The organism is Spiroplasma endosymbiont of Polydrusus pterygomalis (genome assembly GCF_964030635.1).
Classification (GTDB): Bacteria; Bacillota_I; Bacilli_A; order Mycoplasmatales; family Mycoplasmataceae; genus Spiroplasma.
In genome coordinates this window covers 980,415-1,038,085 of record NZ_OZ034909.1, presented here as the reverse complement: position 1 = coordinate 1,038,085, position 57,671 = coordinate 980,415, and the positions used below count along the sequence as shown (strand labels likewise).

Below are 57,671 nucleotides of genomic sequence, written 5' to 3'. Positions count from 1 at the left end.
AGATAAAAGTTTTTAAAATAATTACTAATTTTGCTTGTATATATATATATATATATATATACTGGGAATAGATCTTGATAAAAAGTTTCAAGATTAAGAAACGGGAGAAAAACAAGTATGAAAAAGTTACTTAGTTTATTAAGTATATTAACTATTAGTGGAAGCGCTATGCCAACAATAATTGCTGCCAGTCCTTATAAAGAATAAGAAATTAAATTAGAAAATAATGGTATTATTTATTCACAAACAAATAATTTAGAAAATTTAAAAAGAGATAAAAGACAATATGAAAATAGTAATTTAAATAATTTTAATTATAGTGATGTTTTTTTAACTCCGCTAAGAAATACATGAAGATATTTTGCTGTTTCTATAAGAAATGCCGCAGCTAATATAATCGGAAACATAAGAATGTCTGATAATGCTGCTTTAGCTGCTTCAACACTTTCAGCAGCAATTATTGGTGCAATTACTGCTGCCCCAGATTATGAAAATATGGGTCGTAATGCTTTAAATAATGCTTTAACAACTATTGCTGGAATTGTTATTGTAAGACTAACGGCCGGTAATGCAACTAACCTTACTCAACGAATAAGAGGAGAGGCGAATGTAAATTAAAATGGTGTCTCAATTGGGGTTCAAGTTGATGGAGAATTTAATTCTGTTGAAATTAGAAGAAATCCAAATAATGTTACGATAGTTGAAATCGGAGATATAAATGATATTCCAAGCAATCAATGATTAAGTTCCATAGAAGCTAGAGAAGATGCGAGATCTAGAAATAATAGACACAGAACACTTGATGAATGTTATCAAGTTGTTGTTAATCCTAATTGTTAATTAATATTGTTATTAAATCTATATAAAAATAATGGAAGTAAAATCAATAATTTATTTCCATTTTTAATTAAATAACAAACTTTATAAAAAATAGAAAGGATATTATATGAAAAAAATACTAAATATTTTATGATCAATCACTTTAATTGGAACAAGTACAACAAGTTTATTTGCTTGTAATACAGCAGAATATACACCCGAAAAATTAGCAAAAATAAAAGAAGAAAACAAAATAAATACAAAAAATCAAACTATTAGAGATAATTTAGAATGAATAGCACCACAAGAAAAACCATTCAATCAAGTTGATGATAAATGATATTTTGTTGTATGGCGTGTAAATAAAAATGATGATTGAAAAATTATTAAATTTTTAAATGATACTTTTTTATCTGATGAGCAAACAAAAGAAATAGATTTAAAAAATAATTATGAATTATTTTTATATAAAGCCCCATATTTTCCAATAGATTTAGTAATTGGTAAAATTAATAATATTGTTTCTATCGTCCAATGACGAGAATATATAAAAAATAAAACTTACTTTAAATCAATATACCGTTGAAATTTAGAAGAAAATAATTTACCTTATTTAGTAATTGATGATAAAGGTAATATAAAAGTTAAGGATGAATAGAAAAAAAGAGATTTAACAATCTCTTTTTTTATTTTTTTATCTTGGTTTAATTGTAATTTTAACTGGGTTAATACTTTTGTTTCTAATTCCCAATACATTCGGATTAGAAACATCTATTACAATTTCTTTATCATTACCGAAATTAATTTTAGTATTTGGTCTTCCTATTAATTTAGCAATCAACACTTTTGAAAATCTAATTTTTAATTTTACATCATTAGTATAATATGCTTGTAAATATGTTTCTTTAATTTTATCGTTATCATTATTATATAGTTTTGTTATTTGTAATAAAAAGTAAATTTTTCAAAGCCCCAAAGGAGGTTTATTTTTAGGTTCATAAGTGTTTTCATAATATTTTTCTGGTAATCCATTAGTTTTAAAAGTATCAATCGTTTTAATATCATTAGTTATTTCTTTTGTATCTATTGTAAAGGTATTTGGGAAATTAACTTTATCAGTTTGTGAATAATTACTTTCTAATAAATTTAAATCTTCTAACAAGCATATTGTTTTATTACAATTTGTATATCCAGTTAATAATTTAACATCTCTATTAGGAATAAAATTTTCTATATCACATGGTCCACATTCAACTTGTAAATTAGCTAGATTACTTATTTCAATTGTTTTATAAGCATCTTGGAATTTACTGATATTTTTAATTGTTGGGTCAATTTGTTTTAAATCAATTTCAACCCCATAATAACCTTTATATTCTGTTGTATTATCAAATAAATTAACATCACCATTTGGTGATGGTGCAAGTTGACATTTTGGAGTTGCAGTAATTTTAGTTTTTAATGGTTGTACTACACCAGCGGGCATAATATCTTTTGTATAAGTTTTATAGTTATATGGAACTGGTGGTAAAACATATTCAGGGTAATTAAATGTTGGTATTTCATAGTCATGTGGTAATAAGAAACTAGTTTTATAATTAGTTGTCATATCGCGTAAATAATTATTTAATACACTTTTTGTTTTTCCACGAAAACTCCATACTGATAATCTTAAATAATCTTCTTCATTATTGGTATATGGGTTATCAGCATAAAAGATAATTTCAAAATTACCTTTATATAAAGCTTGTAGACTGCACCCCGTTTAGTAAGTATTAATAAAAAGGTTTACAAACTTTCATTTATTATATCTTTTTCTTTTTGGTTTGAATATCATTTATTTCATTTTTTAACATCATTAATATATTCATTATGAGATTTATAATTTTTATTATGGATTGTTCCTTTTTTAAGTAATGAATGAAAACTTTCAATAATAATGTTGTCTGCACAATGATAATTTTTACCCATTGAAATTATAATTTTGTTATCTAAACATTTACTATTATAATCTTTAGATGTATATTGATATCCATGATCTGAATGAATTATTGTTTTATTTAGATCTTTTTTTATTTTTTTAATTTTATTAATTGCAGCATTTAAATTATCAATTACAAGTTTGTTATTATTAAATTTTGATCATTTTACATCAATAATTTCTTTAGTATATCCATCAATTATTGTTGATTGATAATGTTTTTTACCATTTCAAATTAAATAAGTTACATCAGTAAATAAAATTGAAAATCTTTCTTTAATATCATTAAAATTACGATTTACTAAATCAGGATATTTAATTATATTTTTATTTCTATTTTGTTTTATTAATATTTTTCTACGCATACGCTTTACATATTCAGCTTGAATATTATTTTCTTTCATAATTCGTAATACTTTCTTAGCATTATAAACAATGCCATAATGTTCTTTTAAATATTTGGTAATTCGACGATAACCAAATTGTTTCAAATTTTCTTCATAGACTTTTACAATATTCTTTAATGGTTCGCTATCCTTACCAGTACTTGAATAATTTTTATATTTATCTCAATAACTACGCTTTAAATCTGTTATATCAAGTAATAAATTTAGTGGATATTTATTAAGGTTTTCTTTGATAAAAAATACAATTTTTCTTTTATTTAATTGTAAAAGTCATGAAGCTTTTTTAGTAATTCATACCTAACTTTGTAATAGTTTAAATCTCTTTTTTCAAATGATTCTTTTGGACCTTTATTGGTGTTTAAAATTCCTTTCTTAAAATTTTCATACCATGAAGCAATAGTTTTTTTATTAATTGCATATTTTTTTGCAATAAAACTTATACTATTATTTTTAACCTCTTGTCCTATCCTTTTTCGAAAATCTGCTGTATATTTATTAAATTTTTGTCCTTTTCTTGCCATATAAAAATGCACCTCCTTTAAAGTTTAGCAAAGACTTTTTTTTCTTTACTTACTTTTTTGGGTGCAGTCTAACTGGCATCAGTTGGTTGCTCGTTCATTAATTCACGCTCAGAAGTCACCTTTTGCAACGGGGCAGTGGTGACATGAACAGGTTGGAGATTACTATGATCACTATGGACAATTGGCTCAGTGTTGGAACTATCACTAGAATCAATTCGTGGCTGAGAATCGTAAATACTTCGTTGTTTTTTCTTAAAAAATACTCATTATTATCAACTACGACGAACAAATGGTGGTAAATCATCATCATCTTCATGGTCAATTACTTGACTATTATTAATATTTTCTCTTCACTCATTAATGCGACGGTTGGCATTTGCCGTTTCGCGTTCAGCATTTTCTGATAAATTAGTAAAATAACTTGATCGCTTACGAGTCATATCTTGATCATTATCATCAATTACATCTGGTTCACGTTCACGTGTTGGTTTCGCCGCGGGACCTTCATATTTTTCCTGAGCAGCACGATAAGTATTATCCAAAGAACTAAAAATTTGTTCCTCATCAAAGCCAGTGGCAATAACTGTTACAATCATTTCATCGTCTAAATGTTCATTAACGGCTGTTCCAAAAATAATATTAACCTCGCCACCAATCGCTTGTTTAACAATATCAACCGCATCATTGGCATCGTTTAAAGTTAAGGTATTTCCACCAGTAACATTAATAATTGCATCACGAGCACCACGAATTGATGCTTCTAGCAATGGTGAAATTATTGCTTTATTAGCTGCTTCAATTGATTTATCTTTCCCTGAACCAATCCCAATTCCAAATAAAGCGTTACCTTTATTTTTCATAACGGTTTTAATATCAGCAAAATCTAAATTAATTAAAGAAGGAACAGCAATTAAATCAGTAATTGTTTGGACTCCCTGACGTAAAATATTATCTGCTTCTTTAAAAGAATCCTTTAAGGGAACGCCGCCAATTACTTCTAATAAACGATCGTTTGAAATAATAATTAATGAATCAACATGTTTACGTAGTTCTTCAGTTCCTTGAATGGCATAACTATTCCGCACACGACCTTCAAAGGAAAATGGTGTTGTAATAATCCCAACAGTTAAAGCACCTTGTTCGCGAGCAAGTTTAGCAATAATAGGAGCGGCCCCAGTTCCAGTTCCACCACCCATTCCAGCGGCAACAAAAACCATATCTGCTCCTTTTAAAGCTTCCTTAATTTCTTCCGTTGATTCAATTGCTGCTTGACGACCAACATCCGGATTAGCGCCAGCGCCCAATCCTTTTGATGTTTCTTTTCCTAATACAATTTTATTTTTTGATTTTGAAACACTAATAATTTGAGCGTCAGTATTGGCAACAATAAATTCAACGCCTTGTACGCCGGCTTCAATCATGCGATTAACAGCATTATTACCAGCCCCACCAATACCCATAACTTTTATTGATGCGACTTGTTCGTAATTATCAAAATTTTCCATAACCTTAATTCCTCCACTTTTTATATATTATACTATTTATTTCACATTTTGGTATTATTTTTGTTGATATTGTTGTGAACCGTTTAAATGTTGCTTATCGCCTCATTGCCCCTGATGCTGGATTAGCTCCCATTCCTGGTTGTTGTCCATCATAATAATGGTCAATTCGTTGGTCTTTTTTATCCACATTATTATTTAGATAACGAATATAACGATGATCAACAGATTGAATATTTGTGGCACTGACCTTATTTGCTAAATGTTGATAATAAATATTCCCTAGTAAACCAGTGCATCACGTTTCTTTAGCCCCTAACGTTGATGCAATGTAAACTGAAATATTTTTATCTTTATTTAAAGCAAGTAGATTCTCTTTAAAACCACTAATTCGTAAAATTTCACCAACAACAACCACTGGATAGTCATAGCGCCCTAAGCTATTAGATAACTTTTCACTTAACGTTTCCATTTCTTCTGTTGTTAAAACGTGATTAACAATCCGTTTTAAATCATAATGGGTAAAGTTTAATTGTGTTTGTTGTTGATGATCATATTTGCTATAAATAATTAAATTATCTTTACTATTATTATTTAAATTAATAATTTTATATAAATACTTTAGTGCTTGCTTATTATCACATCTTAAGACATTACGTAAACGCGTAATTATTTTTTTAATTCCACCCGAAATAATAATTTGTTCACACAATGTTTCACGTACAAAAACGTAAGCGGTAATATTATCATAATCTCAATTAATAATTGTAATCCCGTTTTGTAAATCAACCGGCGATGCAATATTTCACGCAAGACTAAACCCTTCTGGAAGGATACCCATAACTTCAATTTTGGCATATTTAAGAGTAGCAAAAATACTTTGAATAACTTGTTTTTTTGTTACATAAACTATTGCCTTAATACTTACTTTGTGTGCCGCCTGCCCGATTGGTGGCGCTGATAATGCTTTTTGTTCATTAAGAATGTAACGATATGGTCGAATAAAAAAAGCAGTTTCATCGTCTAATAAAGGAACTTCTTTCGCTAACGTAATCAATGAATCAATATCATTTTTGGTAATTAGCCGATCATGTGTTAAATTTAGTATTTTGGTTGAAGTTTTAATTGTCATATTATTAGATGAAATACTAATTGCCACCCGTTCAATTACAATTCCTAATTGACGATTTGCATCTTTAATTAAATTAACTAATTCTTTTGCAACATTTTTTTTATCAATAATAACGCCGTTGTCACAAAAATGATATTCAAGATGTCGTTTATAAAGCACTTTAATTTGTGATTCACTATAAACACCAACCATAAAACTAAAACTATAATTTTTGATTTCTAACACGGCATATACTTCTTTTAACTTATATTCCACTTCGTTCACCTCCTTTTAAAAAGTGTTTGAATATTATTTCACCCGTTCTAATATTCGTAACTTAGCACTAGTACTACGATGATTAACAGTTTGCTCATCAATCGAGGGAACGAGTGCTTTTTTGGTAATAATTCGATAATTACTTTCAAAATGTGATATTACTGGTAATTGCTGATTTATTTCATAATTAGGATCTTGTGTTAAACTTTGAAAATATTTTTTAACAATGCGATCTTCTAATGAATGAAACGAAATTACAACTAAGCGTCCATGGATCGCTAATAGCGTTGTTGCTTGTCGTAATGACTCTTGTAAAACAAATAATTCTTGATTTACTTCAATCCGTAAGGCTTGAAAAACTCGTTTTGCCGGATGCTTCGCTTTTTTTAAAATTTTTTGCGGTAAGCTCTTTTTAATAATCTCAACAAGTTGGAAAGTTGTCACAATTTCTTGTTCATCCCGCGCAAGCACAATGTTCTTAGCAAGCACTTTAGCAAATGGTTCTTCGCCATAATCTTGGAAAAGTTTCGCTAATGCTGCTTGCGAATAAGTATTAACAATCGTTCTCGCGGTTAAACTTGCTGTTTGATTCATCCGCATATCCAAGGGACTATCATAACGATAACTAAAACCCCGTTTATAATCATCTAACTGTGGCGATGAAACTCCGAGGTCATATAAAATCCCATTAACTGGTTTAATTTGCCGTAATTGCAATTCAGCAGCTAAGTTAACAAAATTATTTTTAATAATTTCATAATTACGATATTTACTTTGATGCAAAATTTGTTCCGAAACAGTAATTGCTGCTTCATCTTGCTCAAAACAATATAACTTCCCATTTGGGAGATGCTTTAAAATTTCAAGACTATGTCCCGCTCGCCCTAACGTGCAATCAACATAAACTCCATTTTTAATAATATTTAACCTGGCAATTGCTTCTTTTAATAAAACTGTTTGATGTTTAAATTCCATCGGTTAAATTTTTTCCTCAAAATTCTTTACCGCTTCTTCCGTTGATGGTGCTTGGTCAATATATACTTCTCAAATTTTTGGATTTCATAATTCTAAGTGATCATTGTTTCCAATAATAACAACATTTTTACTAATTTTTACTTTATTTTGTAAAATAGACGAAATTTTAATTCGTCCAGCATTATCGAAAGTAGTTTCATCAGACATTGACATAATTTTTCTTGTCAAAGCCCGTCCTTTGGCTGTGACTTGTCCGGTTGAAGCAACTTTTTCCGTTCACTTCAATCATTCGGCTTCATTACGAACATCAATACAACCATCAAAACCAAGCGAAATAAAGACTTTATCATCTTTAAACTGCTCTCTCATTTTAGGAAGGGGGAATCGTTAATCGTCATTTATCATCTAATGTATGGTTGTAAGTTCCTAATAATGCCATTATGCCCCACTTTCATACACATTGTATTATACTATTTCCTATATTGCAACACTTTTCTTCTTTAATTTTGTCGAAAACTCTTGATAAAGTCAAAAACCCCTATAAAATATAGATATTTGCAAGAAATAAATTTTATTAAAAAACCAATAAAATCAAGGTTTTGTTAAAATATCAAGAGTTTTCGACAAAATTAAAGCAAAATTAAAACAAGAAAACAAGAAAAAAATAATAAAATGGCATTGTGTAGACAATAGACTGCACCCCGTTTAGTAAGTATTAATAAAAAGGTTTACAAACTTTCATTTATTATATCTTTTTCTTTTTGGTTTGAATATCATTTATTTCATTTTTTAACATCATTAATATATTCATTATGAGATTTATAATTTTTATTATGGATTGTTCCTTTTTTAAGTAATGAATGAAAACTTTCAATAATAATGTTGTCTGCACAATGATAATTTTTACCCATTGAAATTATAATTTTGTTATCTAAACATTTACTATTATAATCTTTAGATGTATATTGATATCCGTGATCTGAATGAATTATTGTTTTATTTAGATCTTTTTTTATTTTTTTAATTTTATTAATTGCAGCATTTAAATTATCAATTACAAGTTTGTTATTATTAAATTTTGATCATTTTACATCAATAATTTCTTTAGTATATCCATCAAGTATTGTTGATTGATAATGTTTTTTACCATTTCAAATTAAATAAGTTACATCAGTAAATAAAATTGAAAATCTTTCTTTAATATCATTAAAATTACGATTTACTAAATCAGGATATTTAATTATATTTTTATTTCTATTTTGTTTTATTAATATTTTTCTACGCATACGCTTTACATATTCAGCTTGAATATTATTTTCTTTCATAATTCGTAATACTTTCTTAGCATTATAAACAATGCCATAATCTTCTTTTAAATATTTGGTAATTCGACGATAACCAAATTGTTTCAAATTTTCTTCATAGACTTTTACAATATTCTTTAATGATTCGCTATCCTTACCATTACTTGAATAATTTTTATATTTATCTCAATAACTACGCTTTAAATTTGTTACATCAAGTAATAAATTTAGTGGATATTTATTAAGGTTTTCTTTGATAAAAAATACAATTTTTCTTTTATTTAATTGTAAAAGTCATGAAGCTTTTTTAGTAATTCATACCTAACTTTGTAATAGTTTAAATCTCTTTTTTCAAATGATTCTTTTGGACCTTTATTGGTGTTTAAAATTCCTTTCTTAAAATTTTCATACCATGAAGCAAAAGTTTTTTTATTAATTGCATATTTTTTTGCAATAAAACTTATACTATTATTTTTAACCTCTTGTCCTATCCTTTTTCGAAAATCTGCTGTATATTTATTAAATTTTTGTCCTTTTCTTGCCATATAAAAATGCACCTCCTTTAAAAGTTTAGCAAAGACTTTTTTTCTTTGCTTACTTTTTTGGGTGCAGTCTATCTTTAACCCCATCAATTTCATATCATTTTAAATTTAAATCAAAATCTTTTGGCAATGAAATATTACCCACACGTCTTTCTTCATTACCAAATTTAAGATATAAAGTTAATTCTCAACTCATATCATAATGACTATCAATTTGTGCATAAATAATATCTTTATTACTAATTTTTAATGCGTTATTATTAATTCATTTTTCATTTAAGTAATCACTAATACAATATGACATTTTCTTATTCCTCCTAATTATTTTTATTGTTTAATGCTCAATGTTCATCCGTAATATCTTCTTGTGATACTGGATAACTTTTAAGCATTAATTCATTCAATTTATTTTCTTTATTGCATTCTTTATGAAAACAATAACCTCAATATCTTTGTTTAAGACAAATTTTATTTAACTTTTTCATATAAACCTCCTAAATTATTTGGTTTATTTTTTTCTCAATTTGTAATATTTTTCAACCATCTGATGCTAAATCTAAAATATCGTTAATTTTATAATGTTGCATATAAGAAGCAATAACATCTCATTTATCTTCAAATAAATTTAAATACATTTTTGCTCATTCTAAACATTGCAAATCATAATGATTTTTATGATGAGAAATACGACAATTAACAGGTTGACAATTCACTCAATCAAATGATGTTGTTATTTCATTTCAAGTTTTATTAATATATTTACTTTTATATTCTGTCATTATATTTCCTCCTATTTTTAATTCGCTGGTACTCACTCCCAAGTGAAAGTGCCAAAGCGAGAATTAGTTATATAAGTATTTATCTATTTATTTACTACGCCATCCGCTTCACTAGGGGTGAGCGGTGGCGATAATATATTATTTAATATTTATTTATTATTAAATAATAGACAGTTGTTTTTATGAGGTAAAGTCAGAGAATTATCTCTTCTTCCGCACCATTTCAGGTCAAAGAGTTCAGTTTTTAAAATAAATTCACTTGCACCTTGAAGAGCCTGGTGCTGGCTTTGTGGTTTTTAAACCGCTGCCACTTCTAAGAAGTAAATCTATCGCAAATTTATTTATAAAGTGACCATCTCTATCTTTATTGTCGTTTGATGTTGACCTTGCACTTATCACGACTATCGCTTAGTTCTAATAAACCAGCGTCGATTTACTTTTTTCCTCATACACTATTTCAGTACTTGCCTCGGCTGGCTGTGGGAATGAGCTTAAACTCATGTTCTTATGGAAGCACTTAGTTATTTAAAATAACCGTCCCACACTGCATTAAGTTGTTTTATAAAATCAAAGTTTAAAAGAACCATTTTCTCAATCAAAGATAATTTTTGAATTTTCTAATTTTTTATAAAACCGCGTTTGTTTTTTATCTTTTGTACGATTTAATAAATCTTTATGTTTTTCACAAGTTCATAAAACTTTATTTGATAAAAATTCTTCGGTAATGAATGATATTGATTTATAGCAATTATCAACATCACATATTGTTTGTTGCTTATTAATTTCCATTACTTACTCCTTTCTTTGATATTAAGTTTTTTTATTTATTAGCCAAATTAATTAACTAAAACAGAGAAAGGACAACACCTTAAAATTGGAGAAAAAAAGGTACACTTTGTAAAGATTTATAAGATATTTAATAAATGTGTAAACAACTTTAAGTTAATGAAAAAGTTGCGATAAAAAGTTTCTATTTTAAGAATTTAAGATGCTGCCCTTTCTCTGAATTAATTAATAATTATGGGTTTACAAATAAAAAAACAACCCTTTTTATTTAACAAGAGTTGTTTTTTGGAGGTTCATCGTACATGATACAAAGTGTCTCAAATATATTCTTTAATTTTGTCGAAAACTCTTGATAAAGTTAAAAACCCTTATAAAATATAGAAATTTGTAAAAATTCCATTTTAATAAAACCCAATAAAATCAGGGTTTTATTAAAATATCAAAAGTTTTCGACAAAATTAAAAAATATATTTACAATTAAGGTAATATTAATGAAGAACCGCAAATTTGTTGTTGGAAAAATTATTGAGCGAGAAAAACATCCTAATTCTGATAAACTAAGTATTTGCCAAGTAAAAATTGGTTCAACAACAGAACAAATTATTTGTGGTGCCGATAATTGCAATGCTGGGCAATTAGTTGTTGTTGCTTGTGTTGAGGCTATTATCCCATCAACATTGCAAATTGTTCCTAGTTAGTTATGAGGAGTTATTTCGAATGGGATGCTTTGTTCTGAACGAGAGTTAGGTTTAGAAGTTACTACTATTGGAAAAAATTATGTTATTACCAGAAAAACAATATCATCTTGGCAATAGTTTTTGAAAGGAATATTATAATGGGCAAAATTAAGGCAGGATATTATAGTGCAGTCTATTTTTTAAAAACAGCAAATATTTTAAAACATGAAAAACCGAATGATATCGTAACAATGCAATTTTATCAACGAGAAGAAAATATTATTTTAGCCGGAGTCGATGCATGTGTTGAGTTATTAAAAACAGAAGCTTTTAATTCAGAAAGTTTAGAAATTGTTGCTTTAACAGATGGTGATTTAATTCAAGCAAATGAGCCTGTTTTAAAAATAACAGGACATTATTATCAGTTTGGTCATTTAGAAGGCATTATTGATGGAATTTTAGCACGACAAACAAGTATTGCAACTAACTGCCATCGTGTTTTACAAGCAGCAAACAATAAACCAGTCATATATATGAATGACCGTAGTGATTATTATTATAATCAAGAAAATGATGGAGCAGCTGCTAAAATTGGTGGCATAACTAATTTTGTTACTGCTGCGCAAGTAACAAAATTAGAAGACAATTATGAACCAATGGGAACTGTTCCGCATGCTTTAATTCAAGCCTTTAATGGTGATTTAATTGTTGCATTAAAAGCGTATCAAAATTTTTATCCAACTGATAAACTAGTAGCTTTAGTCGATTATAATAATGATGTTGTTACCGATACGTTACAAGTAGCGCATCAGTTTTCAAATTTATATGCAGTTCGTGTTGATACTTCAAAAGCATTAATTGATAAATATTTTGTTGGAAAAGAGAGTAAATTTCCGGCAGATGAAATTAATGGTGTTAATAAGCATTTAATTCGAGCTTTACGACAAGCTTTAGATCATGAGGGATATCAACATGTTAAAATTATTGTTTCCTCAGGTTTTAATGCTCAAAAAATTGCTGCTTTTGAAAAAGAAAATGTTCCCGTTGATATTTATGGTATTGGTGAATCGTTGGCAAAAATTAATATTGGTTTTATTGGTGATGCGGTGCAATTAAATGGTGTTGATCAAGCAAAAGTCGGCCGTCATAATATTGTTTCAAATCGACTAGTTAAAAAATAAGAAATGTTTTATAATATAGGTACATAAAAAAGGGGGTTCATGATAGGTGAAAATAAAAACCAAAAAATAGAGTCTTATTATAATCATGATGATGCTTATCCTCATTTAAAACACGAAAACAAACAACATCAAAAAACAGGCCAAACAACAACGGTTGAAAACCATAATAAGAAGAATAAATCTCCCTTAACAACAATATGTGAATTTATTTCACCATTATATGGGAAAAAGTTAGATGGTGCTAACGAATTTAAAACTAATATGAGTCATTCAAATAAACAACAGAAGGAAAATAAATTTGCAACTTCGATTAATGATATTATTAACCAGAAAGTTAGTGAGAAGAAGGCGGAATTGGCGAAGAGATATATTATTGAAGAAAAAGAATCATTTTTGGATGATGATAAGATTAGACTTCTTGCGGTATCTTATTATTTATGCTTAAAAAGCAATTAAAATTTTTAAAAATGCTTATTTTAAAGTTTAATTTAATTTTTTTATTTTTGTTAGTATCGCAAGAAGTCTATTGAACCATACTTTCGAAAATATGACCCAGTTACAAATAAAGAAATTATTCCGCCAACTTTAAAGACCAAGAATAAATTATCAGAACTAACAGCTCAAACAGTTTATTTTTTATTAAAACCACGAAAAAGTGGCACAAATATTTTTGGTGATCGAACTGCTGACTTAAAAGTGAAACTAGAGCAAATGAAAGAAAAAATCCGTAATCCAATGCCACATTATAATACCGATGCTTATGAACAAACTACTATGTTTGAAGGAATCGAAGAAAAATAGACTGCACCCAAAAAAGTAAGTAAAGAAAAAAAGTCTTTGCTAAACTTTTTTGGGTGCAGTCTAAGTTCTAATAATAATTATAAACTATTTTCTTTAAAAGAGTTTTATTATTTGATAATGTAGAAGCGGTGAATATTGGTAAGTTATATTGTTTAACTTCTGGATTATTCATCTTTTTAAATATTCATCTTCAAGTAATTTGTTCATTTTTTACTTGAAGATTTTTAATTTCTGTTAGTTCTTGAAAGGGATTAATCCCATTAGATGTCAATTGTTTTAATAACATTACTTTGTAAATCGTTTTTTCATTAAATATTTTTGGTTTTGAACGAAACATTACTTTAATAATTCGAGCAATATAACTTTCAATGCGACAACCAATATTTTCTTGATATTCTCATTTTTGAATTGCTCCATAGTATGTTCTTAAATAATTAGATATTTCTTGTAACTTTCCTTTCGCTTCTTCGGTTTTAACAAGCTGATAAGCTCATTCAAGGTATTTTGTAACCTTGTTTCAGTTTAATTTTAGAATTGCTTTTCTAATTTTATTAAATAAATAACGTTTATAATATCGTGGACCACGGAGACAATCTTTAATTTTTTTAATAACATGGAAACGATCAATGATAAATTCAACATTGATGTGTTTTTCAACCGTTGAAATATATTGTGCACCCATCACCAAGCACAATAATTTTAGCTGTCTCGGGTGATTCATAATTTAAGTTAATAAATTCTTTAATTCCTTGTCATTATTTTTTAGAGTTAATTTTTTTAACTTCATTAGTCATTGTTACTAGAAATTTGACATTATGCATTGTTTTTCGTATTGTTTTAGGATCTTTATAACTAGTATGAAAGACGGTTAAACGGATTCTTTTCTTAATTTTTAATCGTTTTTTTATTTGATAACTAATGGCATTGCGATATGCTTCATCGGTTTCAATATAAATAACCCCATCATGTTTTAGTTTTGTATCTGGTTCATCTAGCATTAGTTCTAACAAATGTTTAATATCAAACCGTTTAATAAGGTTAAAAATTGTTTTTTTGTTATGTTAGAATTCCGATACATATTACAAATATCTTGATAACTAAAATTTATGCCTAATTTGCTGATTATTTCTAACGAAAAATCATAATCAAGTCGCTGATAACTTTCAATCCCTAATTGAATATCAAGTAAAAAGACCGTTTTTGGTTTTTTTGCCACTTGAAATTCTGGTTTTAAGATATATTTTCGTCGTTTAAAAGTAACTTCACCATTACGAAAAACCAAAGTTCGTTGATAAAATCCTTTTGGAATATAACGTGCTTTGCGTCAGTCCTTATTAAAAATATAGTTATCAATATATTCAAAAATATTTTTAAATAGTATTCAAGCTTCAGAACTAATTTCATTGTTTAAATAGGATAATAGGGATATTGGGGCTAATTTCATTAATTAAATAAATAAAAGAGTTATTATTTTCGTTTAAAAACTCTTGGATTCTAGTTATAATATTCATAGGATAGTTTTCTTTCTAATTTTTTTCAAACTTAATTATACTGAAAACTTTCTTTTTTATTTTCCCCAACTTTGTCAACGCAATCCATTAAATTCATTTCAATAATTTATATTGATTTCTTGATTAAAAAAAGATAAAATGATGGATATATTCTTAAGAAGGACTTGAAAATGGGCAATATAACAAACAACGATGTGATATGACAACAAAATAACAACAAAGATTGAATTTTGAAAAATAATGTTAAACTTTTAGTTAAAAGATGACAATTTTGATTTAAATTAATTATTGGAATTTTACCAATTATTTCAATTATTATTTTTACTAGTGTTAGTTTATCATTAACATTATTATGTAAACATCATGGTGTTTTTCCAAAGAGTTGGGTTTCGAAATATGACACAAGATTGGAAGAATTACAAAGTTGATCAGATGTTAATGTTAGTTTCATGGTTATTTTTCGTAATTTAACATTATATACTTCATATTCAACCTTTATTTTTTCTGCATTTTTTCTTAATTCTTCTTTTAATACCTTAAAAGAAGGACAAGGACGATATGATAATAGTAAAGTAGGATTATTAACAATGGTTGTTATTTGTTTTACCTTATTCTTTTATAATATCTCCTTACCGATTACTGGCGATTTTAAAAAGTGATTACCAATCCAATGAATGAGTATGTTTTTACAACATTCTTTAATTCCATTGTTAGGGGTTCTTTATTACTTTACTTGGTATAAGCATTATAATTTAACTTATAATAAAACAACAATGTTACGTTGATGAGGATATAGTTTAGCAATGATTTTAGGATATTTCATAGTATTTACCATTCTAGGTTATATTTTAAAAGCAACACATAGTTGAAAGCCAATGCCAGATATGTCATTCTCCGGTTATTTTCCTTATGATTTTATGGAGTTTACTAATATCAAAGCTAGTTATACAAATAACAAAGTTTCAATGACCGTTCAAACAATGATTGTTTATATAACATTTGCGTTAATTGTTTCTGGTTGTTATTTTGGTTTCTATTTTGCTCAAAATAAAACTAGTTGAAAATAAATGCGACAATTAAAACGCTTATTAAGCTAAAGATAAATTTCCTGAATTGTAAATATATTTGGGACACTTTATTGAATATTTTGTATTAAATCCAATTAATTTTTATAATTTAATGATTTTCTTGGCATTGAATTTATTTTCAATGCTATTTTATTTAAGTCATCTTGATAAAATATTGATAAATCTATTCCTTTTGGTAAACTTCGTCTCAAAATTCCATTATTATTTTCGTTTAATCCTCTTTGGCCAGGACAACCAGAATCAGCAAAATAAACTTTTATTTTACAAATATTTTCAAGTTTTTTTCACTTGCTAAATTTTTAGACTGCACCCCGTTTAGTAAGTATTAATAAAAAGGTTTACAAACTTTCATTTATTATATCTTTTTCTTTTTGGTTTGAATATCATTTATTTCATTTTTTAACATCATTAATATATTCATTATGAGATTTATAATTTTTATTATGGATTGTTCCTTTTTTAAGTAATGAATGAAAACTTTCAATAATAATGTTGTCTGCACAATGATAATTTTTACCCATTGAAATTATAATTTTGTTATCTAAACATTTACTATTATAATCTTTAGATGTATATTGATATCCGTGATCTGAATGAATTATTGTTTTATTTAGCTCTTTTTTTATTTTTTTAATTTTATTAATTGCAGCATTTAAATTATCAATTACAAGTTTGTTATTATTAAATTTTGATCATTTTACATCAATAATTTCTTTAGTATATCCATCAAGTATTGTTGATTGATGGATATACGCTGAATTATACTTGTAAGTGCAAGTAAATAAAATTGCAAAAAATCTCATATAAAAATTTTATGATGATAAGTTTATTTTAGAAAAAATAAAGCAAGGAGTTTTTATATGGGATATAAACATCTTGGCATAGATGAAAGAATTTATATTGAGAATCAATTGAAGTTTAAAATAAAAATTAGTGAAATATCTAAAAATCTTAATCGAAGTATTAGTACTATTATTCGAGAAGTTAATAGAAATAAAGATAATAATCATTATTTTTCATTAATTGCACAAAATAAAGCAGAAAATATAAAACAATCACATATTTATTTTCATAAGTTTAAAAATAGAGAATTAGTAAAATATGTACAACAAAAATTATTATTAGGTTGATCACCCGAACAAATTTATGGCAGAATTAAAAATTTTCATAAAGAATGAATTATTAGTTTTAAAACAATTTACAATTGAATTTATTCTGGATTACTTGAAAAAGTTACTAATAAAAATTTAAGAAGAAAAGGTAAGAAACGAAAATATCAAGAAAATCGGGGTAAATTTAATGTTAAATCAATTAAAGAACGAAATGCTAATGTTAATAATCGCGTAACTCTTGGTCATTGAGAAGGTGATACCGTAGTATCATCACGAGGTAAAAGTAAATCATGTTTAATAACTTTAGTTGAAAGAACATCAAGATTTACTTTAGCAATATTAGTTGAAAATAGAACTACTAAAGTTATTAACGAAAATATTAGCCATTATTTATCAATTCTTCCAAATAATCTTGTTAAGACTATAACATTTGATCGTGGTAAAGAATTTGCTAATTGACAACAACTTGAAAAAAATTTAAATGTGAAAATTTATTTTGCTAATGCATATTCACCCTGACAAAGAGGTACTAATGAAAATACTAATGGTTTAATTAGAGAAAAATTTCCTAAAAAATTTAATTTTTCAAATACTACTAAAAATGCAGTTCATAAATTTATATTGTCTTTAAACCAAAGACCAAGAAAAATACTAAATTATCTTTCGCCAATCGAATATTTGGTTAGAAAAATAATTTAGTTGCACTTAACTTTACAATTTGGCAATTAAAAAAATAAAAAAAGATCTAAATAAAACAATAATTCATTCAGATCACGGATATCAATATACATCTAAAGATTATAATAGTAAATGTTTAGATAACAAAATTATAATTTCAATGGGTAAAAATTATCATTGTGCAGACAACATTATTATTGAAAGTTTTCATTCATTACTTAAAAAAGGAACAATCCATAATAAAAATTATAAATCTCATAATGAATATATTAATGATGTTAAAAAATGAAATAAATGATATTCAAACCAAAAAGAAAAAGATATAATAAATGAAAGTTTGTAAACCTTTTTATTAATACTTACTAAACGGGGTGCAGTCTATATATTAATGATGTTAAAAAATGAAATAAATGATATTCAAACCAAAAAGAAAAATATATAATAAATGAAAGTTTGTAAACCTTTTTATTAATACTTACTTTTTTGGGTGCAGTCTAGTTCATCGTACAGGATGCCTTTAAAGAAGTTTTCTTGCAATCTCCAAAATGTGTGTGGTATACTACAAAAAAATAAAAAACAACCAATGGTTGTTTTTTAACGTAAGGATTTGTCAAAGGGAATGCCGGATGCTTTGGGAACTTTCGAATATTTTGAAAAAGCAACCATTGTTATCAACGCGAAGACAAATGGAAGAATTTTCAATAATTGATTCGATGGTTCAGCAATATTTCAACCAGCAAAGCGTCATAATGTTCCTGCTAAAGCAATTAAAAAACTAAATAAAACGGCTCCTAATGTAATGTATTGAATTCGTCATTGTCCAAAAATCATGATTGCTAAGGCAATATATCCTTGTCCTTGAACATCACCACGAAATTGTCCTGAAACATAATGGGTAAACATTGCACCAGCCAGTCCCGCTAAACATCCTGAAATAATCACGGCTTTATATCTTGTTCTAATCACATTAATTCCGGCTGCATCAACCGCATTTGGGTTTTCCCCACAGCCAACATAACGTATCCCCGTTTTGGTAAAGCGTAAGAAAACGAAGGTAAAACCGGCTAAGACAATAGCAATAATTAGGAAAATATTAATAATTTGGTACGAATCAATTCCAATTGTACTAAAACCGGTTTGAATCATATTTCCCGCTGCTAAGGCGGGGATACTTACAAAAAATAATCCTAATCCAGTTGCTAATAAATTTAAGGCTGTTCCCGAAATTACTTGTTGTGCTTTTAAAGTAATTGAAGCAAAACCATGTAATAAGGAAAAAGTTCCCCCACTAATTGTGGCAACTAATAAAGCAATAATTTGCATTCCATTACCGTATTGAGATAATACTTTTCCTAATAAAGCATACACTAATGCCCCAATAATCATCATCCCGTCAATGGCAATATTAACAACTCCGGCTCGTTCAGAATATAAACCAGCCATCGCCGCAATTAATAATACGGCAAAAAGGACTGAACCATTCGCAAATAATTGTGAAACTGCTTCCATTAATTTTTCCCTCCTTTTTGCATCATTTGATAAGCGTTTTTTTGGCGAAGATACTCTGTTTTTAAGATTTTATTATCTTCCGAAACAGTGTTTCTAATATGCACTAATTTTTGATTTAATTCCTTTTTTCATTGTGGCATATTTGTTTTATGTTTTTCCCGCATTGCTTTATATTCAACATTAAACTGTTGTTGCATTTCTCTTAATTGTATTTGTAAATTTTGTTTCAACATTATCACTTCTTTTTGGACCTTAACATCCGCTTTAACCTGGCGATTAATTATTCTTAATTGGCGTTTAAGGTCTTTTTTTGTTTGGTGATTTTTAGCTTTAAACTGACGCATTTCTTGTTGTTGACGACGTTTTAAAGCGTTAATTTCCTGATTTAATTTTTTTGTAACAACTGCCTCTTTTTTTTGCAACGTTTTAAAATCATTTAAATATTTTTGTTGAATTTCATTATAAACTGGATAATAACTTTTCCACAATTTTTTAATTGCTTCTTCTTGTTTTAAAAATAAATCACCATATTGGCTTTGCAAATTCGCTAATTTAACATATAAATCTTTTTTTGGTAAATTATAAAATTGAGATAATTTTCGCTTAACTTGTCCTTTTGTTTTTCGCACTGCTTGATAGTAATTGTTTTTTAAAAAACTAATTTCCTGTTTTTTTAGTAAATACTCATTTCTTAATTGGACAAAATGATCAAGTGCTGAGCCAATGGCAATAAAAGTTGCTAAATCATACTTTGTTTTAATTCCTCGTTGGCCAATTCGTGCTGTTTCCTTATATTTTGAATTTTTAAAGAAACGAATTTCTTTTTTTAAAGGGGTAATTTTTCCGGCATATAAAGTTAATTGATCGTCAATTTCATTGCGATAGGCTTTAATTTCCTCCTTATCACCGACTTTTTTTAATGCTTGAATTTTAATCCGATATGCTTTCTTTGTCGCTTTAATTTGTTTTTGATAATTTTTAATTTGATGGTGATATTCAGAATATTCTTGTTTTCATTCAGGACGATGTTGAATATTTCATCAACGGCGTAATCAAAAGATTGGTTTAAAGTAAATAAACAAAGCAGAAATGGCAGTCATATAAATAATAATTCCAAAAATTAATTGCCCCATTTGTTTTGACATTTGAAAATCAGGTAGTTGGGTTGCTTGTAAAGCTGCTGTTTTAATAATTCCCCATAATAAGGCAATTGGTAAAATGGCAACCCCATTCGTAAACGCAACTAAGGCAACCGCAATAGCATCAAATCCAACAACGGGCAAGGCATCAGTGGTAAATTGTAAGACGGTGGATTGGGTCATATAATATAACATTCCTAAAACACCCGCCAAACCTCCTGATAAGGCCATTGAAATTATATTATACGCTTTAACATTGGTTCCAGCATATAACGAAGCATTTTTTGATTTTCCAACCGCTTTAATGCGAAATCCTAGGACCGTATAATTCATAATAAAAATAATTATTCCTAATAATAACATCGCAATAATAAACGGAATAATTCATGTTTGACCATTCAACATTAAATTAAATTTTGGGGCAGTGGTTACAATATCAATTGTTGAATTATGATTTGAATTCCACATCCCATGAGATGGATTCATAAACATTCACTTCATGACATATCAAACAATTCAATTTAACATAATTGTGGAAACTACTTCATGAATATTGAAATAAGCCTTTAAAGTCCCCGCAATCGCGGCTAAAGCGGCTCCAACAAGTATTGAAATAAATAAGGCTCCGACCACCCCAGTCCCTTGGCTAATTGTGGGATTCTTTAAACCTAAAACAATTGTCATACTCCCCGCTAGCAACATTTGGCCAGGGACTCCAATATTAAATAGGCCCGATTTAAAACCAACTGCAACTGCTAATCCCGCAACAATATAAATTGCTCAATAAGTTAATGTTTGATCTTTCAATAAAGGGTGAAAAGCTAATCGAAAAACATAATTAAAAAATAATAATGGATCTGACGCATTTGCCCCAATGATGATAAAACTAAGAAGTACCCCAGCAATAATGGCACAAATTGATGCTTTAAAATAATTCATTTTAGTTTTAAATTCATTTGAACGAAAGAAAATTTTTATTTTTTGATTTAACAATCACTCATAATTTTTAATTTGTATTTGCATTAATTTTTATTCCTTTCTGTTGATATCTTCCGGACATCATTAAACCTATTTCTTCTCGTTTAACTTTATTTCCAGCAACCTCACCAGTAATGCGACCATTATGTAAAACAACAATGCGATCTGCTAAACTCATAATTTCTTCTAGTTCATATGAAACTAATAACACCGCTTTCCCTTGTGCTTTTTCTTTTAAAATTTTATTATGAATATATTCAATTGCACCAACATCTAATCCCCTCGTTGGTTGAACAACAACTAAAATATTATGTTGACGCAATAATTCTCGACCAATAATTAATTTTTGTTGGTTACCCCCCGATAAACTTCGGGTAACCGCAAATCCAGAATTTGCACCACGGACATCATATTTACTAATAATCTGTTGAGCATATAATTGGATTGCTCCTTTATCTAATAAACCACAATTTGAAAATGGTTTTTGATTAATATTTTGTAAAACAACATTATCAATGACATTAAATTCTAAAACTAAACCATGCTTATGACGATCTTCTGGAATATGTGACATACCATTTTGATAACGTTCATAAATGCTTTTCTTTGTGACATTAATGTCATTAAAAATTATCTCCCCCGATGTCCCCTTATCTAATCCAGTTAAGACATTAACTAACTCTGTTTGGCCGTTTCCTTCGACTCCTGCAATTGCAACAACTTCTCCGGCATGAACAGTTAAATTAAAGTCATCTAACGCCATTAAGCGTGTTAATCCTTTTTTCTTAACAGATAAGTTTTCAATTTTCAATAATACTTCTGGTTGGGGTGCTCGACCAGAATTTTTAATTTCAACTAAATTACGGCCAACCATTGCTTCAGCAATTTCTTTTTCGTTCTTAGCTTGGACATCAAAAGTTTCAATAACTTTTCCGCGGCGAATAACAGTTGCACAATCAGCAATTTTTTTAACTTCATCTAATTTATGGGAAATAAAAATAATAGTTTTTCCGTCCTTTTTTAAATCTAACATAATTTTTAATAAACTTTCAATTTCTTGTGGAGTTAAAACAGCGGTTGGCTCATCAAAAACTAAAATATCCGCCCCTCGATATAAAATCTTCAAAATTTCAACGCGTTGTTGCATTCCAACAGAAATATTGGCAATTTTAGCATTAAAATCTACTTGTAAATTATATTTAATTGCAATTTGTGCAATATCACTGGCTTCTTTTGTTCGATCTAAAAATACATTTCCTTTTAGTTGTTCATATCCTAAGGCAATGTTGTCTAAAACAGTAAAAATATCAACTAGTTTAAAATGTTGATGAACCATACCAATTCCTAGTTGATTGGCTTTAATTGGATTACTAATGTATTCTGATTTCCCATTAACAATAATTTCCCCTTTTGTTGGTTCATACAAACCAAATAGAATACCCATTAATGTTGATTTTCCGGCCCCATTTTCTCCAATTAAAGCATGAATTTCCCCCTTTTTAACTTTTAAAGTAATATTATCATTTGCAATTAAATCATCAAAAAACTTGGTAATCTTATTCATTTCAATTGCATACTCATTATTGTTTTCCATATTATGTCCTTTCTTCTATAAAGCTGCTTCAATTGCTTTTAAAATATAAGCTTTCAAGGTATCAACGCTTTCATACGTATTTGATAATGTTGTTGTGAAGGATTTTGATGCCACGAGAATAAACATCTTGCAATACTTTAATAATTTTATCAAACACGGTGTCACGGCTGGCATCATATGTTTCATTATGAATAAAATAAACAGTATCTTCATTAATTGATTTTGTTTCTTCAATTCCTATTCAAGTCGGATGTTGAATTGATGATTGGTCAGTATCAATTCAACATTCCTGCGTCACCTTACTATCATCTTACATATTATTATCAGATTGATATCCACATTTATCAGAATAAATATTCTTTAAAGCTTCCGCTGTCGAAGTGGCAATTTCTTTTAACGCACTTGTGGCAATAATGTCTTCGCCATAAATTTTCGATTGCTCGGTATCAACACCAATAACCTTAGCTGCTGATTTATTATAATTCTTGCGATACCTGATTATTTATGCTTAAAAAGCAATTAAAATTTTTAAAAATGCTTATTTTAAAATTTAATTTAATTTTTTTAATTTGTAATTTTTTTATTTTTGTTAGTATCGCAAGAAGTATATTATATTTAACCCAGTCAATCGTATTTTGCGTTTGTGGTCCGGAAACAGGAAAAATAATACTTTGCCCCACGCGAAAGTAATTCATCTGAAATATCTTTACCACATGCCCAACTTCAAATGATTGTGAAAATCATGATTCATTATTTTTGACAATGTTTTGTACTTTTTCAATTTTTTCTAACGTTGTTATTGTTGGATTCATTTTATGAACTTGTTTTAAAATGCTATTTTTAATCTTAAACAAGTTTGGGAAATTACGATCACTGATGATTGTGTTAAAAATATCAGCCGCTACTAAAAATCCTCACATATAGTTTGAAACAACTCCAAGATTATTCATCCCCCCATAAGTAGCTATTTTTAAACCTTTTTGATATCTGTTTTGATGGACATTTAACCATAATTGCTGTTGCAATTCCGGCAAAAAAACCCTGATGATTTGGATTCATAACTAATACTAACAATATTTTTTGCCAATGGCTTGCGCGGATCCATTCCTAAATGAATACCTTTACTACTTCCATCCATATAAATTAAATTCTCTGTGATTTCTGCCGCTCATCCAATTGTATTACCATGCACAAAACCTGATAAAATTAATGTTTTTGCTCCAGCAGTATGAGCATTTACATAAGCTGTTTTAAAATCAGATGGTGTTTGAGAACTTGCTGGTTCAAAATAACTAACTCGTCAATGACATGTTTTTCACTCTGAAAACGAAACCTCTTCGTCTTGCTGTGAAACAACATATTTACTTGTGCCATTCCATGCTGATTCATTAAATGATGCATTGGTCACAACCCCTGCATAGGTAATAACTCAAATATTATTATCAAAATAATATTTTTTTTGCACAGGCAACAAGAGAAAAACTCGAAGCAGTAAAAAAAGTTGCTACTGTAAAAAACTGAGCAATTTCCTCATTGTTTTACTTCCTCCTATTTATTATAACCTGAATTGTAAATATATTTGGGACACTTTATCTTTAATTTTGTCGAAAACTCTTGATAAAGTAAAAAAAATCATCAATATGACAATTTGAAAACGAATTTGATGGAAGATTATTATTGTTCTTTAACTTTTTTAGATGTTAAAATATAATATCGTTGCTTGTTGGTTTGGTGTTAAATCTTTGTGTTGGTATTTTCATTTTTAGAGATTTAAATAATTTTGAATGTTAGTAAAACCTAAACCATGATAATGAATTAAGGCTTCTTTAAGACTTGCTTGTAATTTACTAATTTTATTTAATTTTCGATAACTGGCATCAGGATTTGTCCTAGTTTTAGTGGCATATAAAGTAGAACTTGTTTGTTTTGCTACTAATAAATATAATGGTTGCATGTCATAAATAATAATGGAATTTTTGTTAATTAATTTTGTATTCATATTTTCAATAATTCACTGTTTTTGTAATCGTTTGGTGTTAGTGGATTGAACAAAAATATTATTATTAGTATCAACCGCCATTTGAATACAACATTTAGTGTTAGTGGAAAATGGATCAAGATGAGTTTTTCGTTTATCAAATTTATCTTTAAAATTACCTTTATGGATTTCTTTAATAAATGTTTCATCGATTTGTATTTGGCCATTTAATTTTTTTAATTTGTAATTTTTTTATTTTTGTTAGTATCGCAAGAAGTATATTGTTTATCCTCACTCGCTTGTTTTTACGACATTCCAAGTAGGAGAGTTTTATTTAGTTGTTTTTGCTGTTGTTTTATTAAACTAAGCAAGGTTAACGACAATTTTAACCTAATTAAAAAAGACAGAATTTTATTTCTGCACAGTTTCAGATAACTGAGAATTTTAATTAAAAGAATGCTTTCATTTCATATTGAAGTGGTGGCATTTTTAAATTTAAAATTTTTCTTTTTTCATTATAATGAATTATATAATTATCTACAATATTTTTTACTTCTAAAATATTTTTACAGTGTGATAATTCTGAGTTATCGGTTTTAAGAATTGAAAATCAATTTTCAATCGGTGAATTATCTAAACAATCGCCTCTTCTTGACATACTTATATTTATGCCGTGTTTTTTTAATAATTTTTCATAAGCTTTTGAAGTGAAATGAATCCCTTGATCAGAATTAATAGTTAATTCACCTTTGATTATTTTTCTTTTAATAATTGCTTCTTTGATACAATTATTTACTCAATTTACTGTTGGAGTTGTTGTTAAAGAATAATTTACTATTAAATTACTAAATAAATCCTTGATTGCAAATAAATATACTCATTCTGTGATTGTTTTAACATACGTAATATCAATTGATCACTTTTGATTATTTTTTTCAGCTTTAAAATTACGTTTTAATAGATATTTATGTCGAATATGTTCATTTGTCATTTTTAAGAAATAATTAATTTTTTTTCTTGTTTTAATTCTTACACTAGAAATTCTATTAGCTAATTTCATATAACGATAAACTGTTGAATTCGACACATTAATTTTTTGATCTTCCAAAAATAATTTAATTTGTCTGTGTCCTTTAGACTGCACCCCGTTTAGTAAGTATTAATAAAAAGGTTTACAAACTTTTATTTATTATATCTTTTTCTTTTTGGTTTGAATATCATTTATTTCATTTTTTAACATCATTAATATATTCATTATGAGATTTATAATTTTTATTATAGATTGTTCCTTTTTTAAGTAATGAATGAAAACTTTCAATAATAATGTTGTCTGCACAATGATAATTTTTACCCATTGAAATTATAATTTTGTTATCTAAACATTTACTATTATAATCTTTAGATGTATATTGATATCCGTGATCTGAATGAATTATTGTTTTATTTAGCTCTTTTTTTATTTTTTTAATTTTATTAATTGCAGCATTTAAATTATCAATTACAAGTTTGTTATTATTAAATTTTGATCATTTTACATCAATAATTTCTTTAGTATATCCATCAATTATTGTTGATTGATAATGTTTTTTACCATTTCAAATTAAATAAGTTACATCAGTAAATAAAATTGAAAATCTTTCTTTAATATCATTAAAATTACGATTTACTAAATCAGGATATTTAATGATATTTTTATTTCTATTTTGTTTTATTAATATTTTTCTACGCATACGCTTTACATATTCAGCTTGAATATTATTTTCTTTCATAATTCGTAATACTTTATTAGCATTATAAACAATGCCATAATCTTCTTTTAAATATTTGGTAATTCGACGATAACCAAATTGTTTTAAATTTTCTTCATAGACTTTTACAATATTCTTTAATGATTCGCTATCCTTACCAGTACTTGAATAATTTTTATATTTATCTCAATAACTACGCTTTAAATTTGTTATATCAAGTAATAGACTGCACCCAAAAAAGTAAGTAAAGAAAAAAAGTCTTTGCTAAACTTTTAAAGGAGGTGCATTTTTATATGGCAAGAAAAGGACAAAAATTTAATAAATATACAGCAGATTTTCGAAAAAGGATAGGACAAGAGGTTAAAAATAATAGTATAAGTTTTATTGCAAAAAAATATGCAATTAATAAAAAAACTGTTGCTTCATGGTATGAAAATTTTAAGAAAGGGATTTTAAACACCAATAAAGGTCCAAAAGAATCATTTGAAAAAAGAGATTTAAACTATTACAAAGTTAGGTATGAATTACTAAAAAAGCTTCATGACTTTTACAATTAAATAAAAGAAAAATTGTATTTTTTATCAAAGAAAACCTTAATAAATATCCACTAAATTTATTACTTGATATAACAAATTTAAAGCGTAGTTATTGAGATAAATATAAAAATTATTCAAGTACTGGTAAGGATAGCGAATCATTAAAGAATATTGTAAAAGTCTATGAAGAAAATTTGAAACAATTTGGTTATCGTCGAATTACCAAATATTTAAAAGAACATTATGGCATTGTTTATAATGCTAAGAAAGTATTACGAATTATGAAAGAAAATAATATTCAAGCTGAATATGTAAAGCGTATGCGTAGAAAAATATTAATAAAACAAAATAGAAATAAAAATATCATTAAATATCCTGATTTAGTAAATCGTAATTTTAATGATATTAAAGAAAGATTTTCAATTTTATTTACTGATGTAACTTATTTAATTTGAAATGGTAAAAAACATTATCAATCAACAATAATTGATGGATATACTAAAGAAATTATTGATGTAAAATGATCAAAATTTAATAATAACAAACTTGTAATTGATAATTTAAATGCTGCAATTAATAAAATTAAAAAAATAAAAAAAGAGCTAAATAAAACAATAATTCATTCAGATCACGGATATCAATATACATCTAAAGATTATAATAGTAAATGTTTAGATAACAAAATTATAATTTCAATGGGTAAAAATTATCATTGTGCAGACAACATTATTATTGAAAGTTTTCATTCATTACTTAAAAAAGGAACAATCCATAATAAAAATTATAAATCTCATAATGAATATATTAATGATGTTAAAAAATGAAATAAATGATATTCAAACCAAAAAGAAAAAGATATAATAAATGAAAGTTTGTAAACCTTTTTATTAATACTTACTAAACAGGGTGCAGTCTATAATAAATTTAGTGGATATTTATTAATGTTTTCTTTGATAAAAAATACAATTTTTCTTTTATTTAATTGTAAAAGTCATGAAGCTTTTTAGACTGCACCCAAAAAAGTAAGTAAAGAAAAAAAGTCTTTGCTAAACTTTTAAAGGAGGTGCATTTTTATATGGCAAGAAAAGGACAAAAATTTAATAAATATACAGCAGATTTTCGAAAAAGGATAGGACAAGAGGTTAAAAATAATAGTATAAGTTTTATTGCAAAAAAATATGCAATTAATAAAAAAACTGTTGCTTCATGGTATGAAAATTTTAAGAAAGGGATTTTAAACACCAATAAAGGTCCAAAAGAATCATTTGAAAAAAGAGATTTAAACTATTACAAAGTTAGGTATGAATTACTAAAAAAGCTTCATGACTTTTACAATTAAATAAAAGAAAAATTGTATTTTTTATCAAAGAAAACCTTAATAAATATCCACTAAATTTATTACTTGATATAACAAATTTAAAGCGTAGTTATTGAGATAAATATAAAAATTATTCAAGTACTGGTAAGGATAGCGAATCATTAAAGAATATTGTAAAAGTCTATGAAGAAAATTTAAAACAATTTGGTTATCGTCGAATTACCAAATATTTAAAAGAAGATTATGGCATTGTTTATAATGCTAAGAAAGTATTACGAATTATGAAAGAAAATAATATTCAAGCTGAATATGTAAAGCGTATGCGTAGAAAAATATTAATAAAACAAAATAGAAATAAAAATATCATTAAATATCCTGATTTAGTAAATCGTAATTTTAATGATATTAAAGAAAGATTTTCAATTTTATTTACTGATGTAACTTATTTAATTTGAAATGGTAAAAAACATTATCAATCAACAATAATTGATGGATATACTAAAGAAATTATTGATGTAAAATGATCAAAATTTAATAATAACAAACTTGTAATTGATAATTTAAATGCTGCAATTAATAAAATTAAAAAAATAAAAAAAGAGCTAAATAAAACAATAATTCATTCAGATCACGGATATCAATATACATCTAAAGATTATAATAGTAAATGTTTAGATAACAAAATTATAATTTCAATGGGTAAAAATTATCATTGTGCAGACAACATTATTATTGAAATTTTTCATTCATTACTTAAAAAAGGAACAATCCATAATAAAAATTATAAATCTCATAATGAATATATTAATGATGTTAAAAAATGAAATAAATGATATTCAAACCAAAAAGAAAAATATATAATAAATGAAAGTTTGTAAACCTTTTTATTAATACTTACTAAACGGGGTGCAGTCTACTTTTTAATACTATTTTCTCTATGAATTGCTTTAATTATTTCATATATTGAATAATCAATATTTGGTTGATATTCATCACAATTTTTTGAATATTTATTTCAAGTATCATATGAAATTCTTAATTCTTTTAAATATCATGATAAAGTAATTTTTTAAACTTGCAATTCTGATTTAATAAAAGCAATTTGTTTTCTAATGTTTGTTTTTGTTTTTATCTTTGGAAGAGCTTCAAGCTTTTTTAAAACCTCATTCTCAGCTTTTATTCTTTCATTTTCTTTTTTTAATAAATAGTTTTCACGTTCTAAGGGTTTTTTAAACTTATTTAATTCAAAATCTTTTCGCTTTTTTCGTTCTTTTAGAATTTCTTTATTTTGTTGAAATTGATTTACTCATTTTGAAATAGTTGCTAAACTAATATGATATTCTTTTGCTATTTCACTATAAGATTTATTGTTAATTGAATATTCATTAACAATTTTTTCTTTAAATTCAAAAGAATGATCTTTAGACCCTTTTATTTTACCTTTAGTCATATAAAAATGTTTCTCCTAACTTTATATATTAATAATAATCTAGAAAAATTTTTATTTATATATCTAAGTTAAAAGAAACATTGCACAGAATTTTATTTCTGTCTTTTTCTTAGTTTTTGGAAAATTCCCACCAACCGAATATTTTACGCGCTCCCTTTTAATAGTAAACAATGAAAAATATTAAAATTTAAACATGATACAGATAACGTCAAAGAAATAGATGGTATTCCGTTTATTCCGAGTGATATAAAAGTTTATGTTGAAGCAGGTAAATTAAAAGGTCTTTATCGTTGAGATGGAAATGGTGAACTTCAAACACCCCAAATTGATACAAATACAGGTAAAATTACAGATTGAAGTGTTGAAAATAAAAATAAAATTAAAAAAATTTATTAAAAATATTTTATTATTAATTTAACAAGATATAAATTTGCCGTTTGTATCTACACAGCACAAATTGAAGAATATTAAAAGTTCATGTTGTTATTTTATAAAAAATTAATAAATTGACATTAGCCTGGCAATGATTCTTTTTTAAGAGAAAATCATTTTGGTTTAAGATGGCCTTAATTCGTTCTCGCATTTCAGTGCTAATTGAGCCCCCACTAAAATAACGCGAAATGGTTCCAACTCCACACACTACTATCTTTGCTAATTCTTTATAGTTTTTAATTTTCATTAATTTTCCCTCTTGTTATTTATTCTACTTTTTTAATTGCTTGACTATCCGCTGAAATAATTTTGACATTAAACGGACTTGGAAAAACAATTTGAACATTTTGAGCAATAATTTTAACAACAACCCCAATCCCAAATAATTCATGACTAACCGTATCATCTACTTTTCACGGGTTAGGAGGTTTAAAAGATGGTTCAACATTTTTGTTAAGATGAAAAGTTGTTCGGGCCTGTTTATCATTGTGGTTGTTATGAAAAATAGGACTTGGTTTTGCCTTCATTAATAATCTTTCACTATTAACTTTTTCATAAAAATCATCATTTAATTCTTTAATAAAACGCGATTCAAATCGTTCATTTCTGGTGGCAAATGAATATCCATCAGCATAACTTAAAAACAACAATTCTTTTGTTCTTGTAATCGCGACATATAAGGCTCGGCGTTCTTCTTCTAACGGTTCATGCCCCCCTTTGATGGCTTGCATGGTTGGAAAAATTCCTTCATTTAACCCAACAATAAAGACAACTTTTTTCTCTAATCCTTTGGCATTATGAATTGTCATTAAAGAAACAGTATTATCCGTTAAATTATCACTATCACTATCACTATCCGTTTGCAATGAAACCAGCTGTAAAAATTCACTTAATAATTCAACACCGTTTAAATTCTTATTTTGATTATCAAATTTAGTAACTGAAGCAATTAATTCTAAAATATTTTCTTCGCGTTCTTCTTCAAAATTATCCCGTAAGCGTTGTAAATAACCTGTTTTATCTAGGAGCAAGGTTAAAAAACTTCCCACTGTTTTGACTGTTGGTAATTCAGCAAGAGCAGTTAAAAACGCTGCTTGTAATTTACTTAAACTATGTTGGAACGTTACTGGTAACAAAGCAAATTGTTCAGTTAATAAGGTTGTAAACGTTATTTGCTGCTCTTTTAAAATTTGCATAATTTGTTCAATTGCTTTTGGGCCAATTTTTGGTGTCAATGATAAAGCCCGTTCGATTGCTAACGGATCATTATTCATAATTATCTTTAAAAAAGCAAGAGCATCTTTAATTTCTTTTCGTTCATAAAACTTAAAAGCTCCAAAAATAAGATATGAAACCCCATAGTCTGCCAGAGCAATTTCTAAATCCCGTGATAAATAATTAGACCGATATAAAATTAAGACATCATTATAACGATGATCTTCCGTTTTAATTAAGTCCTTAATTTTTCGCGCAATAAAATCACTTTCATCACTACTATTAATCCCATGATATAAAATTGGTAATTGTCCGGTTGCTTGAACAGTAAACAAATCCTTTTTAAAACGCTTTTTACTATGTTCAATCAATTTATTAGCTAAAGATAGAATATTTTGTGTTGAACGATAATTTTGGTTTAACACAATAGTTTGAGTAAGACTAAAATACTTATCAAAATTTAAAATTAAATCAATTTTTGCTCCACGTCATGAATAAATTGTTTGATCTGGATCTCCAAAAACAGTAATATTATGGTTATCTCCAACTAATCATTTAATAATATCAAATTGTAATTCATTGGTATCTTGAAACTCATCAACTAAAAAATAATCAAATCGTTTTTGTCATTTTTGTAACACTTCTAAATTATTTTTAAATAATTTATGCGTTAATAAAATTAAATCATTAAAGTCAACACTATTTATTTCCCGCAAACGATTTTCATAAAGTTGATAAACCGCTGCTCACCGTTTTTCATCACCAACAGCCGTAACTTTGGCATTCAGCGGACTAATAAAATAATTTTTTCAATTAGAAATAAAGTTCTTAACTTTTTTTGCTTCTTGAGCATCATATTTAACATTCAATGTTTTATAAATATTACGTAAAATATTTTCTTGATCTGCCATATCAATAATATTAAACTGGCGATCATAATTTAAATGAATAATATCTTCGCGTAAAATCCGCACACATAAGGCATGATAAGTTGCAATCATACAACGTTGTCCACTATCGCCAATTAAATCAACAATTCGTTCTTTCATTTCATTCGTTGCTTTGTTAGTAAATGTCACAGCGCAAATCCGTCTTGGTTCTAAATTAGAATAGCGGATTAAATATGCAATTTTATTAATAATAACCCGGGTTTTACCACTACCAGCTCCCGCAATAATCCGCACTGGGCCACTAATTGCTAAAACAGCTTCGCGTTGATTAGGATTTAAACTTTCAATAAATTCATTTGTCATAATATTCTTACTCTCTCTACAAACAATTCTATTTTACCTTATAATTCATCAATTTCTTTTAAAATTTCATCCGCAATATTCCCCGGTTGGTTCTCTGCTAAATGAACATGTTTGGTTTTTCTTGTAATTAATTCTTTGGGGGCTTTGGAGTTTTTTTTCACAACGGGTTTTCTCTTCACATTAAATAAATGAAAATGTTGATCAAATAAAATTTGATGATTCGGATTTAAGATTAAACCAAAGATTAACCCCAAATATCATAAAAAATAAATGGTTGTAACGATACGAATAATAATTAATGCAATTGGATTTTTATTACTTGTTCCAAACAGATTACTTAAACTAACTTTAAAAATTAGATTTAAAGTTAAATTTGTCAGTAAAACAACAAATCATGGTAAAAAAATAATAAATAATTCACGGGTGAAAATAACCTCTAATTTTAATTTCGCGGCGTTCGTAACTAATTTAATTTGACAACAAAACTTGCCAACTGTCTCCCCACCTCAAAAATAAGGAATAATAACAAAATATACGAAAAAAAGTAAAAAAGTAATACTAATAATTCCTATTGGTGCTCAAATTGTCTGCTTTTGATCTCAATATTTCATGGTCGAAGTTAACGTTAAGGGAATTAAACTCGCTAAAATAATATCTAAAAGACGAGCAAAAATAATCCGCATTGGCCGGGCTAATTGATGAATTTGATAGTCTTCCTCCTCGTTATTTTTTATCATCGTCGCAGCTAAACCATTCTTATCAACTTCTGAACAATTTTTTTTATTTTCTAATGTTTGCATAATTTATTTTGTATTTTCCAATTTTCAATTTTTAATATATCCTTTAATATCCGCAACAATTATTTTAAACCGAGGCTCTTTGATATCTTTAATATATTTATTTTTTAAAAAACTCTTATAACGACGCTCTAACTTATTCTCGGCACTATGAATAGCTTTAATTGACAATCTTTTATTCTTTTGTAAACTAACAATTTCTAAAAATGTTACTAAACAAAAGCGAAGAAAGGCATACTCTAATTCCTCTTTATATTCCCGGTATAAGTTTAAATCACGATATAAATTAAAAATATAAATTCATTGTTTAATTAAATCAAAAACACTATAGGTAACAACGTCTAAATCATAATCAACCAAAACATCTTTAATTGCTAAAAAACCACTCGTATAAACCAAGGAATTATAAATAAAGTAAGCATCAGTACGACGATAATCCAGTAAGGTTACATTTTTTTGTAAAATAAGTTTACGCCGGAAGATCTTGCTAAAAATAATACAATCAGTATATGCTAACACTTCCTTATTTGTTTTGGGAGATAATAAAACATCACATTTATTTCAAATTTCACTTGTTTCTTTGGAATTAGAATAATGCATACGAAATTCAACCATATCAATTTTTTTATGTTCCACTTGATATGTTGCAACCTTTTCTTTTAAAACAGCAACCGATGTTTTATGAATTGTTTGTCCTTCGTCAACAATCATGAAAAATTCCCCTTTGGCAGCAGCAATGGCGGTATTAATGCTATATGAAAAGCCTTGACTGCGCAAATTTGTAATTACTTGGATTTGTTTCCCCGATTTATAGAAACATTCATTCATAAATTCTAAGAGTGGTGATTTTGGTTGAAAGCCACTATCTTCAACAAAAATAATTTCATAATCATTAGTGGTTTGTTCATTAATTGAAATTAAAATCTTCATTAATTTTGTTTGATTATTTTGTGCTATGATCAGAAATGATAAAAACATGGTAATCCCCTTTCTCTTAATTCGGTACTTATAATCATTATAACATTTTAATTCCTTTTTAATACCTGAATTGTAAAATTAGATTGCGTTGCCAAAGTTGGGGAAAATAAAAAAGAAAGTTTTCAGTATAATTAAGTTTGAAAAAAATTAGAAAGAAAACTATCCTATGAATATTATAGCTAGAATCCAAGAGTTTTTAAACGAAAATAATAACTCTTTTATTGATTTAATTAATGAAATTAGCCCCAATATCCCTATTACAGCACTATTATCCTATTTAAACAATGAAATTAGTTCTGAAGCTTGAATACTATTTAAAAATATTTTTGAATATATTGATAACTATATTTTTAATAAGGACTGACGCAAAGCACGTTATATTCCAAAAGGATTTTATCAACGAACTTTGGTTTTTCATAATGGTGAAGTTACTTTTAAACGACGAAAATATATCTTAAAACCAGAATTTCAAGTGGCAAAAAAACCAAAAACGGTCTTTTTACTTGATATTCAATTAGGGATTGAAAGTTATCAGCGACTTTATTATGATTTTTCGTTAGAAATAATCAGCAAATTAGGCATAAATTTTAGTTATCAAGATATTTGTAATATGTATCGGAATGCTAACATAACAAAAAAACAATTTTTAACCTTATTAAACGGTTTGATATTAAACATTTGTTAGAACTAATGCTAGATGAACCAGATACAAAACTAAAACATGATGGGGTTATTTATATTGAAACCGATGAAGCATATCGCAATGCCATTAGTTATCAAATCAAAAAACGATTAAAAATTAAGAAAAGAATCCGTTTAACCGTCTTTCATACTGGTTATAAAGATCCTAAAACAATACGAAAAACAATGCATAATGTCAAATTTCTAGTAACAATGACTAATGAAGTTAAAAAAATTAACTCTAAAAAATACTGACAAGGAATTAAAGAATTTATTAACTTAAATTATGAATCACCCGAGACAGCTAAAATTATTGTGCTTGGTGATGGTGCACAATATATTTCAACGGTTGAAAAACACATCAATGTTGAATTTATCATTGATCGTTTCCATGTTATTAAAAAAATTAAAGATTGTCTCCGTGGTCCACGATATTATAAACGTTATTTATTTAATAAAATTAGAAAAGCAATTCTAAAATTAAACTTAAACAAGGTTACAAAATACCTTGAATGAGCTTATCAGCTTGTTAAAACCGAAGAAGCGAAAGGAAAGTTACAAGAAATATCTAATTATTTAAGAACATACTATGGAGCAATTCAAAAATGAGAATATCAAGAAAATATTGGTTGTCGCATTGAAAGTTATATTGCTCGAATTATTAAAGTAATGTTTCGTTCAAAACCAAAAATATTTAATGAAAAAACGATTTACAAAGTAATGTTATTAAAACAATTGACAGCTAATGGGATTAATCCCTTTCAAGAACTAACAGAAATTAAAAATCTTCAAGTAAAAAATGAACAAATTACTTGAAGATGAATATTTAAAAAGATGAATAATCCAGAAGTTAAACAATATAACTTACCAATATTCACCGCTTCTACATTATCAAATAATAAAACTCTTTTAAAGAAAATAGTTTATAATTATTATTAGAACTTAATGCTGAAAACTTTTCCCCAACATTTTACACGCTACCGTAAAATTAAATGGGACAGTTAAACAAATAAAAATATTGTGTTAAAATCCAAATTTAAAAAAGGAGAAATAACACAATAGACTTCTTGCGATACTAACAAAAATAAAAAAATTACAAATTAAAAAAATTAAATTAAACTTTAAAATAATCATTTTTAAAAATTTTAATTGCTTTTTAAGCATAAATAATCAGGTATCCGCAAGAAGTATAATGTTAAAATGAGGAATTATTTATAAAAATGCCAAATTGTAAAGTTAAGTGCAACTAAATTATTTTTCTAACCAAATATTCGATTGGCGAAAGATAATTTAGTATTTTTTTTGGTCTTTGGTTTAAAGACAATATAAATTTATGAACTGCATTTTTAGTAGTATTTGAAAAATTAAATTTTTTAGGAAATTTTTCTCTAATTAAACCATTAGTATTTTCATTAGTACCTCTTTGTCAGGGTTAATATGCATTAGCAAAATAAATTTTCACATTTAAATTTTTTTCAAGTTGTTGTCAATTAGCAAATTCTTTACCACGATCAAATGTTATAGTCTTAACAAGATTATTTGGAAGAATTGATAAATAATGGCTAATATTTTCGTTAATAACTTTAGTAGTTCTATTTTCAACTAATATTGCTAAAGTAAATCTTGATGTTCTTTCAACTAAAGTTATTAAACATGATTTACTTTTACCTCGTGATGATACTACGGTATCACCTTCTCAATGACCAAGAGTTACGCGATTATTAACATTAGCATTTCGTTCTTTAATTGATTTACCATTAAATTTACCCCGATTTTCTTGATATTTTCGTTTCTTACCTTTTCTTCTTAAATTTTTATTAGTAACTTTTTCAAGTAATCCAGAATAAATTCAATTGTAAATTGTTTTAAAACTAATAATTCATTCTTTATGAAAATTTTTAATTCTGCCATAAATTTGTTCGGGTGATCAACCTAATAATAATTTTTGTTGTACATATTTTACTAATTCTCTATTTTTAAACTTATGAAAATAAATATGTGATTGTTTTCTATTTTCTGCTTTATTTTGTGCAATTAATGAAAAATAATGATTATTATCTTTATTTCTATTAACTTCTCGAATAATAGTACTAATACTTCGATTAAGATTTTTAGCTATTTCACTAATTTTTATTTTAAACTTCAATTGATTCTCAATATAAATTCTTTCATCTATGCCAAGATGTTTATATCCCATATAAAAACTCCTTGCTTTATTTTTTCTAAAATAAACTTAGCATCATAAAATTTTTATATGATATTTTTTGCAATTTTATTTACTTGCACTTACAAGTATAATTCAGCAAAAGATAACATTAATGATATTTATAATTTAAAAATAGATGATTTTTATAAACAAGCAATTAATAAATTAGACATTTATGATGAAAATAATAACTTTAAAGAAAGTTGATATTTATTTAAAAATAATGAAATTATTAATAATAAAACATTAGAAAATTTAAATAAAATTTTAAATATTTGAAATAAAATTTCAGAAGAAATAAAACTTACCTTTGAAAAAGAAAAAATTACACTAGAATTAATTAAAAATTCTCCAATCGGTACTAAAATTATCAAAATAAATAATGAAGAATTTTATTTTATAAAAATAGAAAATAAAGAAAATCCTATAGAAAATTGGCTATTTTCCATATATGGTAATTGGGATGAAGAAAAAGTTTTTAAATTTATATATAATGCTGGTGCGATGGGGGGAAAAATAATAATTTCTTTTCCAAACAATGAAAATAATTGAAATTATATATCAAAATATAATATTTTTAATTGAAATGAATTCTTAGAATTAAAAAAATTTACAACAGAACCGCAACCAGAATTAAAAAATTTAGCGGATGTTAAAAAATATATTGAAAATATTAAAAATAAAAAAGATATTAAAAACAGAATTTTACCCATTATAAATAAAACTGCTAAATTAGATAAAAAAATTAATATATCTGATTATGCTAAACAAGAATTACAACAAAGCAAATATTCACATGCGATAGAATTTGATATTAATAAAAATACAAATATTTTAGATTTAAACAAAATAAAATTAGGAGATAAATTTATTCTATATTTTAATAACAAAGAATATGAAACAATATTATCCGCAATTCAATATGAAAATAACAAAAATACCATTCATTTAGTATTCGGAAAAGCAAGAATTAATTTTATTGACATGTTAAAAACAAAAAATATTTAATTTTAATGGACAATTTTAATTATTGACGGTATGATGACACACGACTAATGAGGTGAATGAAATTGGCAGTCATAGGAAAAACATTTAATAATCATAATATTGAAGCGGTAGATGACGCAAACATACAAAATTATTTTTTATCAAATAACACAGAAGACAAAGTTGGAATTATTAAAAACAATGAAAAAGTACTTTATACGCAAAATAATAATAAAATCACTTTTAATCAAAATTATATTTTAATTTATGGCAGATTATTAGAAATTGAAGAAAATACAGAAATAGAATTAATTCAACCCAGCAATCCAAATGAAACTTATTACGGATATGTAATAATAAAAGTTAATTTAGGACAATCTGATCCAGTTAATTTAGAAATTAAATACAATAACGGATCAAGTCCAAATTTACAAAATGACAATCTAATTAATAAAGAAAAGGGAATTTATGAAATAGCATTAATTAGTTATCAAGCAACATCAAATAATATTACAAATATTAAAGAATTATTAAATTACATTGAGACAGACCAGTTAATTAAAAATATTAAAAAAATTGAAGATATTAAGCAAGAATTTGATAAAAAAACAAAATATATTGAAACACAAATTAATAATGAAATTAATAAAATTAAAAGGAGATTTAATATTTAATGGAACAAGTCCTTGAAATTATTGCAATTATATTATCAGTTTTTACTGGCGGGGGTGCTGGTACAATGGCAATGTGATTAAATAAGAAAAATAAAAATATTAAAGAACAAAATGCCAGTCTTCAAAAAGAAAACGAAAACATTAAAAGCGAATTAAAAACAATCAATAAAGAAATATCAAATATACAAAATATAAACAATATTTATATTAAAGAATTTAACGAATTAAAAAGCGAAATTCAATTATCAATTTTACGAATTGAAACAAAACTAGATATTATGACCGTTAATTTCAACAACAAATTATCAAATAACAACGAAATAAATATCAAACAAAAACAAGGAGATAAGAAAAATGAAAAATAAAAAAATTAAACTATTCTTTTTAAAAATACTATACTGAACTATTCACGGATTAACATTAGGACTGCCGGTATTATTAGCACAATTTAATAAATTACTAATTAAATTAAAAGAAAAAATTAAAAAAGAATGTGATCAATTAGATGATGAAAAAATAGAAACAATAATTAAAAATAATGATGACGCAAAATAAATAAAGGAAATAAAAAAATGGGAATTAGAAAAATAACATTTGATAATGGCGGTATTGTTTTAGCAAAAGACCAAGCAACATTATACGATTTATTACTAAAACAACAAACAAAAACACTTTCACCTAATGGTGAAAATATATATCAAAATTCAACGGGTTTTTTAATCCAAAATGAAAGTGAAAAACTAAAATATACATATAAAACAACAGATGATGGTGTTGAATTTACTTTTAATTCGCAATTATATTTAAGTATTTGTGGTCGCATTATAAAATTAGAAAAAAATACAAAATATTCATTTGATTGAAATGATATAGAAAATAATGAAACTTATTATATGGTAATTAAAGTGGATTTAAATAAATAAGTAAAATTAATAAATGGTGAATTAAAAGAATTTGGCAATCCCGTTGAAGTAAAATTAATTAACATAAAAGAAAAATTAATTCAAGACAATTTAAATCAAAAACCCAAAGATGGTATTTATGAATTTCCATTAATAAGTTTTATAAAACAGTATAATCCAGATAATAGTTGAGAAATTAAAACCAAAGATGAAAGTACATATTTATTACCACTTTTAATGGAATCAAGTCATAACCCATCAAAACTATTGATAATAACCCAAAAAATAGAAGAAGAAAAAGAACTATTACAAGAAAAACAAAAACAAGTAAAAGATATTAAAAATTATTTAACAAATTTAGAATATAGAAAAACACAAGAATTAAAAGAACTTGAAACATATATTAAAAATAGCAGTGTTTATATTTGAGAACATTTAAAATTAATATCAAGTGTTTTAGGAGAAGGAGATACTGAAAAATGATACTTTGGTATTTTTAAAAAAAATAATAAATGAAATATTATTTTTTTAAAAATACCAAAGTATCATTTTTCAGTATCTCCTTCTCCTAAAACACTTGATATTAATTTTAAATAACTTCCTTGTGACGGTTTTTCTGCTTTACTATTATCACAAGCAATTAAATTACTACTTCCGCTAGTAATTAAACTAATTGTTCCTAAAATACTTAATATTTTTTTCATTTTTCTATTCATCTTCAATTATAAAATAACTACCAACAGTATTTGTAATAATTTTTCAACCATGGTTAGGATTAGATAAAAAATGATTATTTATTTCTTGAAAATGATTGTAAAGAATATTGATTAAATAATCAATATCATGATTAGTAATTGATCCGCCTCAACCACTATGATCTTCTCTGTGAAAATTAGTAATTTCTGATTTGATTTTATTTTTAAATTTTTGATAATTATTTGAATTTTCTTGATAAATTTGTTTAATTGGCATTGTGTAGATACAAGCTCCAAATTTGTATCTCTTGTTAAATTGATAATAACATTATTTAAAATAAATGCAACTATTTTTTAAAAAAAATAAATTATTTATAAATTGTTATTATTTTGAACATATTTTGACACACTAAAAAATAATTTATTAAATTTAATTAATAAAAATTTACTTAATATTTTGTAAAAATATTTCTTTTGCACTTACTCAGTTTAAACACGGTCGAAGTTTATCATTTATAACATCAACTACTCAATCTATTTTTTGTTGACTAACATTATTAAAATCAGTTCCTTTTTTAAATCAATGTCTAAATTCACCATTCATATATTCAATTAATGGTTTTTGTTGTGGTGAAGCAGGGTCACAAAAATAAACTTGTGTTTCAGCAAATATTTCCATTTCTCTTCATTTACTAAATTCTTTCCCACGGTCTGTTATTATTCCTTTCATTTTACCCATTAAATTATTACTTACAATCATATCTTTAAATTTTGTTAAAACCTCATTAGCGGTATGATTTTTTAATTTCATTACAAAGTAATTTTTACTTGATTGTTCTACTAAAACTAAACAACTAGATTGATGGTCTTTTCCAACTACGGTATCCATTTCAAATCAGCCAACATTAGATTGCTTATTTTCAATATCTAATATTGATTTAAAATTATTTAATTTACCACGATTATCATATTCCCCCTTTTTCTTATATTTTTTACCATGATGGCGTAAATTTTGTTTATTTAAACCGAATAATTTTAAGTCAATTCATTTATAAAAAGTTTTAACACAAGCAGGAAATTTAACACCAAACTTTATAAAATATCGATGAATAATTTGTGCTGGTGAATTATGAAGAATATTAAATCGTAAATTTAGTCATTCTTTTTGTTCTTCTGTGAATTTGGGGGGCTTTTTAATAGATTTTTTTCGTTTTTTTAAATAATCATTATGTGCTTTACCAACATCATAATCTTCTATATTTTTAAATCTATTAATTTCTCTTTTAACAGTATTAATATCTCTTCCCGTTTGCCTTGATATTTCAGATAAATTAATCGTTCCATTTTTCTTTTTGCAACTATCAGATAACAATAAATCCTTAATAAATCTTCGTTCGTCAAATTTTACATGTGTATAATCTTGCATATATTTGTACATCCATTTCTTTTGTTTAAATTCATTTATACACGAATTTTTAAAAAAAGGTATTGACAAATAATTTTAAAGATATATTATTATAATGTAACAAGTATCGAATTTGTATCTCTTTATGCTTGTATACTAAAATAAAAAGTAAATTACTTTACTTTTTTTTATTTTGATGTAAAATATAAATAATAAAAAAGAACCGCGATGGTTCTTTGTTACATTTTATAGTTATTAATTACTCTTTTATTTAATCATATTCATTAAATAATAGCAATTTTAGTATGCAAAAAGGAGTAAAAATGAAAGAATTTAATCCAAAAACAGCAAGTTTACGAACATTTTATCGTAAAATAGAGCAGTTTTGACGTGATAAATCACCTAATATCCCCTATACTTTGAATGATTTAACCAATAAATTAAATCTTTCTCGCAAGTGAAGATATGATAGTTACGCGAGCGAGAAGATAGTTCCTTTACTTGAAAAACAAGTTGATAAAATAGAAAGTGAGCTTATTAAACAAATGGTTAAAACGCCAGAAGGTACTAGGTTATATTGACAGCGTGCATTTAATTATAAATATTCACTGCAAGAAAAAGAACTTGAAAAAGAATTAAACTTAAATAATCAACAACCAATAATTGTTAATTTACAAACGGATATTAGAGATATTAAAAAAGAAACTGAAAATAATGCTTAATCATTTTACTTATTTATTAGAAACGCCTTATTGGTTATTACAAAATAGTAATATTGGTAATAAATATCCATTTGTTAAGAAATATGAATTAGTTAATGAAATTAATCAAATTGGAACACGATATAGCGGTAAGACTATATCAAATATTAAAATGTTTGGTGAATTATTAAAAATTAGTTTATTAATTAAAGAACCAATTTGTATAATTGCTAGTATGTATTGGAGTAAAGATTTAAAAGATAGTGTATTTCAAAATATATGAAATATGTTAGATGAAAATAATATTCCTTATAGTATTAATTTATCAAATTTTACTTTTACTTTATCAAATGGTAGCAAAATATATTGTAAAGGTTTACATTCACCAAGTCGAAAAGAAAAATTAAAAGCCTTTGCTGATTTGAATAAGTATAAATTAGTAATTGATTGAAGAGAAGAATGTGACCAATTTCAACAAAAAGATTTAAGTGATTTAGAGTTTGCTATTCGTGGTTATCAAAATAAAATAACAATTAATACGTGTAATCCTGAAAGTTTAAAAAGATATATTGTTGGTTATTGTAATGAATTATTATCTTTTAATGAAGAAATAATGCGTAGTAAATATGAACAAATTAAATATATTGAAAAATGAAATATGAAAATTATTATTCATTATTCTAGTTGAAGACTTAATTATAAATTACCACAAGATAAAGTTAATGAACAATTAAGATTAGAACAATTAGATATTGAAAGAGCAAGAGTATGGAGTTGAGGATTGCCCGGTAATACTAGTGGTTCAATTTTTGCAAGATATATTGATATTATGCAAGCAACAGATATTATTCAACCAACGAAATTATTAGGTGGTGTTGATATTGCTAACGCGACCAGTCCTAAGGGACATACAACATCAGCTAGTTTTTGACTATATAATTCATTTGATAAAAAAGCTTATAAAGCTTCTGAGTATACGCATTCAAATGCTACACAGCAATTTAAAACAGAATTAGAACAAGTAAAAGATATTTTAGAGTTTTATAACAATCAATTAAATCAATATTTTAATTTAATACAACAAGGTATATCAATAAATGTTGATGATAGTGCATATTCAACATTACAAAGTTTAAATAGAGAAAAATATAATTATACTTTTGGGCAATATATGACATTTAAACCAGCACAAAAACAGAAATTTAAAATAAGACATCGGATTGAAGCATTTACAATGTTAATAAATACAAACCAATTAAAATGATTATGAGAAAAATGTCCTGTCAGTAAAACCCAATATGAATTAATTCAATGAGAAGATAAACCAGATGCCAGAGAAGAACGAATGTTAGACTTATATGATGATACATTTGATAGTGATTTTTATGCTTTACATTTTGAATTAATACCAATGGTTAAACATAATAATTCAGCAGATTATAAATTATGACAACAAAGGGAGTGAATAACTTAATGAAAAAAGATATTTATGTAATCCATGATGAACGTGTAATAAATGCAAAAAGACCTTATATGTCTGTTTGTGGACAAGTTAAAAAAAGACTTTGTCAAGAATTAAAAAAAGATAATATCGCAATATGTAAATTAAATTTATATAACGAATATATTAAAAAATATCAAAAAGTTAAAGTATGTGTTCAAGTTTTAGCAAATGAGCCAAATTTATTAACAGTAAATATTATTAATTATGCACTTATCTTAAAATTAAAGGAGCAAAATAACCATGAATAATACTTTCCCTAGTTTACCAAACTTAAGTGATATTAATAGTGTTTTAAAATTTTATAATTATGATTGAACAATTAATTTAGCAAATATTATTGCTCGTCATCAAATGCGATTAATAAATGGTAAAGATATTTTATTTAAGTCTCATCGTAAAGACATTTTAGAAAAATTAAATTGATGATATGAAAATTATAAAATAAAAGAGAAATTAGATAAAAATGAATTAACAGCAAGTTTAATGGGTAAAACTATTTTCGGTTTATTAGAAACTAGTGATGGAAATATTGATTTATGAATTAACCCTTTTAACTTTACATCTCGTGTAAGTAAAATAAATGAAATTGAACAAGGAGCTGATATTTGATTAAATTATCATCAATCAGACAGTGGTTTTATTTTAAATTTAATTTGTACCAAAGATAAAATAGTTATTAAAGGTTGACCAAAAAATAACGAGGTAGTTGTTGGACAAAGTAAAACACAAATTAAAGATGATGTTAGACCTATTTTAGTTCAAGAATTTAAAAATAAATTAGGTATAGTACCTTTTTGAGAAATGATTAATGAACCTAATCCGTTGTTCTTATCAACTTCAACTACATTAAATCCATGACCTACGATGGCAAATTGTTATAAATTACAATTTGATTTAGAAGATAGTTTTAATATTAAATCAAAAGAACGATGAGCTAATCGTACGCACTGATATGGGGTATTAGATGATGGTTTAATGAATGCTTACAATATGGGAAATAAAAAAGCATTACAAGATGTATTTGATGATATTTTCATTCAATCAGGTCAAACGGCAGCAGATGGGACATCATCACAATCTTTACAAGTAGTACAAGGTGCACCAACATTAGAAACATATACCGAAGATCAAAAATCAATTATTGAGCAAGTATATTTAGCATGTCATTTTTCTAGTCCTTTTGGTGATAAATCAGATAATGACCAGAATAAAACACAGTCATTATTAACTAAAACAAAAGACTTAGAAAAACAAGCATATTTACAAGCATATCGTAAGCAATATTATACTAAGATGTTTGATACTGTTTTAAAATATTATGGTTTATGAGATGGTATTGGTGAACGACCTTATGGTTTTGATTTTATTAGTGCTAGTTTAGTTGACCAAATGCGACAAAATGAATTAATTACTGCTAGATTAGATAATGGCACAATGGAACCAATAAGAGCTATAACTGAATATGACAATATTGATGAATTAGAAGCAACAAAATATTTTGAGAAAGTAGAAGCATTACAAGATAAAATGCAAGCCAAAGAAATCGAACATAATAATAAATTACTAGAATATGATGAAACTGGTAATAATCAAAACGCCTTACAAGGTAGAACGGAAATAAAGGAGAATTAAAAAATGAGTAGAATTAACCCCGGGGTTATCGAAGAACTAAGAAGACAAGCCCACGATACTTTAATAGATATAAGAGAAAATATAAAAGATAATAGACATTGAATGGTATTTCCTTTTAATGTTTATAGTTCATATATTCCTGATACTGAAACAGGTTGAAAACCTAATAACGCAAAGCCTAGTGATTATGGTAGTTATTCAAGAATATTTGATAATATGGAAAGTACGATTGCTCAATGACAAGATAGTTTAAAAATAGTTCAAAAACATAAAGGTGAAGAAATTAATATCTTAACAATTGATGATTTTAGTAAACAATCAATTAATTCAACTATATGAGCAAATAATGAAACACCTTTCGCTATAAAATTAAAAGATGAAAATAATAATGTTTATTGAAAATTAATTGATGGTGAAAACATTTATGATATTAATAGAATGTTAGCATACTTAAAGCAATATAAATTAAGTTATTTTATTAATAATGATAATAAAGCCGATAATTTTTATACAAAAGATGTTAAGGTTGGTAAATATTGAGATGCTTATATGATTGATGATAGAAGTTCAATTCAATTTGGAGAAGCTAAATTTGAACAAGTATTTACCCAACAATCAACTGAAAGACAATATACTTTATTAATTTTAGATGAAGATGCAAGTAAATTAAATATTAATGATTATTATAATTTTTATACGGTTTTTAATGACCATGGATTAAATATTGGTGGTGGTAATATAAATATTGCGCCCCAAGATAGACAATGATTATATCCATCAAATGTTATTAATTATTATTCACCATGAGATGGTAGTTTTTTATGACAAGAAATTACCTTTTCAAGTATTAATGACAAAATTAGTAATAGTGGTTTATCAGTACGACAATTTATTCAAACAAGTGCCCCGGGCGAGGGTTGTTGTTTTCCTAAAATAACTTATGATGAGAAAACAAATAAAGGTATTGTTGAATTAGATGATATGTTATTAAAAGACCCCGGTGTTAGAGCAATGGCAGTTAAATTTTATGGTAATCCGATCTTTTTTGATATGCCCGTTATTGGCCGGCCAATTATTAAAGGTCAATTTAATCCAAAAGTAATGAATTCACGAGATTTATTAATGTATAACATGTATCCGTGTCCGCCTGATAAAGTAAATACTTATGCATCACCAGAAGTAAGTTGATATAACATTCAAGGGATTCAACCAACAATGATAACCGGTTATGAAAATTGAAAAAAAGATATGGAAAGTAGATATGATTTTTGAAAGCAAAAAAATAGTGAGGGTATTGTTATAACTGACCAAGAAAGTTCGACAGCTACCAATCCTACTGTTGGAAAAACAATTAAAGAAGAAAATAATGACTCTAAATTTTATTGGTCTAAAAATTGAAAAATAATGCCACCAAGTCAAATAAAAGTAAATAGTGGTGACGTTAATAATATTATTAGTACCCAAGCATCATCATATTTTAGAAGAAAAGATGAATTTGGTAATACTGTTGGTAGTGTTCAAATTGAATACAATAAAATGGGTTCATGTAATGTTTGAGATATTTTAAATATGAATAATTTTATTAATCGCCAAATAACAGTATTACCTTTAAACTATACTCAAAAGTTAGTTTTTAATCCTTTTACGATACCAGGCGGAGTTGGTAAATTCTTAAACTTTATTTCGTTTGGTATTCCTTGGGGCTGAGTTATTAATCAAGATGAAAAAACTTGACCTAATTTTCAATGACTTAATGGCTTTATGAGTGCTAATATTTATAGTTTTTATAATGATGCTTTTTGGTCTGAAAACTCAAAAGGTAAATGTTATTTACCTTTTGAAATATTTAGAGAACAAGGCAATGATAAAGTTGGTGCTATTTTTGGAGCAAATGCCACTAGCTTCGGATTTACTACTTTATTAACTGATAAAATACAAGGTACTGTTTTAACTAAGGGTGGTAAACCAACAAATAATATAGTTTATTCAACATATAATCTAAAACAATTAAATCAAAAAACTAACCGAATTTATTTAATTAATGAACTTACAACAGCAGTAGATGCTCAAACACCAGTTAGTGACGGTGAAGAAGATAATGATTGTGAATTCTTACAAACACCTGATGGGACAAATTGTAGTTATATAATTGATATGTTTTCAATCCAAGCATTATATAAAGGTAATTTTGAAATTATCTTTTATGCTGATAATCCTTATACCAATAATGAAGAAGATTATTTAAGATTATCAGTATGAAGTTTTCGTGGTAAAACAAAAAGTACATTAAATAATTATTTACGTGACATGACAACTAATTATAAAACTAGTTTTTTATTACCACATGATTATGAAATACCAACATTTAATTATCCACAGTATGTTCTGCCACCCTCTACTGAAGAACCACCAGGAAATAGTAATTGAAAATTAATATTAAATTATTATTCTGAATTTTCAGATTTATCATTAAACAAAATCAATATTAATAATATGTGATATATTGCTAGTATAAAAAAAGATGATAATACTTATTATCTTAAAAAATTTAAAAATGATCATAAAAATATTACGGGCAATCATTGAAATAATGCGATTGCAATTAATCATGAATGATTTAATGTTCCAGCTTTTTATAAATGGAAATTAAAAACAGAACCAATTTGATTACCTAAAATTAATAAAAACACTGGTGAATTATTTTTTTGAACTAATTAATATTATCTAATTTTATTTTTTTATTTGATTATTTTATTTAATTTTGTAAAAAATAACTGATAAACTACAAAACCTTATTGAATAATAAGGTTTTGTAAAATACAATTTTATAGAACTTAAACTTTTTTATTAACAACAAATTTCAAAAAAAATAAAGGGAATGAAAGCTATTTAATTAAATAACTACATTCCTTTTAATTTTTTCAATCAATAATTTTACCTGTAATATTATTAATTTTAGGTAATCAAATTGGTTCTGTTTTTAATTTCCATTTATAAAAAGCTGGAACATTAAATCATTCATGATTAATTGCAATCGCATTATTTCAATGATTGCCCGTAATATTTTTATGATCATTTTTAAATTTTTTAAGATAATAAGTATTATCATCTTTTTTTATACTAGCAATATATCACATATTATTAATATTGATTTTGTTTAATGATAAATCTGAAAATTCAGAATAATAATTTAATATTAATTTTCAATTACTATTTCCTGGTGGTTCTTCATGTTTTATTTTAGGTTCTTTTGGTTCGTTATTTTTACTATTTCCATTATTATCCGATTTATCACAAGCCACTAAACTTGTTGTACTTGTTCCCATTAAACTGATTGTTACTAAAAAACTTAATATCTTTTTCATTTTTAACAAAAATATATTTTTCTTTTACAGTTTATTAATTTAATTAAATCTTTCTTCAGCAGTTAAATCTATAGTAATAGTATTTAAAAAATCTAATCTTTTTATTTTAATTTTAAGATTTTCATTTTCTTGTTCTTGTTTTTTAATTTGATTATTTTTTTCTTCATAGGAGTTTAAAAAATTAAATCTTTCTTCAAGTATTTTATTTACAAGTTCTTTTTTATCTAATAAATATAATTTAGCATTATCTTCTAATTTTTTAATTTCTTCTGTTTTAAGTTTTAATTCATTTTCAAATTTTACTTTTTCTTGTAAAATGATATCAATTTCAGATTTTAAAACTTGTTTATCTTTTTCTAGTTGTTTATTTTCATTTTCAATTTCATTGATTTTAATTTTAGTTTCATTAATTAATTTTTCATTTTCAGATTTTAAATTTATATAATTTTGTTTACTTTCTATCAAAATTTCTTTTAAATCACTATATTTTTCAATTTGATCTTCTAATTTTTTTATTTTATTTGCATATTCAATAACTTTGTCAATATATTTTCCGTTAATAATAGTAAGTTCGTTTATTTTTTGTTTATTATCTTCTGTTTTTTCAAAAACTTTATTAAGTTTTATATTTTTAATTTCCAAGTCTTTTTCTGATTTTGTTTTATTTTTAAGAAGATAATTTAATTTATTTTGAATATCTTTTTTAGATTTTTTAAAATTTTCTAATTCTTGTTCTAACTTAATTTTATTTTGTTTAAAATCAAATAATTCTTTATTTTTACTATTTAATTGATTTTTTAAATCTTTTATTTGTAAATTTAAATCAATTATTTCATTTTTATTATTTTTAATTAAACTATCGTTTTTTAACTTTAATTCTTCTAATTCTGTTTTAAGTTGATTAATTTGAATTTCTTTTTTATTTATTATATATTTTAAATTTTTATTTAAATCTTTATATATATAAACCCCTGAATTTAAAAGAGTTGTTCCAAAATAAATATTATCATTATTATCTACAGTTATTGATCTTGATGCGGGTGTTGCTATTTTTGTTATTTTATTTTTTTCTTGATTAAATACAAAAATACCCTTTCTATCATCTTCTTCTCATATTGAAAAATACATTTTATTATTTAAATCAACTGAAATTGATATAACATGTCCATCACAAATAATATGTTTAATAATCTTGAAATCTTTTAATATATAAATATTATTTGTACCGCCAATATAAACACAGTTATCTTTATCATTAAATCAGATAAATCCTACATATTGTGCAGGAATATCAAGAGCCACAGGATTTGTTTCTCCTTTCTTAAAAACATATATTTTTTCGTTAGCTCACAAACCAAAATACAAATTATCATCTTTATCAATTGCTAATGCAACAATATTTATACTAATATTATTATATTTTGTTAAATTATTATTTTCTCATTTAAATAACCCTCTTTGTCATATTGCAAAATGACATACATTATTGCTATCAATGGTTATTCATCTAACATCTCCTTCAGTTCCGTTTATTTTTGTTGCAATTTTTTCATTTGATTTTAATAAATAAACTCCTTGTTGTGTAGCAAAATATACGTCATTATTTTTATTAAAAGTAATTGATCAAACACTTGCGTTTGGTATTCCATCAATTTTTGTTAACTTACTTTCCTTTAAATTATAAATAAACGCCCCTAAACTTACACATCCTAAGTAAAGCTCATTATAATTTTTTTCATTAAAAACTACAAAGTAAATATTATAACCTAATAATTTTTCTATTTTCTCAATATTTAAATCGTCATTAATACTTCTTTTATTTTTTAAATAATTAATTTTACTATTTAATTTTTCTTCTTTTTGATAAGGACTAGCGGCAATTGTTGTTGGTACAGCACTTCCTCCAATTGTTAACACACTTAATAAACTAAGTAATTTTTTCATACTTGTTTTTCTCCTTTTATTAATCTTGAAACTTTTTATCAAGATCTACTCCCAGTGTATATATATATATATATATATACAAGCAAAATTAGTAATTATTTTAAAAACTTTTATCTTGTTAAAAAGCTATTATTACGAGTTTTAAGACCTAAAATAGTAATAAAATATATTAAGTTTAGTATTTTATGTATAAAAAGTATTGTATTAGTAAAATAATAGTATATAATGAAGGCATAGGTTTAATCTTTTTCCGTAAAAAAGAGTTACGCTGACTTGTTAATCGGACAAGGATAAAAAAAGAGGAGTTTATAAAATGGCACTTACAAAAGAACAATTAATCGAACAAGGTTTAAGTGAAGAAATTGCAGAAAATATCTTAAATCAGTTTAATAATGAAGCAAAACAAATTAGAGAAAGTGTGCAAAAACGCGAAGATGTTATATCAAAAGAAGACTTTATTAAATTATATAATGAATTAGATGAATTAAAAGCCTTTAAAGATGTTCCATCTACTAAAATTGAAGATATTAAAACTAATTTAGAAAAAGTTAGTGGCAATTCTTTATCTGAAAAAATGCAAACTTTAAAAGAATTAAAACCTGATTTGTTTGTGCAAGAACAACCATCAGTTTCACCAACTAATTTTATTAAAGATATGATTGAAAATTCGGTTGAAAATAAAAATGATGAAATTGAAACTATTAAAGAAAAAGGAGCATATACTCCAGAAGAAATTAAGAAATTAACTGATTATACACTTAAAAACCTTAGATAATAAGGGAGTGAAATATTATGGCAACAATTAATTTGCCGCAAGTACATTTTACATTACAAGGTAATACAACAGGTCAAAAAGCCTATGTTGATATGGTTAACGCTATGCTAAGAGGACCATTAATGAATGAGCATGCAAGTATTATGCAATATGCAACTGCAACAGCAGAACAAGTTGCTTGATTACCTAATGCAGGACAAGCGTTATATAATTTAACTCATCGTGTGGTATGACAAGATGATTATGCGTTACCAAATGGTGGGGCAACTCAAACTATGGGATTAACAAGAATTCCGGTGCCTATTAATAAAAGATTTAATTTAAAATTAATGAATGAAGCATTTGATTTAGCAATGATAGAACAAAATATTAAAAATGGTATTATTGCTGATGCTATTGCTAGTGTTGTACAGAATAAATTTGTTAATTTAGAATGTGAATTAATTCAGGGGATTTATGATTATTGTTTAGCAGATGGTCAATATGAAGTAATTCCATTTCGTGGTTATACAGCAGATAATGCTGATGATGCAAATAAAGCATTCTTTACATTAAATGAAACTTTGATTGAATTAACAAATCAAATTAGTAATTTATATTTTGGTTTACCAACCGATAAAATGTTTATGGTTTTAGGACGAAGATCCTATTTAGGATTAACACCTGCTTATTTAAAAGTAATTGGTTCACAAGCTCAATTAAAAGCAATGGTTAACGGTGAATTATATGAAAATACCGCAATGGGTATTCCGGTATCAAAAAGTTTTCATTTAGAAAAAACATATACAAAAGGACAAGTTAACCGAGATAAAGGTTATAATTTTACTAATATAAATGGTTTACTTATTAATAAACAAGTATGAGCATATCCAATTAATATGGATACTATTCAACAAGTTTTAGATAATGATACTGCTAACCCTAAATGAATTGGTAAAGTACAATATGCAACACCAACAATTTTATATCCAAAAACATGTAAGATTATTTTAGAAAAAGAACCAACACAAGAAGAAATAAATACTGCTAAAAGTAATTTAAATAAAACATTTAGAGTGCCGGTTGATTATGAAATTTATACACCAATAAATACAACAAAATCTAATGTAATTTTAACACCAGATGTTGCTAAAATAGATATTAGTAAAATAAATAAATTAGATAAACCAATCATTAATTTACCAGATCCCAAAGATGTTAGTGATGGATGATTAAAACCACAATTTAAAGACGTTGTTTTAAAAGCAGTTAAAACTGTAGATAGTTCTTTAACTGAAAATGATTTTGATTATTCTATTAATCCTAAAGGTGAAGACTGACCAATTGATATTACAAATGATAAAATTGTTGAAGTTTTAATTGAAGGTAAAAACAAAGCAACTGGTAAAACAAAGTCAATTGAAGTAGTAATTAAAAATTCTTAATAAACAATGAATTTATTAATATTACGAATTTTAACTTTATTAACAGAAAATTTAGGAAATAAACCTTTAATAAATAAGTTTGTTAATTTAATTAATAAGGTTAATAAGTTTGCTTCATATTATGCTAATCCTTTTCAAAAGATTACAAATAAAATTGAAGATATTTATCAATGATTAAATCCATTTACTTATTTAAATTTAATTAAAAAAGGTCATAAAAAAGAAATTCAACAAATATTAAGTAAATTAGAAAAAGATAACAATATTAAAAATAGAGAACAATTTAAAAAAGAAAATTATCTAAACACTAATTGACAACCTTTAAATAGTAGTTGGCTTAATAGTGGTATGTTTAATATAACAAATAAGTTAACTTTAACAGGTAATTTAACTATTTTAATATATACAAAAACAGCAAAACACCCGAAGTTTTATGGTCCATATGTTTATCCTAGTGTTCCAGTTGAAATTTGAAAATTATTAAGTAATGCTGTGTCTAATGCAGGAACTTTATTTTGGCGTTATTGATTAAGAAAATGATTACCTAGTCATTTAAGAGATTATATTAAAAAAAGATTACCAAAAGAATTAAAAGAAAAATACCCAAAAGGAAATATTAAATTAACATTACCACATATTCAAAAATTACAACAAATTAAAACGTTTATTAATAATTTAAAGATTGGACACTTTAATTTCAATTTTGCTGGTGAAATTAATAATAAAAAATGGTATCGAGAGCGAAAAAGCGATGTTAAAAATATTAAGAATTTATATAAAACACCAGTTAAAAGTATGTTTTATAAAACTAATCAAACTATTAAAAAAATTAAAAAAGTACAAAGAAAAGTTAATAGTTATAAAATATCTAATTTAAGAAATAAATATCGAAATCAATTAAGGGGTGTATTATATGGAAAGTAATTTAAATAATTTGTTATTTATAACAGTTGAAGATGTTAAAAAAAGTAAACTTTGACAACCTATTAATGATCGTAAGCAATCTGCTTATAATGATAATTTAATTTATAATGCTATCTTAAAAACTAGTTTATGAATGGATAGATTATCAGGTGGGACAATTTCAGATAAGATTAATAAAAAAGATTTATTTCCATGAGTAAAAAAAGATAATACAGGTTTAATTGAATATGATAAATGATTAAGTTATATTCAATCTGCTTGTTTATTAGCAGTTATGAATTGATATTTGCCAAAAGGAGTTAATGATTTAACTGGTAGTGCTTCATTTTCACAAGGTGGAGTTGCTTATTCACAAACTAATGACCCTGAAGCAAATGAAAATATTACTAGAGATGTTAAAAATGCTTTAAAATTAGCTGGTGAAATAATTGATATTATATCTAGTAAAACAGTTACGAGACCATATAATTATCATTTAGGGAATTATGCTCATCCTTGAGAAGAAGAATATAAATATATTACGAAAAAAACATTTTATGACAGTTTATTATTTTATTTAAAAGAACGCGTTCAAACTGATAACACTATTAATATTACTCATCCAACAATTATCGATTATAGTAAAATTGATTATAATGAATATATTAAACTTGTTGTTCCGTTTGATAATGATAGCATTTATTATGAAAATGGTGTTTGAAAAACAAATATTTCAGATTGAGAAATTGTTGATACCAGTGATTTAGATAATACAAGGTTTGATTATGAAATACAAAATTGAAACAAAGAAAATTATAAATACAATATTTGAATTAAAACAAGTAATCAAAATCATTATTATTTATCAACATACAAAAATTTTGAGGGAAAAATAACTGTTGGTTCATTTGAATTAGGAAACGTTTTTTCTCATCGTGTAGAATTAGAAGGTGATGGAATTATTGCTATACGTACTGGTGGGACAGATGGAACACTTTCTGATTTACACATTGAAAGAAAAAAAGTAAGTTAGAAAGGGGTTTAATTAATGAAGCAAGATAAAACAACTTGATTAAAGGGTGCATTACCTTGAAATTGATTTAAAAAAGACCCTATTCCAACTTATAATTGAACCCATAAAGATATTAGAGAATGAGAAAGAAAATATAAAATTAGGAGTTGAGTAGTTAGTTTTTATACTTTAATATTTTTAGCATTAAATTGTTGATTGGAATATGGAATGATTGATGCAATTAAAGGAAAAATTGATTGATATAATTATGGTCAATATTGAGGCAATGGGATTGCCATTTTATTAACACCTTTATTTACCCATGGAATTCAAGGTATATTTGTTGCTAGTAGTAAACCCAAAGTAGATATGAAAATTGATATTCCACGATTAAAAGTTTCTAAAATGGGATTATTATTTACAACTTTACCTTTGATTACTTTAATTATTTCTTTAATTATTATTGGAATTGATAAATCAAAATGAAAAAAAGACCATTTAAGACATTGTTTAGATTGTCGGATTAATCCGCGCGTTATTCAACCAAGAATAGCAAAACAATGAAATAATTTAGATGGTATAACAGAAGAAATATTTAAAAATATACAAAACGAAAATATTAAAAAACAAAAACAAGAAGAAAATAACAAAAAATTAAATATAAATAATAATTATGAAACTAATAATTAAATTTTATTAAAATAGACTATATATAGGGGTGGTAGATATTTTTGGGTGGTTATATAGCTTAATTTATAAATTATTTTGTTCTGAAAGAATGGATGGCCACTGTTTAAGTAAGGATAAGAAAGGAAGCAAAAAAATGAATGAAACATTAATGATTGCTTTACTTGTGTTAGCTGGCGCTGGTGGAATGGGTAGTATTGGCATTCTTGGATTATCTGCTAAAAAAATTAAAAAATATAAAGCAGAACTTAGAGAATTAAGAACTGCTGTTATTGCCCACGAAAAACATTTACGAGGACCTGATTATGCAACAGAATTAGCCCTTAAAACAGGTCAAATTAAAAATGTTAAAAAACAAGTTAAAGTAAACGACAAAAAACAAGCACAAAAAGATGCTATTAGACAACTAACAAATAGTATTTAAAAAAATAACCAATTAAGGTTATTTTTTATTTTTCTTTGTTGTGACTTATATAAAAATTAATAAGATATTCTATTCGTTGTGAATAAGTATCAAAGTTAGATAATTTATTTCAAACTTTTTCTTCATTTTCATTTAAGTAAATATTAACATTTCGAATTTTACAAGAATAATATTTTCCTGTTTTTTGATTATATGATTTTTTCATAATATTAAACCTCATAATTAGCAATAATAATTGCATCTCGTAAATGATTACTTATTTTCTCATTATTATATTTTCAACCTTTACCATATTGATAAATTAAATTACTATCTTTATCAAATTTTCATATACAACTGTCATTATATTTACTTAAATTTTCCATATTTTTAACAATTGATTTAGTGTGTTTTGGTGATACTCAATTAATATTGTGTACTTTTTTTGTATTGTATTTAACTGTTCCAATTACTTTTAATAAATCATCCCTATCTTTACTTGCATTAGCAGATGTATATAAACAATCTTCAATATTAATAATTGCATCTGGTCTTAATACATCTAAAATAATATCGGGTTGTGTAATTCAATCATAATGTGTATATTCGGATTTATCAATTAATTTATTATCTTTAAAAGTAACGATAGCAGTAGTACCAGTCCCTGATGGGTCAATACCTATTTTTATCAAGTTGCTCATTCTTCATCATTATTATTAACTGTTGGTACTACATTAGAGATATCTTCTTCTTTAACTACATTATTGTTTGTATCCGCTATTTCTATATAAGATG

The 57,671-nt window shown here is 25.7% G+C and carries 69 protein-coding genes and 3 pseudogenes (1 of these 72 only partly in view); 32 read left to right on the top strand and 40 right to left on the bottom strand.

Features of this window, described 5'->3' with window-relative positions:
* Positions 1-411: 411 nt before the first annotated feature.
* Together ACQH23_RS06705 and ACQH23_RS06700 are read left to right on the top strand one after the other, a co-directional pair.
* The gene (locus ACQH23_RS06705; protein ID WP_425377732.1) at positions 412-618 is read left to right on the top strand and encodes a hypothetical protein; all 207 of its coding nucleotides are present in this window, start codon (positions 412-414) and stop codon (positions 616-618) included.
* Between the two features lie 328 nt (positions 619-946).
* Positions 947-1,477, top strand: coding sequence for a lipoprotein (locus tag ACQH23_RS06700; protein WP_425377731.1), 531 nt, complete (start codon positions 947-949; stop codon positions 1,475-1,477).
* A gap of 36 nt (positions 1,478-1,513) precedes the next feature.
* Here ACQH23_RS06700 and ACQH23_RS06695 read toward each other — a convergent pair whose 3' ends face one another.
* The 13 genes from ACQH23_RS06695 to ACQH23_RS06635 all read right to left on the bottom strand — a co-directional run bounded on the left by ACQH23_RS06695 (position 1,514) and on the right by ACQH23_RS06635 (position 11,006).
* Positions 1,514-2,428 (bottom strand): hypothetical protein, encoded by a 915-nt coding sequence (locus tag ACQH23_RS06695; RefSeq protein ID WP_425377730.1) that lies wholly within the window; start codon positions 2,426-2,428, stop codon positions 1,514-1,516.
* A 179-nt stretch (positions 2,429-2,607) separates the two neighbouring features.
* Positions 2,608-3,291 (bottom strand): IS3 family transposase, encoded by a 684-nt coding sequence (locus ACQH23_RS06690; RefSeq protein WP_425377729.1) that lies wholly within the window; start codon positions 3,289-3,291, stop codon positions 2,608-2,610.
* Between the two features lie 173 nt (positions 3,292-3,464).
* The gene (locus ACQH23_RS06685) at positions 3,465-3,728 is read right to left on the bottom strand and encodes a hypothetical protein (protein WP_425377728.1); all 264 of its coding nucleotides are present in this window, start codon (positions 3,726-3,728) and stop codon (positions 3,465-3,467) included.
* A gap of 269 nt (positions 3,729-3,997) precedes the next feature.
* The gene (ftsZ, locus tag ACQH23_RS06680; protein WP_425377727.1) at positions 3,998-5,233 is read right to left on the bottom strand and encodes a cell division protein FtsZ; all 1,236 of its coding nucleotides are present in this window, start codon (positions 5,231-5,233) and stop codon (positions 3,998-4,000) included.
* 94 nt (positions 5,234-5,327) lie between these two features.
* On the bottom strand, positions 5,328-6,617 hold the full coding sequence (locus tag ACQH23_RS06675) for a cell division protein FtsA (protein WP_425377726.1): 1,290 nt from the start codon (positions 6,615-6,617) through the stop codon (positions 5,328-5,330).
* 33 nt (positions 6,618-6,650) lie between these two features.
* Positions 6,651-7,592 (bottom strand): 16S rRNA (cytosine(1402)-N(4))-methyltransferase RsmH, encoded by a 942-nt coding sequence (gene rsmH / locus ACQH23_RS06670; protein ID WP_425377725.1) that lies wholly within the window; start codon positions 7,590-7,592, stop codon positions 6,651-6,653.
* A gap of 3 nt (positions 7,593-7,595) precedes the next feature.
* Positions 7,596-7,961, bottom strand: a complete 366-nt coding sequence (locus ACQH23_RS06665) for a division/cell wall cluster transcriptional repressor MraZ (RefSeq protein ID WP_425377724.1) — start codon at positions 7,959-7,961, stop codon at positions 7,596-7,598.
* Between the two features lie 359 nt (positions 7,962-8,320).
* Complete coding sequence (locus ACQH23_RS06660) at positions 8,321-9,004, bottom strand: IS3 family transposase (RefSeq protein ID WP_425377723.1); 684 nt, start codon at positions 9,002-9,004, stop codon at positions 8,321-8,323.
* A 173-nt stretch (positions 9,005-9,177) separates the two neighbouring features.
* A complete protein-coding gene (locus tag ACQH23_RS06655; RefSeq protein WP_425377722.1) occupies positions 9,178-9,441 on the bottom strand; it encodes a hypothetical protein in 264 nt (87 codons plus the stop codon).
* 49 nt (positions 9,442-9,490) lie between these two features.
* Positions 9,491-9,742, bottom strand: a complete 252-nt coding sequence (locus tag ACQH23_RS06650) for a hypothetical protein (protein ID WP_425377721.1) — start codon at positions 9,740-9,742, stop codon at positions 9,491-9,493.
* A 13-nt stretch (positions 9,743-9,755) separates the two neighbouring features.
* Complete coding sequence (locus ACQH23_RS06645) at positions 9,756-9,923, bottom strand: hypothetical protein (protein WP_425377720.1); 168 nt, start codon at positions 9,921-9,923, stop codon at positions 9,756-9,758.
* A 9-nt stretch (positions 9,924-9,932) separates the two neighbouring features.
* A complete protein-coding gene (locus ACQH23_RS06640) occupies positions 9,933-10,217 on the bottom strand; it encodes a hypothetical protein (protein ID WP_425377719.1) in 285 nt (94 codons plus the stop codon).
* A 549-nt stretch (positions 10,218-10,766) separates the two neighbouring features.
* Positions 10,767-11,006, bottom strand: coding sequence for a hypothetical protein (locus ACQH23_RS06635; protein ID WP_425377718.1), 240 nt, complete (start codon positions 11,004-11,006; stop codon positions 10,767-10,769).
* A gap of 488 nt (positions 11,007-11,494) precedes the next feature.
* Between ACQH23_RS06635 and ACQH23_RS06630 the strand changes: the two genes are divergently transcribed.
* The 3 genes from ACQH23_RS06630 to ACQH23_RS06620 all read left to right on the top strand — a co-directional run bounded on the left by ACQH23_RS06630 (position 11,495) and on the right by ACQH23_RS06620 (position 13,317).
* The gene (locus tag ACQH23_RS06630; RefSeq protein ID WP_425377717.1) at positions 11,495-11,701 is read left to right on the top strand and encodes a hypothetical protein; all 207 of its coding nucleotides are present in this window, start codon (positions 11,495-11,497) and stop codon (positions 11,699-11,701) included.
* A 137-nt stretch (positions 11,702-11,838) separates the two neighbouring features.
* Positions 11,839-12,861, top strand: coding sequence for a nicotinate phosphoribosyltransferase (locus tag ACQH23_RS06625; RefSeq protein ID WP_425377716.1), 1,023 nt, complete (start codon positions 11,839-11,841; stop codon positions 12,859-12,861).
* A gap of 39 nt (positions 12,862-12,900) precedes the next feature.
* Complete coding sequence (locus tag ACQH23_RS06620) at positions 12,901-13,317, top strand: hypothetical protein (protein ID WP_425377715.1); 417 nt, start codon at positions 12,901-12,903, stop codon at positions 13,315-13,317.
* Positions 13,318-13,729: 412 nt separating this feature from the next.
* On the opposite strand, the gene ACQH23_RS06615 is transcribed toward ACQH23_RS06620, so the two are convergent.
* From ACQH23_RS06615 to ACQH23_RS06605, 3 genes are read right to left on the bottom strand one after another with little or no spacing between them, the layout of a single operon-like run.
* A complete protein-coding gene (locus ACQH23_RS06615; protein WP_425377714.1) occupies positions 13,730-14,383 on the bottom strand; it encodes a UPF0236 family transposase-like protein in 654 nt (217 codons plus the stop codon).
* 34 nt (positions 14,384-14,417) lie between these two features.
* Entirely contained in the window at positions 14,418-14,660 is a 243-nt protein-coding gene (locus ACQH23_RS06610) for a hypothetical protein (protein ID WP_425377713.1), read from the bottom strand.
* A 5-nt stretch (positions 14,661-14,665) separates the two neighbouring features.
* A complete protein-coding gene (locus tag ACQH23_RS06605) occupies positions 14,666-15,106 on the bottom strand; it encodes a UPF0236 family transposase-like protein (RefSeq protein ID WP_425377712.1) in 441 nt (146 codons plus the stop codon).
* A 237-nt stretch (positions 15,107-15,343) separates the two neighbouring features.
* Between ACQH23_RS06605 and ACQH23_RS06600 the strand changes: the two genes are divergently transcribed.
* Positions 15,344-16,240, top strand: coding sequence for a hypothetical protein (locus tag ACQH23_RS06600; RefSeq protein ID WP_425377711.1), 897 nt, complete (start codon positions 15,344-15,346; stop codon positions 16,238-16,240).
* Positions 16,241-16,335: 95 nt separating this feature from the next.
* Here ACQH23_RS06600 and ACQH23_RS06595 read toward each other — a convergent pair.
* Positions 16,336-16,560 (bottom strand): annotated as a pseudogene (locus ACQH23_RS06595) (transposase); the annotation flags it as partial.
* A gap of 39 nt (positions 16,561-16,599) precedes the next feature.
* Positions 16,600-17,064: a DDE-type integrase/transposase/recombinase gene (locus tag ACQH23_RS06590; protein WP_425377710.1), complete on the bottom strand. Its 465-nt coding sequence runs from the start codon at positions 17,062-17,064 to the stop codon at positions 16,600-16,602.
* Between the two features lie 57 nt (positions 17,065-17,121).
* Here ACQH23_RS06590 and ACQH23_RS06585 point away from each other — a divergent pair, with 57 nt between their 5' ends.
* Both ACQH23_RS06585 and ACQH23_RS06580 read left to right on the top strand, forming a co-directional pair.
* Entirely contained in the window at positions 17,122-18,072 is a 951-nt protein-coding gene (locus ACQH23_RS06585; RefSeq protein ID WP_425377709.1) for an IS30 family transposase, read from the top strand.
* 19 nt (positions 18,073-18,091) lie between these two features.
* A complete protein-coding gene (locus ACQH23_RS06580) occupies positions 18,092-18,394 on the top strand; it encodes a hypothetical protein (RefSeq protein ID WP_425377708.1) in 303 nt (100 codons plus the stop codon).
* Positions 18,395-18,645: 251 nt separating this feature from the next.
* Here the strand turns inward: ACQH23_RS06580 and ACQH23_RS06575 are convergent, their stop codons facing one another.
* The 9 genes and pseudogenes from ACQH23_RS06575 to ACQH23_RS06535 form a co-directional block, all read right to left on the bottom strand.
* The gene (locus tag ACQH23_RS06575; protein WP_425377707.1) at positions 18,646-19,560 is read right to left on the bottom strand and encodes an ABC transporter permease; all 915 of its coding nucleotides are present in this window, start codon (positions 19,558-19,560) and stop codon (positions 18,646-18,648) included.
* Positions 19,560-21,722 carry an ABC transporter permease subunit gene (locus ACQH23_RS06570; RefSeq protein WP_425377706.1) on the bottom strand — a complete coding sequence of 721 codons (2,163 nt, stop codon included), beginning with the start codon at positions 21,720-21,722 and terminating at the stop codon, positions 19,560-19,562. Before ACQH23_RS06570 ends, ACQH23_RS06575 begins: the two co-directional genes overlap by 1 nt.
* Positions 21,706-23,271, bottom strand: a complete 1,566-nt coding sequence (locus tag ACQH23_RS06565; protein WP_425377705.1) for an ABC transporter ATP-binding protein — start codon at positions 23,269-23,271, stop codon at positions 21,706-21,708. Before ACQH23_RS06565 ends, ACQH23_RS06570 begins: the two co-directional genes overlap by 17 nt.
* A gap of 476 nt (positions 23,272-23,747) precedes the next feature.
* A complete protein-coding gene (locus tag ACQH23_RS06560) occupies positions 23,748-24,296 on the bottom strand; it encodes a hypothetical protein (RefSeq protein ID WP_425377704.1) in 549 nt (182 codons plus the stop codon).
* Entirely contained in the window at positions 24,275-24,742 is a 468-nt protein-coding gene (locus ACQH23_RS06555; protein WP_425377703.1) for a hypothetical protein, read from the bottom strand. The genes ACQH23_RS06560 and ACQH23_RS06555 overlap by 22 nt, the downstream gene beginning before the upstream one ends.
* A gap of 291 nt (positions 24,743-25,033) precedes the next feature.
* Positions 25,034-25,438, bottom strand: a complete 405-nt coding sequence (locus tag ACQH23_RS06550) for a hypothetical protein (protein WP_425379320.1) — start codon at positions 25,436-25,438, stop codon at positions 25,034-25,036.
* Positions 25,439-25,697: 259 nt separating this feature from the next.
* Positions 25,698-26,393: an IS3 family transposase gene (locus tag ACQH23_RS06545; protein ID WP_425377702.1), complete on the bottom strand. Its 696-nt coding sequence runs from the start codon at positions 26,391-26,393 to the stop codon at positions 25,698-25,700.
* 28 nt (positions 26,394-26,421) lie between these two features.
* A complete protein-coding gene (locus ACQH23_RS06540) occupies positions 26,422-27,018 on the bottom strand; it encodes a DDE-type integrase/transposase/recombinase (protein WP_425377701.1) in 597 nt (198 codons plus the stop codon).
* A gap of 21 nt (positions 27,019-27,039) precedes the next feature.
* Positions 27,040-27,105: pseudogene (locus ACQH23_RS06535) on the bottom strand (hypothetical protein); the annotation flags it as partial.
* A 185-nt stretch (positions 27,106-27,290) separates the two neighbouring features.
* On the opposite strand from ACQH23_RS06535, the gene ACQH23_RS06530 reads away from it, so the two are divergent.
* The 5 genes and pseudogenes from ACQH23_RS06530 to ACQH23_RS06510 all read left to right on the top strand — a co-directional run bounded on the left by ACQH23_RS06530 (position 27,291) and on the right by ACQH23_RS06510 (position 29,729).
* Positions 27,291-27,554 carry a hypothetical protein gene (locus ACQH23_RS06530; RefSeq protein WP_425377654.1) on the top strand — a complete coding sequence of 88 codons (264 nt, stop codon included), beginning with the start codon at positions 27,291-27,293 and terminating at the stop codon, positions 27,552-27,554.
* A 173-nt stretch (positions 27,555-27,727) separates the two neighbouring features.
* Positions 27,728-28,411, top strand: coding sequence for an IS3 family transposase (locus ACQH23_RS06525; RefSeq protein ID WP_425377700.1), 684 nt, complete (start codon positions 27,728-27,730; stop codon positions 28,409-28,411).
* 197 nt (positions 28,412-28,608) lie between these two features.
* Positions 28,609-28,872: a hypothetical protein gene (locus ACQH23_RS06520; protein WP_425377654.1), complete on the top strand. Its 264-nt coding sequence runs from the start codon at positions 28,609-28,611 to the stop codon at positions 28,870-28,872.
* Positions 28,839-29,111 (top strand): annotated as a pseudogene (locus ACQH23_RS06515) (hypothetical protein); the annotation flags it as partial. The gene ACQH23_RS06520 and the pseudogene ACQH23_RS06515, both read left to right, overlap by 34 nt.
* Positions 29,112-29,132: 21 nt before the next feature.
* A complete protein-coding gene (locus ACQH23_RS06510) occupies positions 29,133-29,729 on the top strand; it encodes a DDE-type integrase/transposase/recombinase (protein ID WP_425377699.1) in 597 nt (198 codons plus the stop codon).
* A 191-nt stretch (positions 29,730-29,920) separates the two neighbouring features.
* Here ACQH23_RS06510 and ACQH23_RS06505 read toward each other — a convergent pair whose 3' ends face one another.
* The 5 genes from ACQH23_RS06505 to ACQH23_RS06485 all read right to left on the bottom strand — a co-directional run bounded on the left by ACQH23_RS06505 (position 29,921) and on the right by ACQH23_RS06485 (position 34,976).
* Positions 29,921-30,301 (bottom strand): transposase, encoded by a 381-nt coding sequence (locus ACQH23_RS06505; protein WP_425377698.1) that lies wholly within the window; start codon positions 30,299-30,301, stop codon positions 29,921-29,923.
* Between the two features lie 409 nt (positions 30,302-30,710).
* Complete coding sequence (locus ACQH23_RS06500; protein ID WP_425377697.1) at positions 30,711-30,980, bottom strand: hypothetical protein; 270 nt, start codon at positions 30,978-30,980, stop codon at positions 30,711-30,713.
* 19 nt (positions 30,981-30,999) lie between these two features.
* On the bottom strand, positions 31,000-33,201 hold the full coding sequence (locus ACQH23_RS06495) for an ATP-dependent helicase (RefSeq protein ID WP_425377696.1): 2,202 nt from the start codon (positions 33,199-33,201) through the stop codon (positions 31,000-31,002).
* Positions 33,202-33,239: 38 nt separating this feature from the next.
* Complete coding sequence (locus ACQH23_RS06490; protein ID WP_425377695.1) at positions 33,240-34,001, bottom strand: RDD family protein; 762 nt, start codon at positions 33,999-34,001, stop codon at positions 33,240-33,242.
* 3 nt (positions 34,002-34,004) lie between these two features.
* A complete protein-coding gene (locus ACQH23_RS06485) occupies positions 34,005-34,976 on the bottom strand; it encodes a glycosyltransferase (RefSeq protein WP_425377694.1) in 972 nt (323 codons plus the stop codon).
* A gap of 166 nt (positions 34,977-35,142) precedes the next feature.
* Here ACQH23_RS06485 and ACQH23_RS06480 point away from each other — a divergent pair, with 166 nt between their 5' ends.
* Together ACQH23_RS06480 and ACQH23_RS06475 are read left to right on the top strand one after the other, a co-directional pair.
* Complete coding sequence (locus tag ACQH23_RS06480; RefSeq protein WP_425377693.1) at positions 35,143-35,661, top strand: UPF0236 family transposase-like protein; 519 nt, start codon at positions 35,143-35,145, stop codon at positions 35,659-35,661.
* 5 nt (positions 35,662-35,666) lie between these two features.
* Positions 35,667-36,596, top strand: a complete 930-nt coding sequence (locus ACQH23_RS06475; protein ID WP_425377692.1) for a UPF0236 family transposase-like protein — start codon at positions 35,667-35,669, stop codon at positions 36,594-36,596.
* A 493-nt stretch (positions 36,597-37,089) separates the two neighbouring features.
* Here the strand turns inward: ACQH23_RS06475 and ACQH23_RS06470 are convergent, their stop codons facing one another.
* The gene (locus ACQH23_RS06470) at positions 37,090-37,854 is read right to left on the bottom strand and encodes an IS30 family transposase (RefSeq protein WP_425377691.1); all 765 of its coding nucleotides are present in this window, start codon (positions 37,852-37,854) and stop codon (positions 37,090-37,092) included.
* 57 nt (positions 37,855-37,911) lie between these two features.
* On the opposite strand from ACQH23_RS06470, the gene ACQH23_RS06465 reads away from it, so the two are divergent.
* The 6 genes from ACQH23_RS06465 (at position 37,912) to ACQH23_RS06440 (ending at position 41,023) form a co-directional block, all read left to right on the top strand.
* Positions 37,912-38,871, top strand: a complete 960-nt coding sequence (locus tag ACQH23_RS06465) for a hypothetical protein (protein ID WP_425377690.1) — start codon at positions 37,912-37,914, stop codon at positions 38,869-38,871.
* 62 nt (positions 38,872-38,933) lie between these two features.
* Positions 38,934-39,524: a hypothetical protein gene (locus ACQH23_RS06460; protein ID WP_425377689.1), complete on the top strand. Its 591-nt coding sequence runs from the start codon at positions 38,934-38,936 to the stop codon at positions 39,522-39,524.
* A complete protein-coding gene (locus ACQH23_RS06455) occupies positions 39,524-39,889 on the top strand; it encodes a hypothetical protein (protein WP_425377688.1) in 366 nt (121 codons plus the stop codon). The genes ACQH23_RS06460 and ACQH23_RS06455 overlap by 1 nt, the downstream gene beginning before the upstream one ends.
* The gene (locus ACQH23_RS06450; protein WP_425377687.1) at positions 39,879-40,079 is read left to right on the top strand and encodes a hypothetical protein; all 201 of its coding nucleotides are present in this window, start codon (positions 39,879-39,881) and stop codon (positions 40,077-40,079) included. Before ACQH23_RS06455 ends, ACQH23_RS06450 begins: the two co-directional genes overlap by 11 nt.
* A 17-nt stretch (positions 40,080-40,096) precedes the next feature.
* Positions 40,097-40,447, top strand: a complete 351-nt coding sequence (locus ACQH23_RS06445) for a hypothetical protein (protein ID WP_425377686.1) — start codon at positions 40,097-40,099, stop codon at positions 40,445-40,447.
* Positions 40,448-40,663: 216 nt separating this feature from the next.
* Positions 40,664-41,023, top strand: coding sequence for a hypothetical protein (locus ACQH23_RS06440; RefSeq protein ID WP_425379352.1), 360 nt, complete (start codon positions 40,664-40,666; stop codon positions 41,021-41,023).
* A gap of 111 nt (positions 41,024-41,134) precedes the next feature.
* On the opposite strand, the gene ACQH23_RS06435 is transcribed toward ACQH23_RS06440, so the two are convergent.
* Both ACQH23_RS06435 and ACQH23_RS06430 read right to left on the bottom strand, forming a co-directional pair.
* Positions 41,135-41,398: a hypothetical protein gene (locus ACQH23_RS06435; RefSeq protein ID WP_425377685.1), complete on the bottom strand. Its 264-nt coding sequence runs from the start codon at positions 41,396-41,398 to the stop codon at positions 41,135-41,137.
* A gap of 168 nt (positions 41,399-41,566) precedes the next feature.
* Positions 41,567-42,547, bottom strand: a complete 981-nt coding sequence (locus tag ACQH23_RS06430; protein WP_425377684.1) for an IS30 family transposase — start codon at positions 42,545-42,547, stop codon at positions 41,567-41,569.
* A 302-nt stretch (positions 42,548-42,849) separates the two neighbouring features.
* Between ACQH23_RS06430 and ACQH23_RS06425 the strand changes: the two genes are divergently transcribed.
* The 5 genes from ACQH23_RS06425 to ACQH23_RS06405 are packed head-to-tail and all read left to right on the top strand — an operon-like array spanning position 42,850 to position 49,081.
* Positions 42,850-43,248, top strand: a complete 399-nt coding sequence (locus tag ACQH23_RS06425) for a hypothetical protein (RefSeq protein ID WP_425377651.1) — start codon at positions 42,850-42,852, stop codon at positions 43,246-43,248.
* Positions 43,241-44,701, top strand: a complete 1,461-nt coding sequence (locus ACQH23_RS06420) for a PBSX family phage terminase large subunit (RefSeq protein WP_425377683.1) — start codon at positions 43,241-43,243, stop codon at positions 44,699-44,701. The genes ACQH23_RS06425 and ACQH23_RS06420 overlap by 8 nt, the downstream gene beginning before the upstream one ends.
* Positions 44,701-44,979, top strand: a complete 279-nt coding sequence (locus ACQH23_RS06415; RefSeq protein ID WP_253301740.1) for a hypothetical protein — start codon at positions 44,701-44,703, stop codon at positions 44,977-44,979. The genes ACQH23_RS06420 and ACQH23_RS06415 overlap by 1 nt, the downstream gene beginning before the upstream one ends.
* Entirely contained in the window at positions 44,972-46,363 is a 1,392-nt protein-coding gene (locus ACQH23_RS06410) for a hypothetical protein (RefSeq protein WP_425377682.1), read from the top strand. The genes ACQH23_RS06415 and ACQH23_RS06410 overlap by 8 nt, the downstream gene beginning before the upstream one ends.
* Positions 46,364-46,366: 3 nt before the next feature.
* A complete protein-coding gene (locus tag ACQH23_RS06405) occupies positions 46,367-49,081 on the top strand; it encodes a hypothetical protein (protein WP_425377681.1) in 2,715 nt (904 codons plus the stop codon).
* A 194-nt stretch (positions 49,082-49,275) separates the two neighbouring features.
* Here ACQH23_RS06405 and ACQH23_RS06400 read toward each other — a convergent pair whose 3' ends face one another.
* Complete coding sequence (locus tag ACQH23_RS06400; protein ID WP_425377680.1) at positions 49,276-49,728, bottom strand: hypothetical protein; 453 nt, start codon at positions 49,726-49,728, stop codon at positions 49,276-49,278.
* A 39-nt stretch (positions 49,729-49,767) separates the two neighbouring features.
* Complete coding sequence (locus ACQH23_RS06395; protein ID WP_425377679.1) at positions 49,768-51,672, bottom strand: hypothetical protein; 1,905 nt, start codon at positions 51,670-51,672, stop codon at positions 49,768-49,770.
* A gap of 313 nt (positions 51,673-51,985) precedes the next feature.
* Here ACQH23_RS06395 and ACQH23_RS06390 point away from each other — a divergent pair, with 313 nt between their 5' ends.
* From ACQH23_RS06390 to ACQH23_RS06365, 6 genes are all read left to right on the top strand, one after another.
* Positions 51,986-52,447, top strand: a complete 462-nt coding sequence (locus tag ACQH23_RS06390; protein ID WP_425377678.1) for a hypothetical protein — start codon at positions 51,986-51,988, stop codon at positions 52,445-52,447.
* Positions 52,448-52,464: 17 nt separating this feature from the next.
* The gene (locus tag ACQH23_RS06385; protein WP_425377677.1) at positions 52,465-53,871 is read left to right on the top strand and encodes a hypothetical protein; all 1,407 of its coding nucleotides are present in this window, start codon (positions 52,465-52,467) and stop codon (positions 53,869-53,871) included.
* A 6-nt stretch (positions 53,872-53,877) separates the two neighbouring features.
* Positions 53,878-54,795: a hypothetical protein gene (locus ACQH23_RS06380; RefSeq protein WP_425377676.1), complete on the top strand. Its 918-nt coding sequence runs from the start codon at positions 53,878-53,880 to the stop codon at positions 54,793-54,795.
* Positions 54,785-55,807, top strand: coding sequence for a hypothetical protein (locus ACQH23_RS06375; RefSeq protein WP_425377675.1), 1,023 nt, complete (start codon positions 54,785-54,787; stop codon positions 55,805-55,807). Before ACQH23_RS06380 ends, ACQH23_RS06375 begins: the two co-directional genes overlap by 11 nt.
* A 15-nt stretch (positions 55,808-55,822) precedes the next feature.
* The gene (locus ACQH23_RS06370; RefSeq protein WP_425377674.1) at positions 55,823-56,476 is read left to right on the top strand and encodes a hypothetical protein; all 654 of its coding nucleotides are present in this window, start codon (positions 55,823-55,825) and stop codon (positions 56,474-56,476) included.
* Positions 56,477-56,564: 88 nt separating this feature from the next.
* Positions 56,565-56,897 carry a hypothetical protein gene (locus ACQH23_RS06365; protein WP_425377673.1) on the top strand — a complete coding sequence of 111 codons (333 nt, stop codon included), beginning with the start codon at positions 56,565-56,567 and terminating at the stop codon, positions 56,895-56,897.
* Positions 56,898-56,922: 25 nt separating this feature from the next.
* On the opposite strand, the gene ACQH23_RS06360 is transcribed toward ACQH23_RS06365, so the two are convergent.
* The 3 genes in view from ACQH23_RS06360 to ACQH23_RS06350 are tightly spaced (at most 4 nt apart) and all read right to left on the bottom strand, a layout consistent with a single transcriptional unit that may run on beyond the window.
* Positions 56,923-57,102 (bottom strand): hypothetical protein, encoded by a 180-nt coding sequence (locus ACQH23_RS06360; protein ID WP_425377672.1) that lies wholly within the window; start codon positions 57,100-57,102, stop codon positions 56,923-56,925.
* A 4-nt stretch (positions 57,103-57,106) separates the two neighbouring features.
* Complete coding sequence (locus tag ACQH23_RS06355) at positions 57,107-57,577, bottom strand: hypothetical protein (RefSeq protein ID WP_425377671.1); 471 nt, start codon at positions 57,575-57,577, stop codon at positions 57,107-57,109.
* On the bottom strand, positions 57,562-57,671 hold the 3' portion of the coding sequence (locus ACQH23_RS06350; RefSeq protein ID WP_425377637.1) for a recombinase RecT. The gene runs 757 nt beyond the window's last position; only the last 110 of its 867 coding nucleotides appear in the window; the start codon falls outside the window, past its right edge; the stop codon is at positions 57,562-57,564. Before ACQH23_RS06350 ends, ACQH23_RS06355 begins: the two co-directional genes overlap by 16 nt.